This is a genomic window from Streptomyces griseus (genome assembly GCF_001715295.1).
Taxonomy (GTDB): domain Bacteria; phylum Actinomycetota; class Actinomycetes; order Streptomycetales; family Streptomycetaceae; genus Streptomyces; species Streptomyces griseus_G.
Window position 1 is genome coordinate 176,956 of sequence record NZ_MDKB01000005.1, and the last position, 56,367, is coordinate 233,322.

At 72.5% G+C, this 56,367-nt stretch carries 53 protein-coding genes, 1 pseudogene and 1 riboswitch (2 of these 55 cut by a window edge); of the genes and pseudogenes, 12 read left to right on the top strand and 42 right to left on the bottom strand.

Annotated features, from left to right (window positions below; genetic code table 11):
* The 14 genes and pseudogenes from BA175_RS25645 to BA175_RS25710 form a co-directional block, all read right to left on the bottom strand.
* Positions 1-574, bottom strand: partial view of an ABC transporter ATP-binding protein gene (locus BA175_RS25645; protein WP_069173891.1) — the 5' portion only. Its footprint begins 248 nt before the window's first position; only the first 574 of its 822 coding nucleotides appear in the window; its start codon is at positions 572-574; its stop codon lies beyond the left edge, outside the window.
* Entirely contained in the window at positions 571-1,611 is a 1,041-nt protein-coding gene (locus BA175_RS25650) for a FecCD family ABC transporter permease (protein WP_069173892.1), read from the bottom strand. The genes BA175_RS25645 and BA175_RS25650 overlap by 4 nt, the downstream gene beginning before the upstream one ends.
* Before the next feature lie 167 nt (positions 1,612-1,778).
* Positions 1,779-2,849: an ABC transporter substrate-binding protein gene (locus BA175_RS25655; RefSeq protein ID WP_175420922.1), complete on the bottom strand. Its 1,071-nt coding sequence runs from the start codon at positions 2,847-2,849 to the stop codon at positions 1,779-1,781.
* 29 nt (positions 2,850-2,878) lie between these two features.
* A riboswitch (cobalamin riboswitch) is annotated at positions 2,879-3,065 on the bottom strand.
* A 74-nt stretch (positions 3,066-3,139) separates the two neighbouring features.
* Positions 3,140-3,334: a hypothetical protein gene (locus tag BA175_RS32340; RefSeq protein ID WP_069173893.1), complete on the bottom strand. Its 195-nt coding sequence runs from the start codon at positions 3,332-3,334 to the stop codon at positions 3,140-3,142.
* A complete protein-coding gene (locus tag BA175_RS25665) occupies positions 3,331-5,211 on the bottom strand; it encodes an acyl-CoA dehydrogenase family protein (RefSeq protein WP_069173894.1) in 1,881 nt (626 codons plus the stop codon). Before BA175_RS25665 ends, BA175_RS32340 begins: the two co-directional genes overlap by 4 nt.
* A gap of 36 nt (positions 5,212-5,247) precedes the next feature.
* Entirely contained in the window at positions 5,248-6,195 is a 948-nt protein-coding gene (locus BA175_RS25670; protein ID WP_069173895.1) for a carbohydrate kinase family protein, read from the bottom strand.
* A 122-nt stretch (positions 6,196-6,317) separates the two neighbouring features.
* Complete coding sequence (locus BA175_RS25675; RefSeq protein WP_069173896.1) at positions 6,318-6,581, bottom strand: type B 50S ribosomal protein L31; 264 nt, start codon at positions 6,579-6,581, stop codon at positions 6,318-6,320.
* A 100-nt stretch (positions 6,582-6,681) separates the two neighbouring features.
* On the bottom strand, positions 6,682-8,064 hold the full coding sequence (locus BA175_RS25680) for an MFS transporter (protein ID WP_069173897.1): 1,383 nt from the start codon (positions 8,062-8,064) through the stop codon (positions 6,682-6,684).
* Complete coding sequence (locus tag BA175_RS25685) at positions 8,061-8,780, bottom strand: helix-turn-helix domain-containing protein (RefSeq protein ID WP_069173898.1); 720 nt, start codon at positions 8,778-8,780, stop codon at positions 8,061-8,063. Before BA175_RS25685 ends, BA175_RS25680 begins: the two co-directional genes overlap by 4 nt.
* Positions 8,781-8,868: 88 nt before the next feature.
* Entirely contained in the window at positions 8,869-9,750 is an 882-nt protein-coding gene (locus tag BA175_RS25690) for an ABC transporter substrate-binding protein (RefSeq protein WP_069173899.1), read from the bottom strand.
* A 55-nt stretch (positions 9,751-9,805) separates the two neighbouring features.
* Positions 9,806-10,454: pseudogene (locus tag BA175_RS25695) on the bottom strand (GNAT family N-acetyltransferase).
* A 93-nt stretch (positions 10,455-10,547) separates the two neighbouring features.
* On the bottom strand, positions 10,548-11,465 hold the full coding sequence (locus BA175_RS25700) for a YihY/virulence factor BrkB family protein (protein ID WP_079159808.1): 918 nt from the start codon (positions 11,463-11,465) through the stop codon (positions 10,548-10,550).
* 121 nt (positions 11,466-11,586) lie between these two features.
* Positions 11,587-11,904 (bottom strand): cupin, encoded by a 318-nt coding sequence (locus BA175_RS25705; protein WP_069173900.1) that lies wholly within the window; start codon positions 11,902-11,904, stop codon positions 11,587-11,589.
* Between the two features lie 490 nt (positions 11,905-12,394).
* Positions 12,395-13,636, bottom strand: a complete 1,242-nt coding sequence (locus BA175_RS25710) for a S8 family peptidase (RefSeq protein WP_069173901.1) — start codon at positions 13,634-13,636, stop codon at positions 12,395-12,397.
* 241 nt (positions 13,637-13,877) lie between these two features.
* Here BA175_RS25710 and BA175_RS25715 point away from each other — a divergent pair, with 241 nt between their 5' ends.
* Positions 13,878-14,480: a YdeI/OmpD-associated family protein gene (locus BA175_RS25715; protein ID WP_079159809.1), complete on the top strand. Its 603-nt coding sequence runs from the start codon at positions 13,878-13,880 to the stop codon at positions 14,478-14,480.
* Positions 14,481-14,631: 151 nt separating this feature from the next.
* Here the strand turns inward: BA175_RS25715 and BA175_RS25720 are convergent, their stop codons facing one another.
* The 9 genes from BA175_RS25720 to BA175_RS25760 all read right to left on the bottom strand — a co-directional run bounded on the left by BA175_RS25720 (position 14,632) and on the right by BA175_RS25760 (position 29,233).
* Positions 14,632-15,708 carry an aldose epimerase family protein gene (locus BA175_RS25720; RefSeq protein WP_069173902.1) on the bottom strand — a complete coding sequence of 359 codons (1,077 nt, stop codon included), beginning with the start codon at positions 15,706-15,708 and terminating at the stop codon, positions 14,632-14,634.
* Entirely contained in the window at positions 15,708-16,745 is a 1,038-nt protein-coding gene (locus tag BA175_RS25725) for a LacI family DNA-binding transcriptional regulator (protein WP_069173903.1), read from the bottom strand. The genes BA175_RS25720 and BA175_RS25725 overlap by 1 nt, the downstream gene beginning before the upstream one ends.
* Positions 16,746-16,811: 66 nt before the next feature.
* On the bottom strand, positions 16,812-17,861 hold the full coding sequence (locus tag BA175_RS25730) for an ABC transporter permease (RefSeq protein ID WP_069173904.1): 1,050 nt from the start codon (positions 17,859-17,861) through the stop codon (positions 16,812-16,814).
* On the bottom strand, positions 17,858-18,856 hold the full coding sequence (locus BA175_RS25735; RefSeq protein WP_069173905.1) for an ABC transporter permease: 999 nt from the start codon (positions 18,854-18,856) through the stop codon (positions 17,858-17,860). Before BA175_RS25735 ends, BA175_RS25730 begins: the two co-directional genes overlap by 4 nt.
* The gene (locus BA175_RS25740) at positions 18,853-20,460 is read right to left on the bottom strand and encodes a sugar ABC transporter ATP-binding protein (protein ID WP_069173906.1); all 1,608 of its coding nucleotides are present in this window, start codon (positions 20,458-20,460) and stop codon (positions 18,853-18,855) included. The genes BA175_RS25735 and BA175_RS25740 overlap by 4 nt, the downstream gene beginning before the upstream one ends.
* Before the next feature lie 99 nt (positions 20,461-20,559).
* A complete protein-coding gene (locus BA175_RS25745) occupies positions 20,560-21,645 on the bottom strand; it encodes an ABC transporter substrate-binding protein (protein ID WP_069173907.1) in 1,086 nt (361 codons plus the stop codon).
* A 648-nt stretch (positions 21,646-22,293) separates the two neighbouring features.
* Positions 22,294-23,133 carry a phytanoyl-CoA dioxygenase family protein gene (locus tag BA175_RS25750; protein WP_069173908.1) on the bottom strand — a complete coding sequence of 280 codons (840 nt, stop codon included), beginning with the start codon at positions 23,131-23,133 and terminating at the stop codon, positions 22,294-22,296.
* 153 nt (positions 23,134-23,286) lie between these two features.
* Positions 23,287-26,613 (bottom strand): LamG-like jellyroll fold domain-containing protein, encoded by a 3,327-nt coding sequence (locus tag BA175_RS25755; RefSeq protein ID WP_069173909.1) that lies wholly within the window; start codon positions 26,611-26,613, stop codon positions 23,287-23,289.
* A gap of 172 nt (positions 26,614-26,785) precedes the next feature.
* On the bottom strand, positions 26,786-29,233 hold the full coding sequence (locus tag BA175_RS25760; protein ID WP_069173910.1) for a GH92 family glycosyl hydrolase: 2,448 nt from the start codon (positions 29,231-29,233) through the stop codon (positions 26,786-26,788).
* 242 nt (positions 29,234-29,475) lie between these two features.
* Here BA175_RS25760 and BA175_RS25765 point away from each other — a divergent pair, with 242 nt between their 5' ends.
* The gene (locus BA175_RS25765) at positions 29,476-30,207 is read left to right on the top strand and encodes a VOC family protein (RefSeq protein WP_079159839.1); all 732 of its coding nucleotides are present in this window, start codon (positions 29,476-29,478) and stop codon (positions 30,205-30,207) included.
* 126 nt (positions 30,208-30,333) lie between these two features.
* On the opposite strand, the gene BA175_RS25770 is transcribed toward BA175_RS25765, so the two are convergent.
* From BA175_RS25770 to BA175_RS25785, 4 genes are all read right to left on the bottom strand, one after another.
* The gene (locus BA175_RS25770) at positions 30,334-32,241 is read right to left on the bottom strand and encodes a rhamnogalacturonan lyase (RefSeq protein WP_069173912.1); all 1,908 of its coding nucleotides are present in this window, start codon (positions 32,239-32,241) and stop codon (positions 30,334-30,336) included.
* 34 nt (positions 32,242-32,275) lie between these two features.
* Entirely contained in the window at positions 32,276-32,668 is a 393-nt protein-coding gene (locus BA175_RS25775; protein WP_069173913.1) for a YkvA family protein, read from the bottom strand.
* 41 nt (positions 32,669-32,709) lie between these two features.
* The gene (locus BA175_RS25780) at positions 32,710-32,967 is read right to left on the bottom strand and encodes a WhiB family transcriptional regulator (RefSeq protein ID WP_069173914.1); all 258 of its coding nucleotides are present in this window, start codon (positions 32,965-32,967) and stop codon (positions 32,710-32,712) included.
* A gap of 185 nt (positions 32,968-33,152) precedes the next feature.
* Entirely contained in the window at positions 33,153-33,992 is an 840-nt protein-coding gene (locus tag BA175_RS25785; protein ID WP_069173915.1) for a helix-turn-helix domain-containing protein, read from the bottom strand.
* Positions 33,993-34,084: 92 nt separating this feature from the next.
* Between BA175_RS25785 and BA175_RS32345 the strand changes: the two genes are divergently transcribed.
* Positions 34,085-34,780 (top strand): ATP-binding protein, encoded by a 696-nt coding sequence (locus BA175_RS32345; protein ID WP_079159811.1) that lies wholly within the window; start codon positions 34,085-34,087, stop codon positions 34,778-34,780.
* A 148-nt stretch (positions 34,781-34,928) separates the two neighbouring features.
* On the opposite strand, the gene BA175_RS25795 is transcribed toward BA175_RS32345, so the two are convergent.
* The 10 genes from BA175_RS25795 to BA175_RS25840 form a co-directional block, all read right to left on the bottom strand.
* Positions 34,929-35,633: a ribonuclease H family protein gene (locus BA175_RS25795; protein WP_069174269.1), complete on the bottom strand. Its 705-nt coding sequence runs from the start codon at positions 35,631-35,633 to the stop codon at positions 34,929-34,931.
* Between the two features lie 26 nt (positions 35,634-35,659).
* Positions 35,660-36,454: an SDR family NAD(P)-dependent oxidoreductase gene (locus BA175_RS25800; protein ID WP_069173916.1), complete on the bottom strand. Its 795-nt coding sequence runs from the start codon at positions 36,452-36,454 to the stop codon at positions 35,660-35,662.
* Between the two features lie 172 nt (positions 36,455-36,626).
* Complete coding sequence (locus BA175_RS25805; protein WP_069173917.1) at positions 36,627-37,124, bottom strand: peptidylprolyl isomerase; 498 nt, start codon at positions 37,122-37,124, stop codon at positions 36,627-36,629.
* Positions 37,125-37,643: 519 nt separating this feature from the next.
* A complete protein-coding gene (locus BA175_RS25810; RefSeq protein ID WP_069173918.1) occupies positions 37,644-37,877 on the bottom strand; it encodes a hypothetical protein in 234 nt (77 codons plus the stop codon).
* 117 nt (positions 37,878-37,994) lie between these two features.
* The gene (locus BA175_RS25815; protein WP_069173919.1) at positions 37,995-38,423 is read right to left on the bottom strand and encodes a DUF6221 family protein; all 429 of its coding nucleotides are present in this window, start codon (positions 38,421-38,423) and stop codon (positions 37,995-37,997) included.
* A gap of 174 nt (positions 38,424-38,597) precedes the next feature.
* A complete protein-coding gene (locus BA175_RS25820) occupies positions 38,598-39,587 on the bottom strand; it encodes a zinc-dependent alcohol dehydrogenase family protein (protein ID WP_069173920.1) in 990 nt (329 codons plus the stop codon).
* Positions 39,587-40,465, bottom strand: a complete 879-nt coding sequence (locus BA175_RS25825) for a carbohydrate ABC transporter permease (RefSeq protein ID WP_069173921.1) — start codon at positions 40,463-40,465, stop codon at positions 39,587-39,589. Before BA175_RS25825 ends, BA175_RS25820 begins: the two co-directional genes overlap by 1 nt.
* Entirely contained in the window at positions 40,462-41,424 is a 963-nt protein-coding gene (locus BA175_RS25830; RefSeq protein ID WP_069173922.1) for a carbohydrate ABC transporter permease, read from the bottom strand. Before BA175_RS25830 ends, BA175_RS25825 begins: the two co-directional genes overlap by 4 nt.
* Positions 41,421-42,779, bottom strand: coding sequence for an ABC transporter substrate-binding protein (locus BA175_RS25835; RefSeq protein WP_069173923.1), 1,359 nt, complete (start codon positions 42,777-42,779; stop codon positions 41,421-41,423). Before BA175_RS25835 ends, BA175_RS25830 begins: the two co-directional genes overlap by 4 nt.
* Before the next feature lie 144 nt (positions 42,780-42,923).
* Positions 42,924-43,685 carry a DeoR/GlpR family DNA-binding transcription regulator gene (locus BA175_RS25840; RefSeq protein WP_069173924.1) on the bottom strand — a complete coding sequence of 254 codons (762 nt, stop codon included), beginning with the start codon at positions 43,683-43,685 and terminating at the stop codon, positions 42,924-42,926.
* A 452-nt stretch (positions 43,686-44,137) separates the two neighbouring features.
* Between BA175_RS25840 and BA175_RS25845 the strand changes: the two genes are divergently transcribed.
* The 4 genes from BA175_RS25845 to BA175_RS25860 all read left to right on the top strand — a co-directional run bounded on the left by BA175_RS25845 (position 44,138) and on the right by BA175_RS25860 (position 47,811).
* On the top strand, positions 44,138-45,886 hold the full coding sequence (locus BA175_RS25845) for a lysyl oxidase family protein (RefSeq protein ID WP_069173925.1): 1,749 nt from the start codon (positions 44,138-44,140) through the stop codon (positions 45,884-45,886).
* Positions 45,887-46,052: 166 nt separating this feature from the next.
* A complete protein-coding gene (locus tag BA175_RS25850; RefSeq protein WP_069173926.1) occupies positions 46,053-46,838 on the top strand; it encodes an SAM-dependent methyltransferase in 786 nt (261 codons plus the stop codon).
* 32 nt (positions 46,839-46,870) lie between these two features.
* A complete protein-coding gene (locus tag BA175_RS25855) occupies positions 46,871-47,518 on the top strand; it encodes a class I SAM-dependent methyltransferase (RefSeq protein ID WP_069173927.1) in 648 nt (215 codons plus the stop codon).
* The gene (locus tag BA175_RS25860; protein WP_069173928.1) at positions 47,515-47,811 is read left to right on the top strand and encodes a hypothetical protein; all 297 of its coding nucleotides are present in this window, start codon (positions 47,515-47,517) and stop codon (positions 47,809-47,811) included. The genes BA175_RS25855 and BA175_RS25860 overlap by 4 nt, the downstream gene beginning before the upstream one ends.
* 99 nt (positions 47,812-47,910) lie before the next feature.
* Here BA175_RS25860 and BA175_RS30190 read toward each other — a convergent pair whose 3' ends face one another.
* Both BA175_RS30190 and BA175_RS25865 read right to left on the bottom strand, forming a co-directional pair.
* Positions 47,911-48,219: an FAD-dependent oxidoreductase gene (locus BA175_RS30190; protein WP_079159812.1), complete on the bottom strand. Its 309-nt coding sequence runs from the start codon at positions 48,217-48,219 to the stop codon at positions 47,911-47,913.
* On the bottom strand, positions 48,213-48,809 hold the full coding sequence (locus tag BA175_RS25865) for a TetR/AcrR family transcriptional regulator (RefSeq protein WP_069173929.1): 597 nt from the start codon (positions 48,807-48,809) through the stop codon (positions 48,213-48,215). Before BA175_RS25865 ends, BA175_RS30190 begins: the two co-directional genes overlap by 7 nt.
* Before the next feature lie 48 nt (positions 48,810-48,857).
* Between BA175_RS25865 and BA175_RS31475 the strand changes: the two genes are divergently transcribed.
* Positions 48,858-49,538, top strand: coding sequence for an amidohydrolase family protein (locus BA175_RS31475; protein ID WP_217493243.1), 681 nt, complete (start codon positions 48,858-48,860; stop codon positions 49,536-49,538).
* Here the strand turns inward: BA175_RS31475 and BA175_RS32020 are convergent.
* Complete coding sequence (locus BA175_RS32020; RefSeq protein WP_254667986.1) at positions 49,505-49,699, bottom strand: hypothetical protein; 195 nt, start codon at positions 49,697-49,699, stop codon at positions 49,505-49,507. The two genes, BA175_RS31475 and BA175_RS32020, sit on opposite strands and share 34 nt — an antisense overlap.
* A 61-nt stretch (positions 49,700-49,760) precedes the next feature.
* Here BA175_RS32020 and BA175_RS32025 point away from each other — a divergent pair, with 61 nt between their 5' ends.
* Entirely contained in the window at positions 49,761-50,087 is a 327-nt protein-coding gene (locus tag BA175_RS32025; RefSeq protein ID WP_254667987.1) for an amidohydrolase family protein, read from the top strand.
* Complete coding sequence (locus BA175_RS25875) at positions 50,084-50,938, top strand: alpha/beta hydrolase (protein ID WP_069173930.1); 855 nt, start codon at positions 50,084-50,086, stop codon at positions 50,936-50,938. Before BA175_RS32025 ends, BA175_RS25875 begins: the two co-directional genes overlap by 4 nt.
* Positions 50,939-51,132: 194 nt before the next feature.
* On the opposite strand, the gene BA175_RS25880 is transcribed toward BA175_RS25875, so the two are convergent.
* Both BA175_RS25880 and BA175_RS25885 read right to left on the bottom strand, forming a co-directional pair.
* On the bottom strand, positions 51,133-53,838 hold the full coding sequence (locus tag BA175_RS25880) for a SpoIIE family protein phosphatase/ATP-binding protein (RefSeq protein ID WP_069173931.1): 2,706 nt from the start codon (positions 53,836-53,838) through the stop codon (positions 51,133-51,135).
* Positions 53,839-53,921: 83 nt separating this feature from the next.
* Positions 53,922-54,686, bottom strand: coding sequence for a YqjF family protein (locus BA175_RS25885; protein WP_069173932.1), 765 nt, complete (start codon positions 54,684-54,686; stop codon positions 53,922-53,924).
* A gap of 608 nt (positions 54,687-55,294) precedes the next feature.
* Here BA175_RS25885 and BA175_RS25890 point away from each other — a divergent pair.
* Positions 55,295-56,209 (top strand): AurF N-oxygenase family protein, encoded by a 915-nt coding sequence (locus tag BA175_RS25890; protein ID WP_069173933.1) that lies wholly within the window; start codon positions 55,295-55,297, stop codon positions 56,207-56,209.
* Positions 56,210-56,218: 9 nt separating this feature from the next.
* Positions 56,219-56,367 carry the 5' end (the start) of an FAD-dependent oxidoreductase gene (locus tag BA175_RS25895; RefSeq protein WP_069173934.1) on the top strand. It continues 1,501 nt past the right edge of the window, so only the first 149 of its 1,650 coding nucleotides appear in the window; the start codon lies at positions 56,219-56,221; its stop codon lies beyond the right edge, outside the window.

Below are 56,367 nucleotides of genomic sequence, written 5' to 3' on the forward strand. Positions count from 1 at the left end.
GCGCGGCGACCAGGGAGAGCAGCTCCAGCTGGTGCTGGATGTCCAGGTGGTTCGTCGGCTCGTCCAGCAGGAGTTCGCGCGGCTGCTGGGCGAGGGCGCGCGCGATCTGCACGCGCTGGCGTTCGCCTCCCGACAGGGTGTGCCAGGACTGCGCGGACCTGTCGGTGAGCCCGGTGCGCTCCAGCGCCTCGCGTACGGCGTCCTCGTCCTCCTGGGCCGGGGCGGACCAGGCCCTGCGGTGCGGGATGCGGCCGAGGCGTACGACGTCCAGGACGCTGAGCTCCACCTGGGTGACCGCGTGCTGGTCGACGACGGCGACCCGCCGGGCGACGGTACGGCGGCCGGTGTCGGCGAGGGTGCGGCCGTCGAGGGTGACGACGCCGGCGCCCGGGGCGAGGATGCCGGCCATCACGCGCAGCAGCGTGGACTTCCCGGAGCCGTTGGGGCCCAGGAGCCCGACCGTGGCCCCGGGCGGCGGTGCCATGCTCACGCCGTCCAGGACGATGCGGCCGCCCGCCTCCCGGCTCACGCGCGCGGCCCGCAGCCCCTGGCTCCGGCCCGGGGTGCCCGTCATGTGGCTCTCCGGGTGCGGTGGAGGACTGCGACGAAAGCCGGGACCCCGATGAGGGCGGTGACCACCCCGACCGGCACCTCCTGCGGATCCAGGACGGTCCGGGCCAGGGTGTCCACCCAGACCAGGAAGACGGCACCGGCGAGCGCGGTGACGGGCAGCAGGCGCCGGTGCCCCGAACCGGTCAGTGCGCGGGCCGCGTGCGGCAGGACCAGGCCCACGAAGCCGATGGCGCCCGCCGAACTGACGAGCGCGGCGGTGAGCAGCGCCGTCGTGCACAGCAGCAGGACCCGGGTACGGGTCACGTGGACACCCAGCGCGGCGGCCGCGTCCTGGCCGAACGCGAAGGCGTCGAGCGTACGGGCGTGCCCGAGGCAGACCAGGAGCGTCACGGCGAGGACCGCGGAGCAGGCCCACACATCGCTCCACCCCACCCCGCTGAGGGAGCCGAGCAGCCAGAACAGGACGCCCCGGGTCTGCTCGGCGTCGGCCGCGGTCATGACGACGAAGGAGGTGAGCGCGGAGAAGAGCTGCATGGCCGCCACCCCGGCGAGGACGACCCGGTCGGTGGTCCCGCCGAGCGTGTGGCTGAGCAGCAGGACCAGGGCGAACGAGCAGAGGGCCCCGGCGAAGGCCCCGGCCTGGACGGACACCGCGCCGCCGCCCGCACCGAGGACGACGACCGCGACCGCGCCGGTGGACGCCCCGGAGGAGACGCCGAGGACGAAGGGGTCGGCGAGCGGGTTGCGCAGCAGGGACTGCATCACGGTGCCGCACACCGCGAGTCCGGCCCCGCACACCGCCGCGAGGAGGGTGCGGGGCATGCGCAGGTTCCAGATGATGCCGTCCCTGATCGGGGACAGCCGTGAGTCGCCGGCCCCCAGATGGGCGGCCACCGCGGACCAGACGTCCGGTACGGAGATCCGGGCGGGCCCGACGGTGACGGCGGCCGCGACCGACAGGACCAGCAGGACGGCCCCGCCGCTCCACAGGAGACCGCCCCGCAGGACCCGGACACCCGGCGTACGGCTGCCGGGCACGGGAGCCGGGCGGGACGCGCGGGCGTCAGGTGCGGGCGTACGGGCGGCAGGTGCGGGCGTACGGGCGGCAGGGACGGACGCAGTGCCGGCCCCACGCGGGGCGGGGGTGCTCGCGTGGCGGGCGGGGCCCGGCTCCCCGCCCGGGTCCGGGGCCCGTTCGGTCTCCGTCACCCCGCGAGCCCGAAGGAGCGCAGGCCGGCGGCGACGCGCTCCACACCCTCGACGGTCCGGACGGTCGGGTTCATGGCCTGGCCGCTGAGGAGGACGTACCGCTTGTGCCGCACCGCGTCCATGTTCTTCGTGGCGGGGTTGGACTCCAGGAACCGGATCTTCTGCTCGGCGCTCTCCGCGCTCTGCGCGCGGCGGGTGAGGTCGCCGATGACCAGGACGTCGGGGTTCCGGTCGGCGACGGTCTCCCAGTTGATCCGGGGCCACTCCTCGTGGGTGTCGTCGAAGACGTTCTTCGCCCCGAGTTCCCCGGTGATGATGCCGGGCGCTCCGCAGCACCCGGCGAGGTAGGGGGCGTCGGAGTCGGAGAACCAGTAGAGCAGCGTGGTGTGGGAGGCGTCGATGCCGGCGGTCGCCGTCCGGACCCGCTCGCGGAGGCCGGCGACGAGCTCGTCGCCCCGCTCCTTCACCCCGAACACCCGGGCCAGGTCGTGCACTTCGGCGTAGACGCTCTCCATGGTCAGGGGCTTCGTACGGGAGCCGTCACCACTGCCGCTGTTGTCCTTGGCCGTGCAGTCCGCGGGCGAGACGTACGTCGGTACTCCGAGTTCCTCGAACTGTGCGCGGGGCGCGACGCCTCCGGTGGCGAGCGTCGACTCGAAGGAGGCGCTGACGAAATCGGGTTCCGTGTCCAGGACCTTCTCGGAGGAGGGCCGGTTCTCCGCGATGCGGGGCACCTTCGCGTCGGCCTTCTCCAGACCCTTCATCACCGGGTCGGTCCAGGTGGAGGTACCGGCCAGCCGGTCACCGAGCCCGAGGGAGAGCAGGATCTCCGTCGATCCCTGGTCCAGGGAGACGGCCCTGCTCGGCGCCCTGTCGACCGTCACCGTCCGGCCGCAGTTCCTCAGTGTCACCGGATAACCGGCGCCGCTGTCCCGGCCGGCCCCGTCGGGCGCCCCGCCGCTGCCGCCGCAGGCGGTCAGCAGGACGAGTCCGGCGGTGGACAGGGCGGTTCGGCGTACGGTGCGGGATATGGGCGGCACGGAGTCCCTCTGCGTCTCGGGGCTCATGCGCGGAGCCCGTACGGAGTCCGCCCCCGGTCGGGGGACGGGTGCCAGCAGGTCTTCGGACTCGGGTTCGTCCGGACGGGGCGCCTTCCCGGGGCACCCGAGGGTGTCCCAGTGGCCGTGGCCCCGCCCGTCCCCCTCACCGCTGCGCGTCAGCTCCGGATTCGCACCGGATTCCCTGACTCCACGTGGAGTTCGACTGGCGCCTGCAAGCTATCACGCGGCTCGGCGGCCCCGGTGGCCCTGCGGCCGGTACGACGGGGAGGCTTCCCGTCGTACCGGCCGTCCGCCGGTCACCGCTCGGGGCGAACCGATTCGCCGGTGGCCGTCCTCGGCCTCCGGTACCGGCGGGCGAGGACGTGGACCGTGCCCCAGTACGCCAGCAGGAGGGCCCGCAGGCCGAGGATCTCCAGGGACTCGCGTACGGCACGGCACGGTCCGCAGCCGCCGGCACCCGGTCGTGCACGCGTGCCCCGCGCGGCGTTCACCGGGCTCCCTGCGGGGAGCCGGCCGGACGATCGTGCCAGGGGGCCTCGGGGTCGTCGTAGGCGTCGGCGTAACCCGGCCCGGCGATCGGCCAGTCGGCGAGCAGTTCGGCGGGCAGTGCGAAGGAGTCGGCCAGTTCACGGGCGTGCGCGGCGACCGACGTGATCAGTTCCTCGGTGATCTCGGGCAGGGCGTCGACCTGATCGCGGGTCAGCAGTCCGGCGGCCAGCAGGTCGCCGCTGTTGCGGGCCACCCACTCGACGGCGAACAGCCGTTCCAGCTCCGCCAGCCGCTCCCGGGCGGCTCCTTCGGGGAGAGTGGCACGGGCTTCGGCGTACGCCGCGGCGGCTTCCCGGTACGCGCGGGCCTCGACCGCGCGCAGGGCGGGACCGGCGGCCGCGTTCCACCGCTCGAGCCGGTCGGCGCCGGTGGCCCGCAACATGCGCCGTTCGGCCCGGCCGTACCAGATGTCCTCCACCGCGGCACACAGCGCCCCGAGGAAGCGCGGGTCGGCCAGGTCGCCGGGGCCGCGAGGGGCGTCCGGGCCGGGACCGGGCCGCCGGGCGCCCGGCGGCCCGTCGGCCGCGGCGCCTGCCAGGAGCATGTCGGCCGCGGCCTTGGCGTACAGGGCGATGTTGTCGCCCTCGGCCGTGATGGCGCCCTCCACGCCCGTGACGAGCTCCGTCATGCCGTTGTTCTCCAACAGCGCCTGGGCGCCGCAGCGTTCGCGGCACTGGACGATGACGGAACGGGCCTGCCAGGTGATCCATCCCTTGGCGACGGCGACCAGCCGCTCCGCCTCCTCCCTGCCCTCCTCGTCGCAGCCCTCCCACCGGTCGAGCACCCGGCGGTGGAGCAGGCTCATGGCGAAGACCGTCGCCATGGCCGAGGCGAGGGGCCCGTGATGGGTGCGGTGGGCGTTGACCGGCACGGGGCCCGTGCCCCGGGAGCCGGAGATCACCCGGTGATCGCCGTAGCGGACGGCGACCGCGAGGGTCGCGCGGGCCGTACCCGCCGCGCAGGCGCTCATGGAGACCCTGCCGGAGGTGACCCTGCCGATGGAGGTCAGGAAGCGGCTCCGCAGCCCGGCCGGGGAGGTGGTGAGACTCTCCGCCGGGCCGTCCTCCTCGGGCGTCTCCAGCAGCGCGTCCCGAGCCACGAACAGGTGGTCGAAGGAGGTGAGGCAGTGGTCCACCGGGCTGCCCATCCTGGCGGGCAGCCGGCGGATCCGTACGCCGGGCAGGGCCTGGTGGTCGTCGGTGAGCGGGACCAGGAAGAGGCGGACCCCGTGGTCCGTGCCGTCGGCCGTCAGCCGGGCCGCGACCAGTCCGGACTTGGGCCCGCCCGCCGGACTGGTGTTGGGCATGAACTTCTGCGCCCCGGCGTGCGGGGTGTGCAGGACGAAGCCGTCCCGGGCCCGGTCGTACGTCGCGGTGGTCTCCATGGCCGCGGCGTCGTTCCCGTGCGCCACCTCCGTGCAGAGGTAGGTCCCGATCCGGCGCACGGCCAGGTAGTCCGACAGGTCGCGGCGGGCCGCGTCGTGGTCCAGGAGGCTCCCGAGGAAGAGGTTGTAGTGGATGCCCGCGACGGTGGTGAGTGCGGGGTCGACCGCTCCGAGCCATTCGTGCAGGGCGGCCAGGCCCCGGGGGTCGGCGGCGAGGCGGGCTCCGCTGTCGATCGACCGGTTGAGGATCCGCAGTCGTTCATAGGCGAGATCCAGCCTCTCCTCGGGGGTGCCACCGGCGGGGCGGCGGAACGGTTCTGTGCTGATCAGCCGCTGCCAGAAGCCGTGTTCGGAGGCGAATTCCGGCCCCAGGAGGACGCCGGTCAGCTGTTCGGCGGTGGACGGTGGGACGGTGTCGGTAAGGGTCACGGTCATACAGAACTGAACGACCGGACGGGGAGGAGGACACCCTCACCGTTCCGGGACAGGCGCGCTGGTCAGCGCTGCGGCGAGCTCCTTCTCGTCGGGGGGCAGGGCGCCGGCCCGGCCGACGGTCACACCGGACGACGCCACCGCGTGGCGCAGCACGTCCCCGACGGTGCTCGCGTCGAGGGAGCGCAGGCGCGCGCGGCCCTGTTCGCCTAGCAGACCGTACGAGGCGAGGGCGTGCAGCGCGCCCGACATGAACGCGTCTCCCGCCCCCACGGTGTCCACCACCGGGACGTCGGCCGCACCGGCGCTCACCGTCGCGCCGGGGAGGAACGCCGTCGCCCCGTCCGCTCCGCGCGTGACGAACACGGCGGCCGGACCGGCGCGCAGCCATCGCTCCGCCGCCTTCTCGGGGGCCTCGTCCGGGTACAGCCAGCGCAGGTCCTCGTCGCTGGCCTTGACGACGTCGCTGAGGGCCACGCACCTCTCGGCCCGGCGTACGGCCTCGGTACGGTCCCCCATCAGGTCGGGCCGCACGTTGGGGTCGTAGCTGACGGTCGCGGCCGGGCGGAGCGCTTCGACGGTCTCCAGCACGGTGCCGGCCCCGGGCTCCACGGCCGTGGCGATGGAACCCGTATGAACGTGCTGGTGCGGCCCTCCGGTCGCCGCGGCGGCCAGGGTCCAGGTGATGTCGAAGGTGTACGTGGCTCCCCCGGCGTCGTCGAGGGTGACCGCGGCGGCCGGGGTGGGTGCGTCCGCGCCGTCGGTGCGCACCCTGACGCCGGCCGAGACGAGGTGATCCCTGATCAGCCGTCCGTTCGCGTCCGGGCCCAGCTGGGTGAGCAGCGTGATGTCGCGGCCCAGCCGCGCCAGGCCGTAGGCGACGTTCGCGGGGCTCCCCCCGGGGTGGATCCGGTCGGCCGCGCCGGGGAGGCGGACGATGTCGGCCACGCATTCGCCGATGACCAGCAGGGCGAGTCTGTCGAGCATGGGGTGGGTCTCCTGGGAACGCCGGCGAAAGAGTCCGGCGGCTCACGCCGCCATGGCACACACTGCCGCCGATTCTGCCCCGTGGGGACGGGTCCCCGGAAGACCTCGCGTACCGTCCGCCGTCAGGAGGCGCCCTTGTCCCCTTCCTCCCCGTACCTCCGCTCGAACTTGGCGACCTGCCCCTCGGTGTCGACCACCCGCGCCTTGCCGGTGAAGAACGGGTGGCTCTCGGCGGAGATCTCCACGTCGATCACGGGGTAGCTGTTGCCGTCGTCCCAGTCGATGGTCTGCTCACTGGAGGCGGTGGACCGGGTCAGGAAGGCGTAGCCGGCGGAACGGTCCCGGAAGACCACGGGGCGGTACGACGGGTGCTTGTCCTTCTGCATGGCTGCTCCTGGAGGTACGGGGATCTCACGTCCCGGCTTCGGGCCAGCCTCGCGAACGCCGGGGACCGCCGCGATCCGGCACGTCCGTACGGAGCAGTGGTCACCCGGGCACCCCGCCGCCGTGGCCGGTGGCTCCCGTGGCCACCGGAGCCGCCGGGCCGGCCGCCGCCTGGATGCCGGGGGCCGGGGCGGTACGGCGGGTCCACAGGGCCGCTCCCGCGAGCAGCGCCGCCGCGCCGAGCAGCCAGGGCAGCGGGCCGGCGGGCAGCGCGCCGATGAGCAGTCCGCCGGTCGCCGCGACGAGTTGCAGGGCGAGGGACTGGACGGACAGCGCGGTGGCGCGGCCCGCGGAGTCGACGCGGCGGTGCAGCAGGTCGTTCTCGCTGGGGCCCGCGGCGCCGAGTCCCAGGTGGACCAGGGCGTAGCCGGTGGCCGCCGCGGTGAGGGCGGGCGCGCCGGTGGAGAACACGGTGACGGCGAGGAGCAGCAGGCCGGTGCCGCCGGTCGCGAGGCCGGCCAGGACCGCGCGCTCGCTGCTCCCCGCGAGCCGGGCGAGGAGCGGCGCAGCGTGGCTGCCGAGCGCCGAGCAGACGAAGCCGGCGGTGGCCAGGCCCGCGAACAGCACAGCGCCGGACTCCGGGGTGCCCGCCAGTCCGGCGGCACGACCGGGGCTGAGCAGTTCGACGGCCGCGAGTGCCGTCCCCGCGGCGGCGGCGGTCAGCAGGATGCGGCGGATCAGGGTGTCCCGGGCGCCCAGGCGCATCCCCGCGCCGATGGCCCCCGGGACACCCCTCAGGACGCCGCGCAGCGTGGCGGTCGGACGGGGCGGTTCACGCAGCGCCGCCAGGACGTGGACGACGAAGGCGATCTCGACGAGAACGCCGACGAGCACGGGGACGGAGAGCGGAAGGACCAGTTCGGCGGTGTACGCACCCAGCCGGGCGGCCGTGTCCGGGCCGAGGCCCAGCAGCCACGGCAGCGCGCCCCCGGCCAGCGTGCCGAGGGCGAGCGCCGCCGCCTGGGCGGCGCTGCCGCGCGCCAGTCCCGTACGGAGGTCGGCGTCGGGACCGGAGTGCGCCTGCACCGTGTCGACGTACCAGGCTTCGGCCGGTCCGCTGGAGAGCGCGCGGGCCGCGCCCATGAGCGCCATGCCGAGGGCGAGGACCCATGCGGTCGTACCCAGCCCGATGAGCAGGAGGGCGCCCACGTCGACGACGCCGGCGCAGGCCAGGACGGTGCGCCGCCCGATGACGTCGGAGAGGCCTCCGGTGGGGAGTTCCAGCGCGGCGGCGGTCAGCGAGTGCGCGGCCAGGACCGCGGCGACGGCGGTGAGGCCCAGGCCGCGTTCGGTGAAGAGCAGCACCATGGGGGCCATGGTCAGACCGACGGGGAGCCAGAAGAGGAACGACGCGGCCACGAAGCGGCGGCGCGCGGCGCGTTCCCCGAGCCCGCCGGAGAGTGCGGCCCGGGGCGGCGGCGTCACCGGCCGCCCTCGTCCGATGCGGCGGGGCCACCCTCGGCACGGGCACCCGCCACGGCCTCGGGCAGGTCGGGGCCGGCCGCGGTGGGGCCGCCCGCACGGGCGTCAGGTGCGGCCGCGTCAGCGACGGGTGGGGTGCCCGGGGCGAGCGGGAGCCCGGCGAGGAGCACCACGACCTGTTCGGCCCGGGGGTCGTCCGCGTCCCGCGCGGTGAGCTCGGCTGTCTTGGCGCGGAACGTCTCCCGGAGTTCAGCGAGGGATTCCGGGGTCAGCCGGGGCATCAGGTCGTCGATGCCGGAGTGCGCCTGCCACTCCTCGCCGAGGCGGCCCTGCGCGACGTCGTCCTCGTGCTGGGCCACGGTGGCCAGCAGGTGCTCGGTCTGCCGGCGTCTGCTCACCTCGAGGGCTGCGCGGCCCCCTGGCGCGGCGTACATCGCCGCGTTGCTCCACGAGGTGACGGAGTGGACGGGCTTCCAGCGGCGCTCGCGCCCGTCGCGGTGCTCGGCCTCCGCGACGAAGGCGTACTTGGCGAGTACCCGCAGGTGGTAACTGGTGGAGGCCGACGACTCCCCCGTCCTGACGGCCAGTTCGCTCGCGGTGGCCGGGCCGTGCTGCCGCAGGAGTCCGAGCAGCGTCAGCCGCAGCGGGTGGGTGAGCGCCTTCAGGGCCGCCGAGTCCTGCTCGGGGTCGAGTACACGCGATGACGGGTCGCTGTCCATGACGGCAGCCTAGAGCGGTCCCGACTTCTCCAAAAGTATTTTTGCAAAATTTATTCTGGGAATCTCGCCGCGCTCCGTGCGGCAGGAGTCAGTCCCGCCGCACCCCCTCCAGCGCGTCCGCCACGAGGTCGAGGAACCGGGCCTGCGCCCGTGGGCTGAACAGCGGCTCCGGGTTCCACGGCACGGCCGTCGCCCGCCGGACGACCTCCCGCCACTCCGGGGCTCCGGCCTCCCCGAGCGGAGCCGCGTTCGACCGGATGTCCGTCAGGACCACATCGGGACGCAGGGCCGCGACGTCCGCCCAGCCGAGGGTGGACCAGTTGACCCCGGCACCCTCCCCCGGGCCCACCAGGGCGACCCCGAGCCCGGCCAGCACCCTCAGCTCCGGCCACATGGCGGGGCGGGCGACGTGCGCCTGTTCCCGGCCGGCCGGCGACAGAGCCACCACACGAAGGCCGTCCGGGACGGCGTCCGCGGCGCCACGGAGCCGCTCCCGGGCGGCGTCCAGGCCGTGCGCCAGGTCCTCCGCGGGCTCGGCCCCGAGCGAGCGCGCCAGCTCGGTGAAGCGTGCGGCCGTGCGATCCAGGGCCCGCGCCTGGCCCACGTCGATCACGACGACCGGAACGCGCTCCTCCAGGTGCTCGGCGATGTCCGGCTCCAGCCCGTAGACCTGTCCGTGGCCGTAGCTGACGGCCACGACCAGGTCCGGCGCGCCGCGCAGGAGGGTGTCCAGGTCCAGGCCGCCGCCCGCGCCCCGGTAGTCGACGGAATCGAGCGGGAGTGTGCCGGTCTTCGCCGGGTCGGGCGCCGACCCGTCGTGACCGGAGCCGAAGATCCCCTCCGGCTGCACCCCGAGATCCCACAGGGTGGCTCCCGCCTGGACGTACGCGAGCACCCTGGACGGACGGCGGTCCGCCGTCGCCCGTCGCCCCCGGTCGTCCGTGAACGTCCACGCGCCCCGCTCAGCCATGTCCCCTCGCCCCTCCGCACCCGCGCCCGGCCCCTCACCCGGCTCCCGCATCCGACTACCTGCCCAGCCGGCCACCCCCGCACCCCTCGGTGGAACGCCCCAGATAGGTGAGGGGCCCGGGGTCGGGCACCGCGAGTTCGCCGAAGCCGAGCCGGTCGTAGAACACCCTGGCCGGGGTGTTCGCCGTGAGCATCGACAGGTGGACGGCCGGTACGCCCCCCCGCCCGCAGCGCTTCCAGGAACCGCCGCATCAGCTCCCTGCCGAACCCCTTGCGCTGCCATGCGGGCAGCAGGTCGATGTGCAGATGGGCGGGGTACGCGCCCAGCTCGGGGAGGACCATGCGCTCGGGGCGGTACAGGAGGGCCGTCATCTCGTCGGCGAGGGTGCGGGGCGGGCCGGCCGGCGCGGGGAAACGATCCGTCACCAGCGGGAGCCAGACCTCGCGGAAGGCCTGCGCGAACCGTTCCGTGTCCGCGGTGCCCAGGACGTAGCCGGCCGCACGCCCCGACCCGTCGTCGAGGACGAAGGCGAGTTCGGGTTCGAGGTGGGCGTAGGGCGCGGCGAACAGGGCCGGCATCAGCCAGGGATCGGGATACAGGTGCCGGGAGTCGCCACCGTTGTCGGCCGTGCGGACGCAGATGTCCGCCAGCGCCTCCTGGTCGGCCGGCCGGTACGGGCGGATGTGCGGGGCCTCGGTCGTCATCGCCCCATCCTGCACTCATGGGAGCGCTCCCACAAGAGTCGCGCGCTTCCTCCGGCCACGTGGTTCCGCCACGGCCGTGCGGGCCCGGGGCGGTCAGTCCCGGCCCGGCCCCACGTGCCGCTCACCGGCCGTCTCCGTACGGGCGAGTTCGACGTTGAACTGGGCGCCCGCCAGGAGTGCCAGGTTCGCGAACCAGATCCAGATCAGGAACACCACCAGGCCGGCCAGCGAGCCGTACAGCCGGCCGTAGCTGCCGATGTGGGTGGCGTACAGGGTGAAGCCGGCCGAGGCGAACAACCAGAGGAACGCCGCGAGCACCCCGCCCGGCAGCCCGCGCCGCACCCCCCGGGCGGAGGCCGGGCCGGTACGGAAGAGGACCAGGATCAGACAGGCGACCAGACAGAGCAGCACGGGCCACTTGAGGCCGGTCCACAAGGCGTCCCCGGCGTGCGCGAGGCCCACGCGGCGGCCGAGCCACCGGGCCAGGGGCCCGCTGAGTACGAGGGCGAACGCGCTCGTCATCAGCAGGACGAGCAGCCCGACGGCGGAGACCACGATGAGGTGCGCCCTGCGCAGGGCGGGACGGGTGTCCTCCACGTGGTGCATCGCGTGCAGGGCCCGGCGGAAGACCGCGAGATAGCTGCAGGCGGACCATACGGCGCTGACGCTGCCGGTGGCCACCAGGAGCCGGACGGCGGTCCGCTCGTGGGTGGCCTCCTCCAGGGGGCGGCGCAGCGCGGCCCCGGACTCGGCGGGCGCGTAGGCGGTGATGTCCGCGATCAGGGCCGTGGTGGCCTCGGGGTTGGACAGGCCGATGACGGAGACGGTGACCAGGAGGGCGGGGAGCAACGCGAGGATGGCGTAGTAGGTGAGGGCTGCAGCCCAGTCGGAGATGTCGTCGTTCCACAGCGAGACGGGGGTGCGCCGCAGCGCCGTCCGCCAGCGTGCTTTCCTCCCGACGGCGGCCGCGGGCGTGATTCGTTCCGTCGCGGGGGCGGTCTCGCTGGGCACGCTGTCTCTCCGGAGGCCGTAGGAAGGGTCGGCGGCCCGGATGGTGTCGCCGGACGGTCCGGCGGGCGGGCTGCCCCCCTTTCTCTCATGCCTCGCCCCGGCGGGTGTACTCCCGGTGGGCTCAGTCGTTCACGGCGGTCAGCAGCACGACGGCGTCCGACAGGGCCAGCACCCCGTGCCGTTCCCGCGGGGTGGCGCGGAGGGCGCCCGCCGACATGTCGATGTCGCCGGAGGCGGCGGTGATCCGGACCGAGCCCCGCAGCACCTGGAGAGAGGCGGCGGGCGGCGCGTTGTGCTCGTCGAGGGCCGAGCCCTCGGTGAGCGCGATCACCGTCTGGCGCAGCGGCTCCTGGCGGAGCAGGAGGTGGGCGCTGCGGCCGTGGGCATCGGCGCGGGCCGCGGCCAGGTGCTCGTCGGCGAGAGCGTTGAGATCATTCATACGACCACTGTGCCGCAGCCCCCACTCCCCCGCTATCCACCGGGGTGGGCGCCCCCGAAGGGTGCCGGGGGCGCGGCGGACCGCCGGTGAGCAGCACCGCCGGGCGGCCGGAGCGGCGGACGGATCGCCGGTGCGGCCCGGTCCGTCGGTCCCGGCGAGGGCGAGGACGTCCCGCGCTCCCGCTTCCGTTGCGGCGTCGCGGGGCGCTCTGCCGGAACAGCGTCGAGGCGTGCGTGCACGGGACAGGTCGTGGTGCGGGTGCTGCGCTCGGAGAGCCGCGGAGGACTGCTGGAGTGACGGCCGGGCTGGAACGGGGGCGCGCGCCACGGCCGGGTATGTGTGCGCGGGGCCCATGCCGGTGCGAGGAAGTCCGAGGACGGTGTCCCTTCTCGTGTGCGAGCGGAGAACGCCGGTGAGCGCCTGTTCCACGGCACGGCGAAGAGCGGGGTCCCCGCGTCGTGGACCCCGCTCCCGTGGGACCTGCCCGGGGTCAGAGACCGCCGGTGTGGAGCAGCCGGTCGGGCGAGCCGGTGCCCAGGCCCGTCAGGACGTCCGGGGTGGCCTTCGCGGCGAGCCCGTCGGCGACCTGCTGCGGCGTGGCGTCCGGGTGCTGCTCCAGGTAGAGGGCGGCGGCGCCGGCGGCGTGCGGGCTGGCCATGGACGTACCGCTCAGCTTCGTGGAACCGCCGCCGAGCTTGGCGGAGACGATGTCCAGTCCGGGGGCGTACATCCACACACAGGTGCCCCAGTTGCTGAACGCCGTCTGACGGTCCTGTGTGTCGGAGGCACCGACGGCGACCGTACGTCCGGCGCGGGCCGGGGAGACGTCGCAGGCGTCCTGGTTCTCGTTGCCCGCGGCGACGACGGGCAGGGTGCCCTGCTCGGCGAGTGCGTCGAACGCGTCGTCCACGGCCGACGAGGCGGGGCCGCCGAGCGAGGCGTTGACCACGGCCGGCTGCTCGGCGTTCCGGGCGATCCAGTCAAGGCCTGCGATGATCCCGGCCCACGTGCCCGAGCCCTCGCAGTCGAGCACCCGCACCGGCACGAGCGACGCGGAGCGGGCGACACCGTACGTCTCACCGGCCACCGTCCCGGCCACGTGCGTGCCGTGGCCGTTGCAGTCCTCGCCGTCGCGGCCGTCGCCGATCGCGTCGTAGCCGGCACGCACCCGGCCGCCGAACTCGCTGTGCGCGGACTCGATGCCGGTGTCGAGGATGTAGGCGGTCACACCCCGGCCCGTACCGGCCGTCTCGTAGGCGCCGTCGAGCGGCAGGCTCCGCTGGTCGATGCGGTCCAGTCCCCAGCTCCCGGCCGCGACCAGACTCCCCGCCGCCCCCGCCGCGGGTGTCCTGGCCGGCACCGTCCCCGCCGGAGCCGGCCTCGCCGAAGCCGTTTTCACGGCGGGCGGCGAGACGGAGGCCTCGCTGTTCTCCTCGACGGCCTGGACACCGGCCGCGCCGCGCACCTTCTCCAGCTGGTCCGCCGTGAGTGAGGCCGCGAAGCCGCGCAGGACCTTGCTGTACGTGAACAGGGGGCTGACCCCGAGCTGCTCGGCCGTGGCACCCGGCGTCCGACCGGCCGACAGGGTGACGATGTACTGCCCGGGTACGGCCCGGGCCGACTGCTGTACCGGAACGAGTGTCTCCCCGGTGTCGGCCGTGGCCTGACCGGTGCCGATCAGGGGGGTGATCAGCAGCAGAGCGGCTGGGACCCAGCGGGCGCGCAGGCGCATGCGTTCTCCCTTGAGGTGGAGGAGCGGCTCGCGGACCGGGAAGATCCGCGAGGTGCGAACACCTGACCTTTCGTCCACCTGCCGGGCGGGCCTGAGCCGCGTCAGCCGGACGGCGCAACGCTGCGTCAGGTGCGGATCCGCCGCTGACCCCAAGCTGACCGGTATTCAGGACACTCCCTGTCCTGTCAGTCGCTTAGCGTACGGATTCTCACCCGGTCGAACTGGAGAAGGCGGTGCGGCCATGGCCGTGGAACCGACATCCGGCCGTGCGGACGGAGCGGACCTCGAACCGCTGGCCTTCGCGTGTGCCGATGCCCTGGAGTCGTGGCTGGCGGACCACCACGCGGTGCGCCCGCACCTCTGGCTGAAGATGGCGAAGAAGGGCTCCGGCGTCGAGTCGGTCACGGCGACCGAGGTCATCGACGTCGTCCTCTGCTACGGCTGGATCGACGGGCAGCGCAAGTCGCTCGACGGGACGTATTACCTCCAGCGGATCTCACCGCGCCGCCGGGGAAGCCGGTGGTCACAGGTCAACGTCCGCAAGGTCGAGGCACTGACGGCCGCCGGACGCATGCGGGAGCCCGGCCTGGCCCACGTCCGGGCCGCGCAGACGGACGGGCGGTGGGCGGCCGCGTACCCCTCGCAGAGGGAGGCCACCGTGCCCGGCGACCTCGCCGCCGCGCTGGCCACAGACGCCCGCGCGGCACGTCGCTTCGAGCAGCTCGGCAGGACGGACAGATATCTCGTCATCGTCGACCTCCTGTGGGCCAGAACGCCGGAAGGGAGGGCCGCCCGGCTCGCGCGGACAATGGCGAAGCTGGCGGCGGAGGACGAGCCGGGCTGAGCCGCGTACCCGTTCCGGATGCACCCGGAGTGCCGGGGCTCGGTCGGCAGGGTCGACGTGCGCCCGCTGTCCCCCACGCTCCTCGAGCGGACGCTCCACCCCGGAAGGCCGGGACCTGTCCGAAGTGACGCGGGCGGGCCGGAGGCACCGGTCACCGCGCCGCGCTGGACGTCAGATGCGGGAAGCGCAGTTCCGTGCGGCTGCGCGCGGTGTCGCCGGGGCGCAGGACGGCGGTGGGGAACTCGGGCCGGTTGGGCGAGTCGGGCAGGTGCTGGGTCTCCAGGCAGATCGCGCCGTGGCGTTCGTGACGGCGGCCGGTGGCGTCGGTGAACTCCCCGTCGAGCTGGTTGGCGGTGTAGACCTGGAGGCCGGGCTCGGTGGTCCATATCTCCATGACGCGGCGGGCGTCCGGGGCGATGAGGCGTGCCGCGCGGCGCAGGCCGCCGTCGCCGGCGCGCAGCACCCAGCAGTGGTCGAAGCCACCCGCGGCCCTCAGCTGTCCGTCGTCGTGGCCGAGCCGTTCGGCCAGGACGCGGGGCACGGTGAGGTCGAAGGGGGTGCCCCGGACCTCGGCCGGAGGGCCCTGGGGGATGCCGTCGGCGTCCACCGGCAGGTAGGTGTCGGCGTCGACCTCCAGGTGGTGGCCGAGGACGTCGTCCCGGCCGGCCAGGTCGAAGTAGGCGTGGTTGGTGAGGCTGACGACGGTGGGGCGGTCGGTGACCGACGCGTAGTCGACGGCCAGGGTGCCGGCCCCGTCGAGGGTGTACGTGACGGTGGCGTCGAGCGTCCCGGGGAAGCCCATGTCGCCGTCGGGGCTGCGCAGGGTGAGCCGCAGGGACGCGGTGTCGCCGGTGGTGTCCGCGCTCGCGTCCCACACCTTGGTGTGGAAGCCCTGGGGGCCGCCGTGCAGCGCGTGGCCGCGGTCGTTGGCGGGGACGTGGTGGGTCGTGCCGTCGAGGGTGAATCGGCCGTGCGCGATGCGGTTGGCGTACCGCCCGACGACGGCGCCGAAGTACGGGTGCCCGGCCGTGTAGTCGTCGACGGCGGCCAGCGAACGGACGACCGAGGCGGAGGCGCCCGTGGTGTCCGGCACGGTGAGACGGTGCAGGGAGGCGCCGTAGGTCAGTATCCCGGCCGTGACCCCCGTACCGCAGTCGAGGGTCCACAGATGGGTGGGGGTGCCGTGGGCGGAGCCGAACGGGGTGCTGTGCACGGTGGGGCGCGGCATCAGAGGTCCTCGGGAAGAGCGGCGGCGGGCCGGGGCGCGGTGGACTCCCGCACGACGAGCCGGTAGCCGGGGCGTGGCCGGCGAGGTTCGGCCACCGGCGCGCCGGAGAGCCGTTCGACGAGGCTGTCGACGGCCAGGCGGGCGATGGCCTCCTTGTCCGGGGCGATGGTGGTGAGCGTGGTGGTGCCGTAACTGCTCTCCTCGATGTCGTCGAAGCCGACGACGGCGATGTCGGCGGGGATGCGCAGCCCTCGCGCCGTGATGGTCCGCATGGCGCCGATGGCGATCAGGTCGTTGTAGGCGAACACGGCGTCGGGCCGCTCCCCCCGGTCCAGGAGGGCCGCCATGCCGGCGGCACCGTCCTCGCGGCCGTAGCCGTCGGTGACCACGACGAGCTTCTCGTCGGGGATGATCCCGGCGGCGGCGAGTTCCTCGCGCCAGCCCCGCAGGCGCAGATGGGCGGGCTGACGTTCGCGGCCGGTGCGCGATCCGAGGAAGGCGATCCGGCGATGGCCCAGGCCGAGAAGGTGGCGCACGGCGTCGCGGGCCGCTGCCACGTTGTCGATGGCGATGTGGTCGTACGGTGCCTCGTACTCGCGCTCGCCGAGCAGGACCAGCGGCGCCGTCTCGGTGCGTGCCATGAGGTCCTCGGTCTCCAGGTGGATGGGGCTGAGGATGAGCCCGTCGATGACGTGCGACCGGAATCCCTGGCTGACCAGGAGCTCCTTCTCCCGCAGCCCCGCCGTGTGGTCGACCAGGACGGTGTAGTCGTGGCGGGCGGCCGCGTCCACCACCGCCCCGGCGAGCTCCGCGAAGTACGGGTTGCCGAACTCGGGGACGGCGAGGGCGATGATGCCGGTGCGGCCCTTGCGCAGATGACGTGCGGTGAGGTTCGGCCGGTAGCCGAGCTCGTCGATCGCCTGCTGCACCTTGGCGCGCATGCCGGGTGTGACGTGCTGATAGTTGTTCACCACGTTCGACACGGTCTTGATGGACACGCCCGCCCGTTGCGCAACGTCCTTGAGGCTGACGCCCACGGCACTCCTCGGCTCGACTCGGCTCTTCGGATCGGTGGATACAGCTCGTCCACGGCTGGTCCGCGGTCAGGTGCTTCTGCGACTGCGTGCCAGGTAACGCTGGGCCACCACGACAACGATAAGGAAACCCCCGCTGACCACGGACTGGTACGAGGAGTTGAGCGAACCGATCTGGTTGATCAGGTTCTGGATGACGGCGAGGAGCAGGACGCCCCAGAGCGTGCCGCTGATCGAGCCCGCGCCGCCGATGAGCAGCGTGCCGCCGATGACGACGGCGGAGATCGCGTCGAGCTCCATGCCGACGCCGACGATGGTGACGCCGGAGGACAGTCTGGCCGCGTTCAGCGCGCCGGCGAGTCCGGCCAGCAGACCGCTGAGCGTGTAGACGAGGATCTTGGTCCGCGCGACGGGGAGGCCCATCAGGGTGGCGGCGTCGCTGCTGCCGCCGACGGCGAAGAGCGTCTGCCCGAACGAGGTGCGCTGCAGGACGAGTCCGCCGGCGCCGAAGAGGACCAGGGCGATCAGGATCGGGTGGCCGAATCCCCAGACGGCGCCCTGGCCGAGGTCACCGAAGGCGGAGTCCTTGGGCACCAGGTAAGTGGTGGCCCCCTCGTCGGTGAAGGCGAGCAGGACGCCCCGGGCTCCCAGCAGGGTGGCGAGGGTGACGATGAAGGGGGCCATGTTCCCCCGGGCTATCAGGAGCCCGTTGAGCAGGCCGATCGCGCCGCACACGGCGAGGGGGAGGAGCAGGGCGGCGAGGAATCCGTACTGCGAGGCCCAGGCTGCGAGGACTCCGCCCAGGGCGAAGACCGATCCGACGGACAGGTCGATTCCGCCGGTGATGATGACCATCGTCATGCCGAGCGCGACGACGGCGAGGAAGGAGGCCTGGATGGTGATGCCGCGGGCGTTGTCCAAGGAGGCGAAGCTCGGGTAGATGAAGGAGGCGGCGATCACCACGGTGAGCAGGACCACGAGGACGCCCTGCCGCTGGAGGAGTTCGGCGGCGCGCTGCCGGCCTGTCGGCCCGGTGCCGGGCACGGGGTGGGCCTCGGCCGGCTTCCGCGGCGCGGGGGCGGGGGCCGTGGCGGTGGATACGGGTGGGGTGTGGTTCATCGGGACCGACGCTCCCGGGCGACGTAGACGGCGGCGATGATGATGGCCGCCTGGGCGATCTGTGCGGTGGAGTCGGGCAGGTCGTGCTTGACGAGCGTGGCGCGCAGGAGCTGCATCAGGAGGGCGCCTGCCACGGTGCCCAGCACCCGGACGGAACCGCCGTTCAGGGGCGTGCCGCCGACCACGACGGCCGTGATGGCGGAGAGTTCCATGAGGGTGCCCAGCGAGGACGGGTCGCTCGCGGTGAGCCGGGCCGTGGCGAGGATGCCGGCGAGGGCGGCGAGGACGCCGCAGATCACGTACACGCCGATGAGGACCCGCTTGACGGGAAGGCCGGCGAGGGCGGCGGCGGAGCGGTTGCCGCCGACGGCGACGATCTGCCGGCCGAAGGTCGTGCGCCGGACCAGGAAGGCCACGGCGACGGCGAGGATTCCGGCGATCAGGACGACCGGCGGGATGCCGAGGAAGGAGCCGGTTCCCAGCGACAGCAGGTCGGGGTTGACGATCTGCTTGAGCTGACCGTCCGCCATGACGAGGGCGAGTCCGCGGCCGCCGACGAAGAGGGCGAGCGTGGCCACGATGGGCTGCAGGCCGACGAGGGAGACCAGGCTGCCGTTGACGGCACCGACGACCGCGCCCGCCAGGAGCGAGACGACGAGCGCGGGCACGAGCCCGTAGCCGAGGTAGAGCGGCAGGAAGGCGGCGGCGAGGGCCATGGTCGAGCCGACGGACAGGTCGACGCCCTCGGTGCCGATGACCAGGGCCATGCCCAGGGCGACGATGACGATGGGGGCGACCTGGACGAGCTGGGTGCGGAAGTTGTCCGCGGTCATGAAGTGGTCGGTGAACACCGCGTTGAAGAGCAGCACCACCGCCACGGCGCCGTACACGCCGTACTCCTGGTACCAGGCGGGGTCGCGCAGCCGGGCCAGGGAGGGTGTGGGCCGGCCGGGCCGTGCGGACTTCGTGGGCGCGGGTGCGGCGGTCGGGGTCATCGGTGGTCCTCCTCAGCGGCCGGGGCCTTGTCCCCCGGTGCCGGTGCGTGGTCGGCGAGCACTTCGAGCAGCCGGTCCTCGGCCACGTCCTCGCCCGCCAGCTCACCGGCGACGGCTCCGCCCCGCAGGACGACGATCCGGTCGGCGCCCTCGATGAGCTCCTCGATGTCGGAGGAGATGAGCAGGACGGCCAGCCCCTCGCGGGCGAGGTCGTCGATGAGGCTCTGGACCTCGGCCTTGGCCCCGACGTCGATCCCGCGGGTGGGTTCGTCGAGCAGCAGGACCTTGGGTTCCAGGCAGAGCCATCGGGCCAGGAGGACCTTCTGCTGGTTTCCGCCGGAGAGTTCGCCCACCTTCTGCTCGGGGCTCGACGCCTTGATCCTCAGGCGTTTCATGAAGATGTCGACGATCCGGTCCTGCCTGGCGCGGGAGACGACACCGGCCCGCGACAGGCGCGGCATGGCGGCCAGCACGATGTTCTCGCGGACCGAGAGGCCGGGCACGATGCCCTCGGCCTTGCGGTCCTCCGGCAGCAGACTGATCCCGGCCCGGATGGCGGCCGCCGGGGTGAGCCGCTTCAACGGGGTTCCGTCCACGGTGAGTTCACCCGAGTCCAGCGGGAGGGCGCCGGAGAGGGCCTTCGCCGTCTCGCTTCGGCCCGAGCCCAGGAGGCCGCCGAGCCCCAGCACCTCGCCCCCGTACAGCGACAGGGATATGTCGTGGAGCTGGAGGCGGCTGTTCAGGCCCGTGGCGGTCAGTACCGGGGTACGGGCGGCCTCGTGGCCCTCGGCGGCGAAGTTGGTGACCCCGGCGCGGCGGACCTCGGCCACATCGCGGCCGAGCATCATCGACACGAGCTGCATCCGGTCGAGGCCGGCGAGGTCGCCGGTGTGGATGTGGCGGCCGTCGCGCAGCACGGTGACGCGGTCGCAGATCCGGTAGAGCTCGTCCATGCGGTGGCTGACGTAGAGCACGGCGATCCCCTGGCCGCGCAGCTCCTCGATGACGCGGAAGAGGGTCTCCACCTCACGCGGTTCGAGCGAGGAGGTGGGTTCGTCCATGATGACGACCTGGGCGTCGACCGAGACGGCCCGGGCCAGGGCGACCATCTGCTGGGTGCCGATGCCCAGGGTGTGCAGCGGGCGGCGGGGGTCGACCCGTACCCCGAATCCGTCGAGCAGGCCGCTCGTCTCGCGGTGCATACGCGGGAAGTCGATCAGGCCGAAGCGGTTGCGTGGTTCACGGCCGAGGAAGATGTTGCGCGCCACGCTCATCAGGGGGACGAGGTTGACCTCCTGGTAGATCGTGGAGATGCCGGACTGCTGGGCCTCGGACGGCCGGGCGAATCCGACCGGTGCGCCCGCCAGCCGCAGTTCGCCGCCGTCGGGCCGGTACACCCCGGTCAGTACCTTGATGAGGGTGGACTTGCCCGCGCCGTTCTCGCCCACCAGCGCGTGGGTCTCCCCGGCGCGCAGGGAGAAGGAGACGTCGTCGAGGGCGACGACCCCGGGGAACCGTTTGCTCACCGAGCGGGCTTCGAGCACGGCGGGGGCGGCGTGCGCGACCCGCTCCGGCGCCTGGGGTACTGCTTCGGGTGGTGCCATGGGTGGTCCTGGCCTTCCGCTGTTCCAAGGGTGGGGGCCGGGGGCCGCCGTGGCGTGGTCTGCGCCGCGGCGGCCGGGGCCTTCGGGGACCGGAGGGGGTCAGTACGCCCCGCCGAGCGATTCCTTGGCGTTGGTCTCGTCGTAGGCGCGGTCGGTGATGATGACGTTCTCGGGGATCTCCTCGCCGCCGTAGAACTTCTGGGCGGTCGCGAAGGCGAGCGGGCCGAAGCGCGGGTTGGACTCGATGACGGCGTTGTACTCGCCGTTGACCAGGGCCTGGACGGCGTTGCGGGTGCCGTCGACCGAGACGATCTTGACGTCCTTGCCGGGCTTCTTGCCGGCCGCCTTCAGCGCGGTCACCGCGCCGAGACCCATCTCGTCGTTCTCCGCGTAGACGGCGGTGATGTCCGGCTTGGACTGGATGAGCTGCTCCATGACCTGCTGGCCCTTGTCACGGGCGAACTCGCCGGTCTGCTGGGCGACGATCTCGATGCCGGGGGCCTCGGCCTTGATCCGGTCGACGAAGCCCTTGGTGCGGTCGGTGGTCACGTTGTTCCCGGAAGCGCCGAGGAGGATGGCGACCTTCCCCTTGCCGCCGGTGGCCTTGATCATCGCGTCGGCGGCGCGCTTGCCCTGCTCGACGAAGTCGGAGCCGAGGAAGGCCACGTAGTCCTTGCACGCCGTGGAGTTGACCTTGCGGTCGATGGTGAGGACGGGCACCTTCTTCGCCGCGGCGGCCTTGAGCGCCGGTTCGAGCCCGTCGGAGTTGAGCGGCGCGATGATGAGGAACTGCGCGCCCTGGGAGAGCATGTCCTGGATGTCGCTGATCTGCTTGGACAGCTGCGACTGCGCGTTGGTGGTGAGGAGCTTTTTCACGCCGACCTTCTTCGCCTCGTCCTTGATGGACTGGGTCTCGGCGATCCGGAACGGGTTGGCCTCCTTCTCCGACTGCGAGAAGCCGACCACCGCGTTCTTCAGGTCGAGCTTCGGCGCGCCGTAGGTCTGCAGCGAACAGCCGGGACCGGAGCCGGACTCGGGGGTCTTGGCCGCCTGGGCGCCCTGGCTGCTGTCACCACCCGCGCTGTTCGTGGTCTCCGACTTCGAGCAGCCGGCGGCGGCCAGCGTGGCGGTCGCGGCGAGCAGGCAAGCCGCGGCGAGGGTACGGGATCGACGCTGGGTCATCATGCGCGGGACGCTCCTTGGCGGGATGACGGCACGCCGTTCGGCGCGCGGTCGGGCGTGGCTGGACGATCATCGGCCGCTCGGCGGCAGATGGCACTGCAATCCTCACGACCCCGCTACGAGCTGGGAGAACGGTGGTCGTAAGAGCCTGTGCGGCCTCTCGGCGGCTCGGTTTACAACGTTATATAGGCGGGGTGGCAGGGGCGGCAAGAGAGTTGTCGTTGCGTTTCCAAAACGTGTCGCCCGGCCACGCGCAGCGCAGCGTGGTGCGTCCGCCGTCGGCCGTTACGGCGCCCGCCGGCGCCCCCACCGCGCGGCGCGCCGACGGTGGTCGTGGGGCCGGCCCGCAACGACGGGGTGAGGACGCTACGACCGGGCCCGCCGGGAGGCGGACGACGACCGGGCACTCGGGGGCGGGCCGCCACCCGGTGCGGCCGCCCCCAGGCGCACGATCGCCGGCATCGACGGGATGCGGCCGACCGGGGCGCAGGCGGCCGGTCGACCCGGCACCGGGGCCGGCCGGCCACCCCGGCGGCGGGCACGCGGGGTACACCGCGCACCCTTCACCCGGGACACGGGCGTGGGCGGTGGGGACCCCTGGGCGCCGTGAGGTGCGTGCCGGGGTCCGGCCGTTCGCGGACCCCGGCTCCGTCAGGCATCGCCCATGACCAGTCCCTCGATCGTGTGCTTCTGCACGATGGGGGTGAGCTCCTCCACGACCGGACAGGCCAGGTGCGCCCGGACCCGGCCGGGCAGCGCGGCCCAGTACGCGCGGGTCACCGCCATGTCGTGCTGCGCGTCGTTCCCCGCACCCGGGGCGTCGACGCCCAGCACCAGGACGGGCCGGGCGTCGGGCGAGTGGTTGGCCGTGCCCCGGTGGATCGTCAGGGCGGAGCGGGCCGAGATGTCGCCTCGCTGGGGGTACTTGCGGAGGGCCAGTGCGGCGTAGCGGGGGTAGTCCTCGCGGTGGGGGAACATCGCGTGGCCGAAGCGGGTGTCGTCGTCCCACTGGGTGCCGGGCGCGATCTCGAAGGGTCCCATGTCCTCGCGGGTGTCGACGGCGGTGACGTTGAACGCGAGCGAGGTGAGCCTGCGTTCACGGCGGGTGGCGTCGGGCATGGGGAAGTCCCGGTGCCAGGGCTGGTTCACGGCGCCGGCCAGCGGCACGTCGAACCCGAGCTCGACGATGCGGTAGTCGGGCCCCAGGACCGCCTCGCAGACCCCACGCACCCAGGGGTGGTCCACGAGGTCGACGAAGCCCCGGAGCTGTTCCGGGTGAATCTCGACGTAGTACCTGTGGGGCCCCCGGCCGACCGCTCCGCCCTCGCGTCCGCGCGCCTCGGCGAAGGCGGCGTCGATGTCCTCGCGCATCCGGTCGGCCCACTGCGGTGCGAACGCTCCGGGGCACGCGGTGATGCCGGCGTCGTAGAGGTCCCGGACCGCTGCCTCACGGTCGGCCGGGGGAAGGGAATCGGTCGCCGGGTCGTGCATGTCTGTGGTCCTTTGCATGGGAGGGCGGAGGGACGGGGGGCGGGGCTCGGCCCCGCTGCGGGCGCTCCCGCCCACCCCGTCCCGGACGGGCCTGCGCTCCCGGCAGCGCGGTGATCGCGCGCGCTGCCGGAAGCGGTCCTGCGGGGCAGGGCCCTACGGCTGTTCGCCGTCGTGGAGGGCGGCCACCTCCTGGTCGGTGAGCGCCTTGTCGTACACGCGCACCTGGTCGACGGACCCGTTCCAGAAGTCGGTGTTGCCGCCGGACCACTTGGCACGGCCCACGGAGAGCGCGCCGCTGCTGACGTCGGCGGAACCGGCCTCGGCCGTGGCCGCGAGCTTCCCGTCGACGTACAGCTTGATCCGGTCGCCGCTGCGTACCCCGACGAGGTGGTACCACCGGCCCAGTTCGGGCGTCACCTCGAGCCTGGCCCGGTGCGCGCCCGGGGTGGAGAAGGCGAACGCGCCCTGCCCGTACTGGAGGTAGAACGGGTTCTCCTGGCGGCGGCCGTCCTGGCTGACGACCGTGCCGTAGTTGCCCGGGAGGGCGTCCAGGGACGCCCAGGCGGACACGGTGTAGTCACCGGTGGTGTCGACGACCGGGCCGTCCGTCTCGGCGTACTGGCCCGCACCGTCGAACTTCAGTGCCGATCCCCGGACACCCGGGGTCCAGGACGTTCCCTCGGAGAGGGTGAGGTCCTTGTGGTTGGGGCCGCTGTCGGCGGCCTTGGTCCCCTTGTTCTCGTCGAGGGACCAGGCGCCGCCGCCCTTGAGCTCGTCCCGCTCGCCCGCCGCCGCACCGGCCGCGATGACCTCCTGGTTGATCCGCCGCACCTTGGCGGGGTCGACCTTGATCTCGCGGCGGTCGTACGTCCAGAGGCCGTTGAGCTCGTTCTCCAGGTCGGTCACCTGGGTGTAGATGGAGCCGGAGAGCTCCGCCCGGGCCGCGTCGAGGTAGTACGTCCGCGTGTTGTCGACGTACTTGGCGGTCAGGGCGTCCTTGTCGGCGACACCGCTGTAGATCGCGGTGGGGGCACCCGGCCACATGTGTCCGGGCATCCGCAGGGTGAAGCCGCCGTGCTCACCGTCCATCGCGGCACGGTTCCCGTCCGGGAAGGCCGGGTCGGTGTTGTTGTAGTCGTGGTGGTCGATGATGTCGCCCTTGCCGGAATCTCCCTTGGAGTTGCAGCAGTTGACACCGCTGTGGGCGTTGACGACCCGGGAGGGGTCGGCGGCCTGGACCTTCTCGGTGATCTTTCCGGTCTCGGTGCGGTCCCACTCGCCCCAGCCCTCGTTGAAGACGATCCAGGCGCCGATGGAGGGGTAGTTGTGAAGCTGCTCCATCATCTCGGCGCCCTGGCCGAGGAAGGCCTTCTGCCCCTTCTCGCCGGTGATGTCGCCCGAGACGAAGTCCTGCCAGACCAGCAGCCCGAGCTGGTCGGCGTGGTAGTACCAGCGTGCCGGCTCGACCTTGATGTGCTTGCGTACGGAGTTGAAGCCGAGGTCCTTCTGCGCCTTCAGGTCGAAGACGAGGGCCGCGTCGCTGGGCGCCGTGTTCAGGCCGTCGGGGTAGAAGCCCTGGTCGAGCATGGCGAGGGAGAAGAACGGCTTTCCGTTGAGCACCAGCTTCTGGTAGCCGCCGACTTCGGCGACCCCGAAGGAGCGCATGCCGAAGTAGCTGTCCACGGTGTCCCGGGAGCGGCCGTCCTTGAGGGTGACCTCCAGGTCGTACAGGTACGGGTCGTCCGGGGTCCACAGGTGCTGTTCGGCGACCGGGAGGCTCAGCTCGCGGTTGGCCGGTCCGCTGACCCTGCCGACGACCTTCCCCTTCCTGTCACGGGCGACCGCGGTGATCCGCGCCGACGACGAGGCGTCCTCGGAGTTGACCGTCAGGGCGAGCCTGCCCTTGTCGATGTCGGGCGTGGTGGTGAGGGAGTCGACGGCGGCGGGCGCGACCGGCTCCATCCAGACGGTCTGCCAGATGCCCGAGGTGGCGGTGTAGAAGATGCCGCTCGGGTTGGCGGACTGCTTGCCCGTGGGCTGGTCGGCCCCGGTGGTGTCGGTCACCGCGACCACGATCTCCTGGGGGCCGCTGCCCTTGAGCGCGTCGGTGATGTCGGCGCTGAAGGCGGTGTAGCCACCGGTGTGTTCGGCGACCGGCTTGCCGTTGACCCAGACCCGCGCCTGGTAGTCGACGGCGCCGAAGTTGAGCTTCAGGCGGTCGTCACCGCCCCGCTTGCCGACCGACCAGCTCTTGGGCACGGTGACCAGCTTGCGGTAGAACATGTGGTCCTCGTGGCGCTCGATCCCGGAGAGCTGGGATTCGGCGGGGAAGGGCACGGTGATGCGCTCGCCGAGCGGCTTGCCGAAGACCGGCTTCTCCCCGGCGGCGGCTCCGGCGAACTCCCAGGGGCCGTTGAGGTTCTTCCAGTCGTCGCGCACCTGCTGCGGACGGGGGTATTCGGGCAGGGGGTTCTTCGCGTCCAGCTTCTCGCCCCACGGGGTGAGCAGGCGGTGCGTGGAGTGGTTCTTCGCCCTGCGGCTGATCGCCGGGACGGTCTCGTCGCCGGCCTTCAGCCCGCCCTCGCCGTCGTAGACGAACGTGACCTGCTGGTTCTTCTGGACGGCCGCGCCCAGGGTGACGATGAGCGCGTGGGGGTCGTCCGACGCCCTGGCGACGGACTTCACGGGCATCGGCGTGGTGTCCGCCTCGATCCTGAGGTGGTTCTTCACGTCCTCGATGCCGCTGACCTCGTGGTCGAAGGTCGCCTGCAGCTTCAGTCCGTCCTCGGCGACGCCGAGCCCGATCGGGTAGACCTCGAAGTCGGCGGGCGGGGTGAACGCGGACTCGGGGACGATCTGCTTGGTGAGCTTCGGGCTCGACCAGCGCAGGAACATGTTGGCCCCGCCGGTGTCCTGGAACATCTCCAGCCGGAAGGAGTGCTGCTCACCGCCCTTCAGGGCGACCGGGGTGCTGGTCTGCTCCTTGTCCCAGTCCGGCACCCAGTGGTCGATCACGGGCTTGTCGTCGATGAAGAGCCGGAAGCCGTTGTCACCGATCGCGCTGAAGGTGTAGTCGCCGGTCTCGGGGGCCGCGATCTGGCCCGTCCAGCGGGCGGTGGTGTGCTCGGTCCTCCCGGTCGCCGATTCGAAGGCGCCGGTCAGGCCGGGGAAGTTGATGTCCGGGTCGAGCGCCACGGCGCCGAGCTCGGCGAAGTCCCGGGCGCCCGGGGCGGACATGGCGAAGTACTCGCCCTTGAGTCCGTGCACCTCGGTGGAGGGGGCCTCCGACGCGAACGCCGGGGCGGAGGCGGCGCCCGCGGCGGGGGCCGCGGTGGCGGCCGGCACCAGGACGGCCCCCAGGGGGAGCAGCAGTGCCGCCGTACAGGCGAGTGATCTGAAGAGCGTGCGGGGGCGGGCTGGTTGTCGTCTCAAGGCGTCGTCCTCGTCGAAGAAGCCGAAGTGCCCCGCACTGCGGAGCACTGCACATAGTCGAACATTGAGCCACAGCACCGAACACCTGACAACGGTTGTGCACGCAGATTTTTCAACGATAGAAAAACGAGACCGTGCCCGCCCGCCCCGCCGGGCCCGCCGGAGCCGGCGAACGGTGCCGTACCGTCCGCCGGGCCCCGGGTCACGGCCCGTCGATGTCCTACTGCGGAAGATCCGCAGGTCGTACGGCCCAGGAGGTGTTCGGCCGGTCGGCGAGCCGGTAGGTGAGCGACCCTCCCCGGGTGACCAGCCGGTCGTCCGTCCAGGACCGGCCGCTCGTCCGCCCGTCGACCTTCACCGCGTCGATGTACGGATGTGTGTCATCGGCCTGCGGGGCGCTGATCGTGATGTCCCTGCCCTGCGGCCGGTCCAGCACGGCGGACGGGAAGAGCGGCGTACCGAGCAGCATGGTCGCGCTGCCGGGCGTGCGCGGGTAGAGGCCCAGGGCCGAGAAGACGTACCAGGCCGACATGGTGCCCAGGTCGTCGTTTCCGGGCAGGCCGCGCGGCCCGGTCCCGTACACCGTGTCCACGATCTCGCGGACGGTCTCCTGGGTCTTCCAGGGCTGCCCCAGCGCGTTGTAGAGCCACGGGGCGTGGATGCCCGGCTCGTTGGTCGGGTCGTAGCGCAGGGCGTCTCCGCCCTTGACCGACCAGGAGCCGTCCGCCTTGTGGAAGAAGGCGTCGAGCCGCTTCGCCGCGATGTCCCGTCCCCCCATGGCCTCGGCGAGCCCCTGCACGTCCTGCGGCACCATCCAGGTGTACGTGGCGCTGGTGCCCTGGGCGAATCCGCGGTCGCTGCCCGGCGCGAACGGGGTCAGCCAGGAACCGTCGAGGTTGCGGGCCTGGATGTAGCCGGTCGTCCCCGCCCCGTCGCCCGCCTGCGGGTTGAAGACGTTCCGCCACCAGCGTCCGCGCTCCTCGAAGGTCTTGGCCTCCTCGTCCTTGCCGAGCAGGCGGGCCCAGCGTCCGAGGGCGTCGTCGGCGACCGCGTCCTCCAGGGTCTCGGCCGCGCCTCCCCAGCAGTGGCAGGCGTCCTGGGTCGCGTAGTGGGACTCCAGGTACTGTGCCAGGTTAGGCCGCTGCCCGGTGCACTGGCCGGGGCATCCGGCGTCCACCAGCCCGTCCGGGTGGGGCACCGTGGCCTGGCGGGCCAGGGACCGGAAGGCCCCCTCGTAGTCGAAGTTGCGCACACCCATCGCGTAGAACGTGGCGAGGGTGGCCGCCGAGGGGTCACCCGTCATCACGTGCGTGGCGCCGTTGACGTGCACCCACCGGTCCCAGACGCCGCCGTTCTGCCGGGCGAAGTTGTACAGCGACTGCGCGAAGTCCCCCGCGACGCGGGGCTTGAGCAGGGCGAGGAGCTGGATCTGGGCCCGGTACTGGTCCCAGCCGGAGAAGTTGCTGTACTGGGCCTTCTGCCCCCGCTCCACGCGGTGCGCCGCGCCGTCCATGCCCGGATAGCGGCCGTCGGTGTCGCTGATCAGGTTCGGCTGCATCAGGGCGTGGTACAGCGCGGTGTAGAAGGTGGTGCGCCGGTCCTGGCTCCCGCCGCCGATCCGTACGGCGCCGAGCTCACGGTCCCAGGCGCGGGAGGCGGCCCGGGCCACGTCGTCCACGCTCGCCCGGGGCGCGATCTCCTGGCGGAGGTTCGCCTCGGCCCCCTCCTGGCTCACGTAGGAGATGCCGATGCGCATGCGGACGTCGGTGTCGGTGCTGGTGTCGAAGCCGACCCAGCCGCCGGAGCCCTTCCCGGCGCGGGCGGCGCCGGTGGCGTACCCCTCGCCTCCGCCGCCCGTGGTCGCCCCCGGCGCGATCGTGCCGTCGCGCCAGGTGCCGGTCGAGGCGAAGTCACGGTCGAAGGAGGCGCTGAAGTAGAGGCGGTAGTAGCTCTTGCGGTTGTTGGTACCGCCGTTGGCGCGCCGGCCGCAGAAGGCGCCCGTGAGCACCGAGCCCGTCACCTTGCGGTGTGCGGTGTCGATCTCTATCGCGGCGTCCTCGCTGCCGTTGAGGGAGTTGGACACCCGGAAGAGCAGGTTGGCGGGCTTGCCGGCCGGGAAGCCGAAGTCGGCCACACCCGCGCGCTCGCTCACCGCCAGGTCGGCGGTGACGCCGGAGTCCAGTCCGACCGTGTAACGGCCGGGTACGGCACGCTCGTCGGCGTGCGAGAAGCCGGACGCGTAGACGGCGTCCTTGGTGTCGGCCGACGGGGAGGAGGTCACGTCGCCGGCGAACGGCATGATCGGCACGTCCCCCGCGGCCCCCGGGTTGCAACCGGCGCCGTTGACGTGGGTGAGGCTCAGCCCCCGCATCCGGGTGACCCCGTACTCGTAGCCGTTGGCCGCTCCGGTACTGGTCTGGTCACCTGTGGTACTGGTCGGCGACCAGGCGATCATGCCGTACGGGCGGACCGCGCCCGGATAGGTGTTGCCGCCGTTCGCCGTGCCGATCAGCGGGTCGACGTAGGCGGTGGGGCGCGTGACGGCCTCGCCGGGCGTGCCGGCCTGGGCCGCCGGTGGTACGACGGCGCCGGCGAGCGCACCGGTGAGCAGGAGCGCGGCGGCGCGCGCGGCGAGGCGCCGGGCCGCGCGGGACGGTCTGGACGGCATGTCTCGGGTACCTCCGACGGTTGCGGACAACGTTGTCAGCACCGGGCGGACCGTTCCGCCGGGTGGTGATCGCTACGGGGCCGAGCGTAGGTGCCGGCAGCGTGCGGGGGAATGCCGCGGACGAAGGCCGGCGGTGAACGAGTGGTGAACGGGCGCCCCAGGAAGCCCTCCGGGGAGCGCCGGGAAGCCTTCCTGGGAGCATGGAGGCCGTCGTCCGCCCCGAGAATCCGCAGAGGAGCCACGTGATCCGCTGGACGTACGCCTTCATCGACCGGCCTGCCGCCGTCGCCGCCCGTGCGACCGCCTTCTGGACGGAGGTCACCGGCACCGACGCCTCCGGCCCGTGGGGCGAGCGGGGCGAGTTCACCACCCTGCTCCCGGACGGGGCCGACGCCTGCCTCGCCATGCAGGCCGTGGGCGGGGCGGGTGGCGCGCACCCGGACCTGGCCGTGGAGGATCTGGCGGCCTCCACCGCGCAGGCGTGCGGGCTGGGCGCGGTGGTCGAGTCCCGGAAGCCGGGACTGATCGTGCTGCGCTCCCCCGGCGGCATGCCCTTCTGCCTGGTGCCCTGGCGCGGTCAGCGGACCCGGCCGCCCGTCGTCCCCGGCCCCGGAGGGTTCCGGAGCCGGGCGGACCAGCTCTGCCTGGACGTGGCTCCGGACGCGTTCGCGACCGAGGTGGCCTTCTGGACGGCGCTGACCGGCTGGGACTCACGGCCGGGTGACCACACGGAGTTCCATGTCCTGCGCCCGCGGCTGGATCTGCCCGTGCACCTGCTGGTCCAGCGGCTGGAGGAGCCCCGCCCCGCCTCCGGGCACCTGGACGTGGCGTGCTCCGACCTGGAAGCCGGGCAGGCCCGGCACGAACGGTACGGCGCCGAGTTCGTCCGGCACGGTGACGGATGGACGGTCATGCGGGACCCGGCGGGCGGCCTCTACTGCCTGACGGGGCGTGACCCGCTCACGGGCGAGTAAGGGCTGGGCGTGCCTCCGGCGGGACCGCCGCCGCCCTTTCGGGCACCTCCGGCGGTCCGCGCGGGGTCCGCGCGGGGTCCGGCCGGGTCCCGGTGTCGCCGGGCGGCAGGACTTCCGGGACGCGCCCTACGGCGTCGTGATGCTCGGCCGGGGCGCGGTCGGCATACCGCTGCCGAGGGCGAACCCGGGGTGCGGAGGCTGGTTGTACGCCGTGTTCTGCCACGCCAGCGCCGTCCGGTACATGGTGTCGTGGAGCAGCGTGGTGATCCTCGTGCCGGTCTCGTACGGCGTGGAGTAGATCCGCAGCGCGGTGTTGTCCGTGGTCGGCCAGACGACCTCCTCGCGCCAGTCGCCGAAGAGGTCGCCGGAGAGCGACGGGGTGGCCTTGGTGCCGTTGTTGGAGTGGACCGAGGCGCCGGTCAGCTGACGGGTGTCCCCGGAGGTGCCGTACTTGTCGATGTGGGTGCCGTCGAGGAGTTCGCGCGTCGTGTCACCGTCCCACCAGGCCAGGAAGTTCGCGCTGGAGGGCTTCCGGCCGGAGACGACGGCGCCCTGCGGTCCGCGCACTCCGGAGACGGCGGAGGACCAGGACTCGGCTCCGGGGCTGCCCGCCCAGATGTCCGCGGACACCCCGCGGCCGTTGTCACCCGTGGCGGGGGTGGACCACAGGATCGCGCCGGTCCGGGCGTCCGCCATCCAGGAGGAGGGCTTCGCACCGTCCTCGTCGACCTTGAACTCCTCCAGACCCGCCCGGGAGGGGTCGAGGTCACCGACGTGCATGGCGTCCCCGTGCCCGTTCCTCGTCGTCCAGAGTCCCGAGCCGTTGTCGTCCACGGCCATGGCGCCGTACACGATCTCGTCCCTGCCGTCGGCGTCGACGTCGGCGATGGAGAGCTGGTGGTTGCCCTGGCCGTCGTATCCCTTGCCGGAGTTGGTGGAGCTGGTGGTGTCGAACGTCCACCGCCGGGTGAAGGCACCGTTGCGCCAGTCCCAGGCGGCGATGACGCTGCGGGTGTAGTAGCCGCGCGCCGTGATCAATGAGGGCCTGGCGCCGTCGAGGTAGGCCGTACCGGCCAGGAAGCGGTCGACGCGGTTGCCGTACGAGTCGCCCCACGAGGAGACCGTACCGCGCGCCGGGACGTAGTCGACGGTGCCCATCGCCGCACCGGTGCGGCCGTCGAACATCGTCAGGTACTCCGGCCCGGACAGGATGTAGCCGGCGGAGTTGCGGTGGTCGGCGGAGGAACTGCCGATGGCCCTGCCCGTCCCGTCCACAGTGCCGTCGGCGGTCTTCATGGCGATCTCGGCCCGGCCGTCGCCGTCGTAGTCGTACACCTGGAACTGGGTGTAGTGCGCTCCGGAGCGGATGTTGCGGCCGAGGTCGATCCGCCAGAGCCGGGTGCCGTCGAGGCGGATGCCGTCGACGACGGTGTTGCCGGTGTAGCCGGACTGGGAGTTGTCCTTCGCGTTGGTCGGCTGCCACTTGAGGACGAAGTCGAGGGCGCCGTCGCCGTCCAGGTCGCCCACGGACGCGTCGTTCGCCTCGTAGGTGTAGGCGACACCGTCGGGGGTCGTACCGCCTGCGGGCGGGCTGACGGGCACGTCCTTGTACCCGGCCCGGAACTGGATCGCGTGCACCGAGTCGCTCTGCTCCACGCCGTTCACCACCGCCCGTACCGTGTAGTCGGCGGTGGCGGGGGCTCCGGGGTGGAAGTAGTTCGTCGAGGCGGTGACGGGTGAGGCGTTGACCTTCGTGCCGGCCCGGTAGACGTTGAAGGACACGCCGTCGGGGTCGGTCCCGAGCCAGCGCCAGCTGACCAGGTTGCCGCTGTCGGTGTGCACGCTGACGACTCCGCGGTCGAGCGCCTCCGCCTGGCGGGCGGTGGCGGCGTGCGAGGCCGGCCCGAGGGCCAGGAGACCGGTGACCGCGAGCAGCCCTGACGTCAGCGAGCCGAGCAGGGCGCGGCGGCCGGTCCGGCGGCGGCGCACACGTGGTCCGGGGTGGCGGTGGTTGTGGGGGTGCGGAAGCTCCACGGAAGGCACCTTCTCGGGGGGACGGGGGTGGCTTTCACCCCGTCAGTTGCTCCCGGGTACCGAAAGGTTGCCGCCCGGCTCCGCCTTTCCCGCGGCTTTCCGTGTTTCCCCCCCCGCTCGTTCCCGCCACCTCCCGGACGTGGGCTCCTCGCGTTCCTGCCCCCGCCGCGCGCGCCGCGGCGTGCAAGGAGCGCAGGGCGAGGAGCAGGACGCCGATGTCGTCGAGGTAGACGGGGTCCGGCAGCAGATCGACGGGCGACACGGTGTAGATCACCGCGGCCCAGACGAGCGCCTTGTCGCGCAGGGGGATCCCCGCCTCGACGAGGAGCCGTCTGGCCCGGAACACGCGTACGAGCAGCACGGCGGCGGCAGCGGCCGTGAGCAGGGCGACGAGTGCGCCCACGACCAGCCAGACGGAGATGTCCATGGCTCATCGTCTCCCCGGAAGGGCGCCCCGACCGGCAGCACTCACCCGTGGCTCCTGGCCTGTGCCCGGGCGCGCCGGCGCTTGAGGGCACGTCGTTCGTTCTCGTCCAGGCCTCCCCAGACTCCGGAGTCCTGCCCGTTCTCCAGAGCCCAGTCCAGGCACTTCTCCCGTACGGGGCACTGCCTGCAGACCGCCTTGGCCTCCTCGGTCTGCACCAGCGCCGGGCCGGTGCTGCCGATGGGGAAGAACAGGTCGGGGTCCTCCTCGCGGCAGGCCGCGTGGGTGCGCCAGTTGTCCATGTCTGTCACTCCTTCGTCTCCGGGGGTCCGGCATGGTGCGTTCTTCTGCGGGTGACCGGCATCGGGCGTCCGAAACCCCGACAGGCCCGCGGGTGCCGGCTCCGGGCCCCAAGACCCCCCGGCGCGCAGCCGGGTGCACCCGCCTTCCGGCCCCGAAGCGCGTACGGCCCGGCGTTCCCCGGGAGTTACCCGGCCTCCGGAAGGGGTGTGCCCGGCTGCGGCGCGGCGGCGCACGCGCTGTCCAGCCGGATGCGGTGCCTCATCACCGTGTCCGGGTCGTCGATGATGTCCACGCGGGCGCCCGGTAGCTCCACGACCGCCCGGTCACCGATCTCCCGGGTGGGCACGCGCAGCAGGTGCAGCGGCGGCATGCCGGTCATGGGGTGCGGCGGGAAGTCGAGGGGCACCACCTGCACGGTGACCCCCGGCCGGCTCGCGCTCTCAGCCAGCCGCGCCCGTTGCCCGGCCATCACCTCGGGCCCGCCGACGCGCGTGTGCAGGGCGGCGGCCGGGAAGAGCGCCCAGAGCCTCGTGCCGCGCTCCCTCAGCCGCCGCTGCCGTTCCTCCAGGAGTTCGACGCACCGCTCGGCCTTCCCGGGCGTGTCGTCGGGGCTCATGGTCCGGCGCAGCGCCGCTTCGTAGGCCGGGGTACGCAGCAGTTCGGGCACCAGCGCGGGGTGCCAGGTCCGTACGAGGGTGGACGAGGACTCGATGCCGATGACCTCCTGCTGCCACGGCTCCATGACATCACGCCACCGGTGCCACCATCCGGGCAGGTTCGCGGCGCCCAGACCGGCCATGATCGACTGGGCCTCGACGGCCGGTACCTCGTAGCGGTCCAGCAGCAGACGGACCTGGCGGGCGTCGAGGCCGGTCTCCGCGCGCTCGATGCGCCGCACGGTGGCGGGGTGGGCGTCCAGGGCCTGGGCCGCGGCCTGGAGACTGACGCCCGCTCGTTCCCGCAGCATCCGCAGGCGTGCCGCAAGGACGCGGTGCTCGACCGTGGGGCCGGATCGGGGCCTCATGCGCGTACCTTCCTCGTGGTGCTCGGGCACAGAGCAACCGCCCGGACATTCTGTCGCTTGCAAAGTATGCACTTTGCGCCGAGAGTACGTACATGTCGGAAATACACACCTGTACTCGTCTCGACCAGGCGGACCCGGGCGGGCGGAGTGCACAGAGCTGGTGGATTCCGCGTCACTCCAAGGGCGTCCCGGAAACCAGGCGCCGCGTGCAGGAGGCGCTGCGCGCCTGGGGCGAACCCGCGGACCGGGTCGAGACAGCGGCCCTGGTGGTGACCGAACTGGTCACCAACGCGGTACAGCACGCGGCCGGCCGGCGGATCCGGTGCCGCGTCCTGCGCATCTCCGGCCGGGTGCGCATCTGCGTCTGGAACCGCGGTCGGGGGCGCGTGGCCGTGCCGTCCCGCCCGGCGGAACCGGGCGCGGGACCGCGCGGTCCCCGGGCCCCGCAGCCGCGCCGCCCGGAGCCCTCCCACCCCGCCGGGGAGGGCCACCACCGCCCGCACCGCCCCGGTGCCGCCGACCGGAACGCGCCTTCGGACCTTGCGCCGGACGGCCCGGACGTCCCCGACGGCACGGACGCCGTGGACGCGTCGCACTCCGTGGACCCGCCGGACGGCGTGGGCGGCCTCGGCTCCCTCGGCTGTCCCGACGGATTCGAGGGTCTCGACGGCTTCGACCTGGCGTCTCTCGCCGAGGGCGGCCGGGGGCTGATGCTCGTGGACGCCCTGGCCGTGCGCTGGGGCACGCGCACGGGCCTCTCGGGCCGCCTCGTCTGGGCCGACATCTGAAGGCCCGCAGCGGGCCGTCCCGGACGCGGCCGGGACCTGGTCGTGGAGGCCCGGCCCGGTGAACCGCTACGGCCGCCCAGGAGCCCCGGCCGTCCCTCGCCGCCACCCCGGCACCCGCCGGAAGGCGGCCACTCCCGACGGCACCCGGTCAGGCCTCCGCGAGCGCCGTCCGGCACTCGGGGTGTCCCCATCCCTGCGGGGTCTTCGCGATCATGTCCTTCACGGCGTAGGGCTTCCCGCAGGGGCACCGCCCCGCGAACTTCGCCCGGATCGTCCCGCCGGTCCGTGGCGTCCTCCCCACGGCACCGGGACCGGCAGCGGCGCCGGCCCCGCCGGCCCGGGTCTTCGTCGAACGGGCGGGAGCCGGGACCGGCAGTTCCGCGGCGCCGTGCCGGGTCCCCGCCGGCCGCTGCGCGACGGCGGCCTCGCTGGCGGCCTGGTCGGCGAGCGCGTTGAGCGGGTCGCCGTCGACCTGGTGCGCCGGCACGTAGCGGAAGCTCACGTCACGCCCGCCCAGCAGCTCGTCGATCGCGACCACCAGTTCGCGGTTGGCGACCGGCTTCCCCGCCGATGTCTTCCACCCGTTGCGCTTCCAGCCCGGCAGCCACTTGGTCACCGCGTTCATGGCGTACTGCGAGTCCATGCGGACCTCGAGCGGCACGCCCGGATCCGTGGTGGCCAGCAGTTCCCGCAGCGCGGTGAGCTCGGCGACGTTGTTGGTGGCGGTCCCCAGCGGGCCGGCCTCCCACCGCTGCGGGCGCCCCGCGGCATCGGCCGTGACCCACGCCCAGGCAGCAGGTCCCGGATTTCCCTTGGATGCCCCGTCACACGCGGCGATGATGCGCTCGTCCATGTCCCCGATCATGCCAGCACCCGGGTTCAGGGCACGATCGAGTCGACGTATCCCCCGTCCACCCGCACCGCCGCGCCCGTGGTGGCCGAGGCCTGCGGGGAACTGAGGTAGACGACGAGGTTCGCGATCTCCTGCGGCTCGATCAGCCGCTGGAGCAGGGACTGCGGCCGGTGCAGGCGCATGAACGCGCGCTGGGCCTCGTCCCACGGCAGGTTCCGGTCCACGAGCTCGTAGACGAAGTCCTCGACCCCGCCGGTGTGGGTGGGGCCGGCGATCACGGAGTTCACGGTGACCCCGGTGCCCGCGGCCTCCTTGGCGAAGCCCCGGGAGACGGCCAGCAGGGCCGTCTTCGACATGCCGTAGTGGATCATCTCCGCGGGGATGGCGATCGCCGAGTCGCTCGCGATGTTCTGCACCCTGCCCCACCCCCGCTCGGTCATGCCGGGCAGGTAGTGGCGGATCAGCCGGACGGCACTGAGGACGTTGGTGTCGAAGTAGGCGCGCCACTCGTCGTCGGTGATCTCCAGCGGCGGCCGGGTGCCGAAGATGCCGAGATTGTTGACGAGGACGTCGGCCGCGGGAACGGCTTCCTGCAGCTCCGCCGCGCCCTGCTCCGTGGACAGGTCGCAGGCGACCGCGCGGACGGCCGCGCCCCGCACGGTGGCGTGGAGGCCCCCCGCCGCCGTGTCCAGCCGTTCACTGCTCCGTCCGGTCAGGACGACGGCGGCTCCCGCCTCGGCCAGGCCCTTGGCGATGGCGAGGCCGATGCCCTGCGAGGAGCCGGTGACGACCGCTGTCCGGCCGGAGAGATCGATACGCACTCCACGGTCCTTCCGCCTCATGTACGTCCGGTGAGCGAGCGCCTCCATCCTGGCAGGTCACGCTGCGGCCCCACGGGAGGCGTGCCGCCCTCGGCACGGCGCCGGCGAGATGTCCGCGGACGCGTGCGGGGCCCCGGCTCGCCGGAACAGCCGGCCGGGGCCCGCGCGGACGTCAGAGTACGCCGGACTCCGAGACGGCGATGCGCGCCTTGGTGCGGCCGTTCGAGGAGCCGTAGGACTCGATCTTGCGGACGAGCTCCATGCTGGACTCGTCGGCAACCTCGCCGAACACGACGTGCTTGCCGTCGAGCCACGGGGTGACGACGGTGGTGATGAAGAACTGCGAACCGTTGGTGTTCGGTCCGGCGTTGGCCATCGAGAGCAGACCGGGCTTGTTGTGCTTCAGGGTGAAGTTCTCGTCGGCGAACTTCTCGCCGTAGATGCTCTTGCCGCCGGTGCCGTCACCGCGGGTGAAGTCACCGCCCTGCAGCATGAAGTCGGGGATGACGCGGTGGAACGGCGAGCCGGCGTATCCGAAGCCCTTCTCCCCGGTGGCCAGGGCGCGGAAGTTCTCCGCGGTCTTGGGCGCCACGTCGTCGAAGAGGTTGAACACGATCCGCCCGGCGGGCTGGTCGTCGATGGTGATGTCGAAATACGTCTTGATGGTCATGAGGCCATCCTGACATCACCGGCCGGCCGCGCGCGCACAGCCCCCGCCCGGCGCGGCTCCCCCGGCCGGACGCCCGGCGTGTCCGGCCGTACACGGGTGCGGCGCGCCACGGTGGTGAGGCCGTGGCGCGCCGCACCCTTCGTACGGTCGCCCGGTGGTCAGGCCGTCCGACCGCCCCGGGGCGGTCGGACCGGGCGGCCGGGGCGTCCGGCGGTCACCTGCGCCGGGTCACCGCCCGCCCCTGCGGTCCGGGCCCCAGGGCTCGGAGCCGGCCCCGCCCCCGCGCTCGTCCTGCGGCGACGTCGTGTTCCGGGCGTGGCCCGTGCGGGGGCGACGGCCGCACGCCGGCACCTGTCGTCGTACACCTGCCGACCACTGAGCCCCCCATCCCGGGGGGGAACGGCCGCTGCGCCGGTCAGCGGGCCCCGCGCAGGCTCCGCTGCCGCCCGGCCGGAGCCCCCGTGCGGGGCCTGCCGTGCGGCGGCAGGGGCAAAAGCGCTTCCCCGGACAGCGGCTCCCTCACCGCCGGGAGAGCAGCGTGCGCGCCCTCGCGGTGACCAGCCACCGCGAGGGCGCGATCCGGGCCCGCTGTCCCCCACCTGCCACGAAGGCGTTCACGGGCGCCATCGGGTCCAGGGCCGTCGTCCTGGCCAGCAGCACACCGGCGGCGAGCGGGAGCAGGGTCACGGCGAGCGCCGTGCCCGCGGTGGTGAGGTGCCGGATGCGGGGGTGCCGCTGTGGGTCGGAGAGCATGGAACCATCCGACCGGCGGCGGGGCTGCCTGTGATCGGGCGGACTACTCAGTCCCGCCCCTCCCCCGTACTCATGCGCGGGCCGTCCGGACGCCGCACGGCCGGCACGTGGCCCCTGTCACGGCTGGTCGGGTGCGCCCGACGGGCCCCAGTGGGAGAACCGGGGCAGCCACTTCACCCGGTAGTCGGGGTGCCCGGCGTGTTCGGCTGCCATCTGGCGGACCACGAATCCCAGCCCGACCGCCCGGCCGGAGGCGAAGTCCTGGGCCGGGCGGTCCGTGTCGAGGGAGGCGATCTCCTCGTACTCGTCCAGCAGGACCCGATTGGTCTCGATGCGGCGCAGGGTGCGCGCCGGGTCCTGGAAGGCGATGTGCCGGTCGTACCCGCGGGACCGTACGACGAACGCGATACCGCTCGTGCGGTCGTGCACCTCGCCGGGTGCCTCGGCGGGGCACCGCCATCCGTCCCCGCCCGCCGCCTGCGCGATGCTCTCCTCGTCCGCCAGGCGCGCCCGCACGAAAGCCAACAGGTCCGAGTTGTCTGCCATCTGGTTCCGTATCCTTCGCCGTCACGGACCGTGGCGGCCACACACGACCCGCCACGGGTCCGTCCTACTCAACCAGCAGAGGATGCCTTACGGAGACCTGGCCGGGGCGCCGTGCCGGTCACCGTCCGGATGACGGACACGGGGGCCCGCCCCGGGGCGGGGCGGGCCCGTTCCTCAGGGCTCCACGACGATCTTGCGGCCCAGTCCGGCCTGGAAACGGTCGATGGCCTGCGGGTACCGGTCGAGCGGCAGCCGGTCGCTGATGAAGACGGCCGGGTCGAGCACCCCGGTGGCGAAGAGCGCGGCGGCGCGTTCGTAGCTGTGCAGGACCGCCATCGACCCGGTGATGGTGATCTCCTGGTTGTAGATGCGGTACGGCTCGATGACCGCCGTGGTGGCGTAGTCGGCCACCCCGAACTGCAGGAAGGTGCCGCCCTTGGCGACGCGCCCCAGGCCGTCCTGGATGGCGGCCGCGTTACCGGTCGCGTCGATGACGACGTCCCAGCCGCCGGGCCGGTCCAGTTCGTCGGCCCCGGCGGCCGTCCGGGAGCAGCCGAGACGCCCGGCCGTGGCGAGGCGGTCCGGGTTGACGTCGAGGACGTCGACGCCGGCGGCGCCGGTGCGCTTGGCGAGCTCCAGCATCATCAGGCCCATCGTCCCGGAGCCGTAGATCAGCACCTCGGCGCCGAGCGTCCCGCGCAGTACGTCGTAGCCGCGGACCGCGCAGGACAGCGGCTCGATCAGCGCCGCGTCCTTCACGTCGATGTGTTCGGGGAGCTTGACGCAGTTGGCGACGGGGGCGACGGCGTACTCGGCGGCGCCGCCCGGAACCGTGACACCGATGGCTGCCCAGCGCTCGCAGAGGTTGCCGCGTCCGGTGCGGCAGTAGCGGCACTCGTGGCAGTGCAGGGAGGGGTCGACGGCGACCCGGTCGCCTACGGCCAGTTCCGTGACGTCACGTCCGACGCCCACGATCTCCCCGGCGAACTCGTGGCCCGGGACGAGCGGCAGGCTCGGGGCGAACTCGCCCTGCAGGATGTGCAGATCGGTTCCGCACAGGCCGCACGAGGCGACGGAGACGACGACGTCGCGCGGGCCGGGGGTGGGGTCGGGGACGGAGCTGACGGAGACCTTGCCGGGGGCTTCGACGATCGCTGCCCGCATTATTTCACTGCTCCAAGGGAGAGGCCCTGGACGAGTTTGTCCTGGGCGGCGTAGCCGGCGGCGAGCACCGGCAGGGACACGACGACGGACGCGGCACACAACTGGGCCAGGAAGAGCCCCTGGCTGGTGACGAATCCGGTCAGGAAGACGGGGGCGGTCTGGGCCACGACGCCGGTGAGCACCCGGGCGAAGAGCAGTTCGTTCCAGCTGAAGATGAAGCAGATCAGCGCGGTGGCCGCGATCCCGGGCGCGGCCATGGGTGCGACGACCCGCGCCAGGACGGTGGGCAGCCGGGCGCCGTCGACCTGGGCGGCCTCGATGACCGACACCGGTACGTCCGCGAGGAAGGACTGCATCATCCAGACCGCGATCGGCAGATTCATCGAGGTGTAGAGCAGGACGAGGAGCCAGATGTTGTCCAGCATCCCGGTGTTCCTGGCGAACAGGTAGACGGGCAGGAGGCCGGCGACGACGGGCAGCATCTTCGTCGACAGGAAGAAGAACATGACGTCGGTCCACTTGCGTACGCGCCGGATGGAGAGCGCGTAGGCCGCCGGGAGCGCCAGCAGGAGGACCAGGAGCGTGGAGAAGAACGACGCTCCCAGGGAGTTGAGCAGGGGCGGCCAGGGGGTCACTCCGGTGTCGGCCCCGAAGAATGCCCGGTAGCCGTCGAGCGTCAGTGGGGCGAAGAGGGAGGGCGGGTTGGTTGCGGCGTCCGACTCGGCGTGCAGCGAAGTGAGGAGCATCCACAGCGCGGGCAGGCAGAACAGCAGTCCCGCCACCCAGGCCAGCAGGCCCAGCGCGGTCGAGCGGCGCCTGGCCCTGCGCAGCGCGCGGGGCGGGGACGGGGTGGGCACGGGGGCGGTGGTGGTGGTCATGCGCGGTTCGCCTCCTCGTTGAAGAGGGACGAGACGACCCGGAGCGCGAAGGTGGCGATGATGATCGTGCCGATCACGACGACGACTCCCGCGGCGGACGCCAGTCCGTATTCGTGGGCTTGGTAGAAGGTCTGGTAGATGGTGTACGGGAGGTTGGCGGTGCCGAGTCCGCCGGCCGTGATGGTGAACACGGCGTCGAAGTTCTGCACGATGTAGACGGCGCCGAGCAGGATCCCGAGTTCGAGGTACCGGCGCAGGTGCGGCAGGGTCAGGTAGCGGAAGGTCTGCCAGGCGCTCGCCCCGTCGAGGCGGGCGGCCTCGACCACCTCGGCGGGCCGGCTCTGGAGCCCGGCGAGCAGGATCAGCATCATGAAGGGCGTCCACTGCCACACGAGTGCGGCGACGACCGCGAGCAGCGGCATCTCCGCGATCCAGTCCGGCCGGCTCGGGGAGGTGTCGCCGAAGAGGTCGCCGATCCAGCTCAGCACGCCGTTGAACAGCCCGTACTCGGGGTTGTAGAGCGCGTGCTTCCACAGCAGGGCGGCCGAGACGGGCACGATGAGGAACGGGGTGATGAGCAGCGTGCGGACCAGGCCCCGGCCGAAGAACGTACGGTCCAGGAGCAGCGCCAGACCGAGTCCGAGGACGACGGTCGCCAGGACGACGCTCGCGGTGAGCAGCACGGTGGTGACGACGGATTCGCGCAATGCGGCGTCGGTGAAGACGGAGGCGTAGTTGCCCAGGCCGTTGAAACTCCGCTTGTCGGGATTGAGGGAGTTCCAGTCGAACAGGGAGATGACGAGCGTCGCCACGAACGGCAGCTGGGTCACGGCGATCAGGAAGACCAGCGCGGGCAGGAGCGGCGCCCGGGTGGCCCAGGCCCGCGGACCGGTCTTCGGGCGGGCGGGAGCGAGCCGCTCGGGCGGGGACTGGGGTGAGGCGGAGACTGTCGTGGTCATCGGTACTCCTTGGCGACCTGCTCGGCCAGCTTCTGGGAGGCGGCCAGCGCCTTGTCGACGGACTGGCGGCCGGCGATGGCGGCGCTGATCTCCTGCGCGACCCTGGTGCCGAGATCGGTGAACTCGGGGATGCCGACGAACTGGATGCCGGCCGTGGGGCGTGGCTGGGTGCCGGGGTTCAGCGGGTCGGCGCCGGCGATGGCCCGCTCCGTGACGTCCGCGAAGGCGCCCGCCGCTTCGCGGTACCGGGGGTTGTCGTAGGTCGAGGCCCGTTTGCCGGCGGGTACGTTGGACCAGCCGCTGGTCGAGCCGACGAGTTCCTCGTACTCCTTGCCCGACGCCCAGGACACGAACTTCCAGGCGTCGTCGGCCTTCCTGGAGGCCTTCTGGACACCCCAGGCCCAGGTGTAGAGCCACCCCGAACTCCTGGTCCGCTCGACGGGGGCGGACACATAGCCGATCTTTCCCTTGACCGGGGAGCCGGCCGCTTCCAGTGATCCGGCGCCCGCGGTGGCGTCGTACCACATGGCGGTCTTGCCCTGCGTCATGTTGTTGAGGCACTCGGCGTACCCGGCCTGGGAGGCGCCGCGCTCCCCGTGTTTGCGTACGAGATCGACGTAGAAGCGGGTGGCCTCCTTGAACTCGGGGGAGGTGAGCCGTGCTTCCCAGTCCTCGGTGAACCACGTGCCGCCCATGGTGTTGACGACCGTGGTGAGCGGGGCCATCAGCTCGCCCCAGCCGGGCAGCCCGCGCAGGCATATGCCCTTCATCCCGTCGCCGGCCCCGTCGGCCTTGGCCGCGAGGTCCGCCACCTGCCGCCAGGTGGGGTTCTCGGGCATCGTCAGGCCCTCCGCCTCGAAGACGTCCTTGCGGTACATGAGGAAGGACGACTCGCCGTAGAAGGGCTCGGCGAAGAGCTCGCCGTCGACGGTGAGCGATTCCCGCAGGGGTTCGAGGATGTCGTTCTGGTCGAAGGCCGTGTCCTTCGCGGCGTACGCGTCGAGCGGGTGCAGCCAGTCGTTCTTCGCGAAGAACGGCACCTCGAAGTTGCTGATGGTGCCGACGTCGTACTGGCCGGCCTGGTTGGAGAAGTCCTGGCTGATCTTGTCGCGGACGTCGTTCTCGGGGAGCACCGTGAAGTTGACCTTGATGCCGGTCTCCGCGGTGAAGTGGTCCGCCGTGAGTTTCTGCAGCTCCAGCATCTGCGGGTTGTTCACCATGAGCACGTTCAGCGCGTCGCCCCCTCCGAAGGAGGTGCCGCCGGCTCCGGCGCACCCGGCGGCGAGGAGCGCCATCGCCGCCGCGCCCGCGACGGCCCGCACGCGCATCCCACGGCGTCGTTGCTGGTGGGGCATGAGTTCTCCTGATCGGTTGTAGCGGCTCGGGTGCCGGGCCACAGCCGGGGGGTCCCGGGTCGGGGCGCGGCGGTTCCGCCCCGCGGCCCGGTGAGGGGCGGGGACGGGGTCCTGCGAGGGTGGTGCGAGGGTGGTGCGGACAGGTCAGACGCGGATGACCTGGGGGCCCAGGAGGGAGTAGCGCTGGGCTTCCGCGGCGGGCAGCCCGGTGTCCGTGACGACGGCCTCGAAGTCGCCGACGCCGGCGAAACGGCAGAAGCTCACCGCCCCGAACTTCGTGTGGACGCCGGTGAACACCCTGCGCCGGGCGCTGCGCATGGCCTGGGCCTTGACCTCGCACACCGCCGGGTCCGGGGTGGTCAGCCCGTACTGGCGGGAGATGCCGTTGGCACCGATGTAGGCGAGGTCGATGACGAAGCCGGCGAGCATCCCGGCGGCCCAGTGGCCGACCGTCGCCATGGTGCCGCCGCGTACGCGGCCGCCGAGCAGCAGCACGGCGGTCTTCTCCGAGTCGGCGAGAACCGTCGCGACGGCCAGGGAGGCGGTGACCACCGTCAGCGGCCGGTCCCTGGGCAGCGCTTCGGCGATCAGCTGGGGGGTGAAGCCCTCGTCGACGAAGACCGTCTCGGCGTCGCCGAGCAGGTCGGCGGCGGCTGCCGCGATCCGTGACTTCTGCGGTACGTGGTGCGTGGTCCGCATGGCGAGTGTGGTCTCGAACCCGGCGCTCTCCACCGGGCACGCGCCCCCGTGGGTCCGCCGGACGAGTCCGTGCTCCTCGAGGGTGTGCAGATCGCGCCGGATGGTCTCCTTGGCGACCCGGAACTGTTCGGCCAGCCGGTTCACCTCGACCGATCCGTCCCGTCGGGCCGTCTCGAGAATTCCCCGTCGGCGTTCCTCGGTGCCCACGTCACCATCCCTGCGCTAGGTGCGGATCTGCGTGGGTCCGGCGTCCGTTCGGGCCCACGCACTGTTTGTACAAGCAGACGCGGCCGTTCGACCAGCGTCTTCACGCCATGCACTGTGCCCGTTCGCGCCCGTTTCGGTGGGAGGCCCCGCACTGGTCGTCCCGTCGCCCGGGACCGGGGGCGAAGCGATCACTGCCCGCTTCGCCCGCCCTCCACGCCCGGATCGTGCCCGTCGGCGGTCACGGGAGGCCCGCAGGCCGGGCCGCCAATAGCACAGCCGCGCCCGTCTTCGGAGAGAAACAACATGACAACGGCTCATTCCGCCCTCGAAACACCGTTTTCGGACAACGATTCCTGACTCACCGGGCCCCGGACAACCTGGAGCGCCCTCCTCGGCTCTGAGAGGCAGAAGCGACTCCACTGCCCCACCGGGCACTCGGAAATCGAGGAACGATGACCACCAGAACCCCCCGCACCCGCCTGTGGCGTCCGGTGATCGCCGCCGCCGCGGCGATCACCGTGACCGCAGGTGTCGTCGCCGCCACCCCGCAGGACAGCAAGGCGACGACCCCGCAGCTCAGCCTGATCGCGGCCTCGACGACGGTCACGCTCGACTCGTGGAAGGAGGACCCGGGCGTCTATCTGGACCTGGGCACCTACCTCACCGCGGGCGGGTCCCCGCTCGAACTGAGGGTGACCCGGAAGTCCTACAAGGACCCCGTCGTCGCCACCCAGATCATCCGCGAGAAGGGCAAGACCCGGACCAGGGCCCTGCCCGCGGGCCTGGTGAAGGACTTCACGGGCCTGCCCGGCTTCGTCACCGTCACGCTCACGGACGCCGCGGGCAAGAAGGTGCTCAGCCGTACGGAGTCGTTCTGCCCGAACAACGCGTCGGGCCGGATCCGTCCCGACGCCCCGGCGACGTCCAAGTATCCCGAGAGCTGTCCCGTGAACCCGTTCACCCTCGGCTCCGTGTGGGGGGTCGAGAACGGCTGGGCGTCCAACACCTACGCGGGTTACTACTCCGCGCCCGTGGCCCTCCCCGCCGGGAAGTACACCGCCAAGGTGTCGGTGACCAAGCGCTACCGCGACCTGTTCAAGATCGCGGACAAGCCGCAGACGGTGAAGGTGACGGTGCGCGAACGCAGTTGGGAGGAGGAGTCGCCCGGTCTCCGTTCGGCGGCCGGGCACGCGGAGCACTCTGCGGCGGGCCACACGTCCGGTGCCGCCGGGCACGCCGGACACACGACGGCGGCCTCCGGGCACACGGGGCACGCCCCCGCGCGTACCCCCGCGCCGGCGGCCGCGACCAGTGGTGCGGGCCCGTCGTACAACGTGGGCCACGGCCCGTACGCCCCCGCGCCGGCCGCCGTGCCGTGGGCGGTCAAGCGCCAGGGACTCCGCGCCGCCACGGCGGGCGACGGCCCCGGGTACACCGACGGCTCCCGGCAGGCGCCCGCGGCGCAGCCCGCGCGGCGGCGTCCCACGGGGAAGGCGGCCGTGCCGGACGTGCCCAAGCCCGACCTGCGGTCGCTGCCCGCCTACGGGATCACGATCAGCGACGGCGGCACGAAGGCGCCGGGCAAGGACTACCTGGCCTTCAGCGCCAACGTGTGGAACGCGGGCCCGGCGCAGCTGGTGGTCGACGGGTTCCGTAGCCCCGGCAAGGCGCTGATGGACGCCTACCAGTACTTCTACGACGCCTCCGGCAAGCAGGTCGGCTACACCCCGACCGGCACGATGGAGTGGGACCCCCGGCCGGGTCACGAGCACTGGCACTTCACCGACTTCGCGAGCTACCGGCTCCTGAAGGCGGACAAGAAGGAGACCGTGCGCAGCGGCAAGGAGGCCTTCTGCCTCGCCAACACCGACGCGGTCGACTACACCGTCAAGAACGCCAACTGGCACCCGGACAACACCGATCTGTCCACCGCCTGCGGCCAGGAGAACTCCATCTCCGTCCGCGAGGTGCTGGACGTCGGTTCGGGTGACACCTACACGCAGGACCTCCCGGGACAGTCCTTCGACATCACCGGGCTGGCGAACGGCACCTACTACATCCAGGTACTGGCCAACCCGGCGAAGCGGCTCAAGGAGACCGACCTCGGCAACAACAGCGCGCTGCGCAAGGTCGTCCTGGGCGGCAGGCCCGGCGCCCGTACGGTGACCGTGCCGGCGCACGGCCTGGTCACCGGCAACTGACACCTCCTTCCCCGCGGGCTCCCGGGTTCCTCCCGGGAGCCCGCTCCCGTCGTCCGGAGTGTCGACCTCCGCTGATCGAAGGGGAATTGGTGTGGCAGACTTCGCCCGCGGAGCCGCTCACCACGCCCGCGCCCCACGCGTACCGCCATCCTCGACGGAGTTCGTCATGACGACTGGGACACCTCAGCCCCCGATCGACACCAGCCGCCCGCAGTCGGCACGCGTCTACGACGCGCTCCTCGGCGGCAAGGACAACTACCCCGTGGACCAGGCGGTGGCCGAGCAGCTGCCGGCCGAGGCCCGGACCGGGGCCGTCCAGAACCGCGCGTTCATGAACCGCGCGACGGCGTGGCTGGCCGGCGAGGGCGTGGACCAGTTCCTCGACATCGGCACGGGTATCCCGACCGCGCCGAATCTGCACCAGATCGCCCAGGAGATCAATCCGGCGTCGCGCGTCGTGTACTGCGACAACGACCCGATCGTCCTGCGGCACGCCGAGGCCCTGCTGGTCAGCCGGCCCGAGGGGGCGACGGAGTACGTGCCGGCGGACGTACGCGAGCCGGACACGATCATCGATGCCGCCCGCCGGGTCCTGGACTTCGACCGTCCCGTCGCGCTCTCGCTCCTGGGCCTCCTCCACTTCCTGCCCGACGACGAGGACCCGTTCGCCATCGTCCGCACCCTGGCGGCGGTCCTGCACCCCGGCAGTTACGTGGTGCTGTCGCAGGGCGCGTCGGACGTGAACCCCGAGCGGGGTGAGCAGGGCGCGGCCGAGTACCGCAAGGGCGGCATCCGGCTCGCGCTGCGCTCCCGTGCCGAGTTCGCCCGGTTCTTCGAGGGCATGGACATCGTGGACCCGGGTCTCGTCACGGCGCCCGAGTGGTTCCGCACCGCACCCGCTCCCCGGCCGGAGTTCAGCGGTCTGTACGTCGGAGTGGCCCGGACCGTGTGAGGCTGTGCCGAGGCCACGGAGAGGACGCCGGGATGACCGGGAACCACGAGCGTGCGGCAGCCGAGGTGTTCGACGCCATCGGAGGTGCCTACGAGCGGGCCTTCGCCGGCTCGGCCGCCCACCGGGCCTCGCTGGCCCGGCTGCTGGAGCACCTCGCGCCGCACAGCCGTGTGCTGGACGTCGGCAGCGGTACGGGCAGGCCGACGGCCCGCGTCCTGGCCGACGCCGGGCACGAGGTGCTGGGTGTCGACGTCTCGCCCGTGATGGTGGAGCTGGCGTCCCGGCAGGTCCCGGAAGCCTCGTTCCGCTGCGCCGACATCCGTGGGCTGCCGCTCGACGGGGAGAGTTTCGACGCGGTGTGCGTCTACTTCTCCCTCCTGCAGATGTCCCGGGCGGAGCAGACCACCCTCGTCCACCGGCTCGCGGGAGCCCTGCGGCCGGGCGGGCACCTGGTCCTGGCGACGGTGCCGCTGGACGTGGAGGGCGTGAGCGCGGTCTTCATGGGGCAGGAGGTGCGCGTGACCAGTTTCGGACCTGACGCCTTCGCGGCCCTCGCAGCCGGTGCGGGGCTCTCCCTCCTGTCACGGGAGGACGTCCTCTTCACCCCGGACGACCCCGGGGCGGCGCCGGAGCCCCATGTGTTCCTGCACTGCCGCCGGGATCCGGGGACGGGCGTATGAGCGGCGCCGGAGCACTGACCCCGCACCAGGAGCAGCTGGCCGAGGTGGGCCGGCACTGCCTCGGCATGCTGACGCGGGGCATGGAGTTCGGTGTGGAGGCACTCACTGAGGAACGCGCGGTGTACGTGTGGCAGGTCGGTTTCGGCGGCGGTCAGATCATCGTCGGTGAGGACGGGACCCTGCTGTTCGGCGCGTCGGCGCTGTGGCGGAAGCCGCTCATCGAGATGTGGCGTACGGGCCGGCGCACTGCGCCCACCGCGGTCGGGGCGGCGGCCGTTCGCCCGCCCTGCTGACAGCCGGGACGGTGCGGCGGATTCCGCGGCGGCACTGGGAGGCGTCTGCGGGAGGAGTACGCCCTGTCGCCCCGCCGGCGGGCCCCGGCCGCATGCCGATCAGTAACGGGACTCCCACGCGGCGTCGACCCCCGCGATCGTGGGATAGGTGAAGCGGACCACGGCGCTCGAGGCACCGGTGGAGCCGTTGCCTGCGCCGCCGAACTTGTCGACGACGACCACCCGCAGGCCGCTCCGCGCCAGTTCGAGAGCGACGGAGGACCCGATGGCCCCGGCCCCGACGACGACTGCGTCTGTGTTCTCCGTCGTGTTTCGACTCGCCTTCCTGTCGCGGGACCGGACGGTTGGCGCGGGGGGGCGGCGGGTCGCCGCCCTCCGCCGTCGTGGAGGCGGAAGGCCGCTCAACATTCTGGACGTGGTCGTGGAGCGGGTCGGCCCTCGCTCATGCGCAAGATCAAGGTGACCGCGTCCTCCGAGCGGGTTCCGGGAGTCAGGACTTCCCGCAGGAGGAGGCCGCGCATCGCGGCAACGGTGACGGTGGCCACCTCGCGCGCGTCCTTCGCCTCGAGTCCTTCGCGTTCCGCGAGTGAGGACAGCATCACGGTCAGGTCGTCGATCGACTCCACGAACTCACGGAAGTCCTCGGGGGCGTACGCGGCCAGTCCGACGACGTGGAAGAAGCCGCGGACACGCGACAGCTGCTCCGGCCGGGTGTAAGCACGCCAGATCGCCCGGACGAAATCGTCGAAGGTGCCCTGCTGGGCGGCCTCCAGAAGTGCCTCGTTGTCACGGGATCGCTGGGCGGTGAGCAGGGCGGCCAGGACGCCCGGGAGCGACCCGAAGTGGTAGCGCAGCAGGGCGTGGCTGGTCTCGATCCGGGCGGCGATCTCACGGAGCGACATCTCCGGCGGGGGAAGGGCTTCGCCGAAGGCGTCGAGAAGCCGTGCCAGGAGCCGCTCGCGCGCGCTGCCGTTGCGTTGGGAGGTTGACAGGATCACTCCCGGAGTTTATCCATTGGAAAAGAAGATGCGCAACGGCGAGGAGCGATGATGGGACCTGCTCATGTGGTCGGCGCGACGGTCGTCGACGGATCAGGGTGCGACCCCGGCAAGTTCGGCGTCACGATCGAGAACGGACGCATCACCCGCCTCGGTGCCTCCGGCGCGCACGGCGAGCGTCTCGATGCCGAGGGGCTGACGATGACGCCCGGCCTGATCGACGCCCACGTCCACCTGGGCCTGTCGAGCCCGATCCAGCCGCACTTCTCGTTCCGGATCAGCGCCGCCGAGATCGCGGCGGACGTCTTCGCCACGGCCGGCGCGACACTCGACGCCGGCTTCACCACCGAGCGCGACACCGGCGGGATCGACGGCGGTGTCGTCACCGCGATCGCGAAGGGCAAGGTCAGAGGGCCGCGCGTCCTGTCGTGCGGACCTGTCCAGTGCCAGATCGGTGGGCACGGCTACTACGGAGCCGCATGGGAACCCACCGAGCTGTGGAGCAGCCACCACATCCCGGGGCTGTGCGTCCTGTCGATGATGGCGGGCAACGCGGACGAGCTGCGGCACAACGTCCGCGAAGCCTTCCGTCGCGGAGCCTCCTTCCTGAAGCTCTGCGTGACAGGCGGAGTGGTGGGCGGACATGACCGCCTGTCCGACACCCAGTTCACCGTCGAAGAGATCGCTGTCGCAGTTCAGGAAGCCGCGGCGCGGAACACCTGTGTTTGACCGTCCACGCCCACAACAACGAGGGCATACGCCGTGCGGTCGAGGCCGGGGTGCGCTGCGTCGAGCACGGCACCGGCCTCGACGAGTCCACAGCGGCTCTCATGGCCGATCGCGAGGTTGCCCTCGTGCCCACGTTCGCCGTCGTCGAGCAACTGCTGCACGACACCGCCGGAGCCGGCCTCGCCGAGTCTCCGCGACCGGGCCGAGGGCACACGCGAGCGGATGGCGCGTGCGCTCGCTGTCGCCAGGCGCGCGGGAGTACGGATCGGGCTGGGTTCCGATCTCATCGGTCCGGCCCAGGACCGTCGCGGCAAGGAACTCAGCCTGCGCGCGGCCCTCGAGTCGCCGATGGAGGCGCTCGTCGCGGCGACCCGGACCAACGCCGAGATCCTCGGTCTGGCCGGCCAGGTGGGTGTCATCGCTCCCGGCGCGCGGGCAGACCTCGTGCTGTGGAGCGGTAACCCGCTGGAAGACCCGGAACTGTTCTCCGACCCCACCAACGCCGTCCTGGTCATCCAGGCCGGCCAGATCGTGAAGGACCTCAGATGAACTCCATGTGGCAGGGCTGCCTCCCCCACACCGACTACTTCGAGCTGCGCTCCGGCGGTGGGCGCGACTACGGCGTCTGGGTCACCACGCCACCGCACTACGACCCTGCGGCGGCGCCGGTGCCTGTCGTGTACGTGCTCGACGGCAACTGGGCCGTGGGTATGACCGCCCCTCTCATCGTCACGCAACTGGACCCCATGCAGGCGATTCGGCCCTACGTCCAGGTCAGCGTGGGTTACGCGGGCGAGGAAGCGGAGCACTGGGAGCGGTTGCGCAACCGCGACCTCGTGCCCCCCGGCGAACCCGTCGCGAAGGAGTACGTCGACGCGGTGGAGATGGGGGTCGAACGGGGCACGACGACGCGCGAGCAGGCCGACGGCTACCTCGCCGCACTGAGCGACAGCCGCGGAGACATGTTCCTCGACTTCCTCACCGACGACCTGCACCCGCGGGTCGCACGCGACTACGGCACGGCCCCGAGCGGTCACGGCCTCTTCGGCTACTCCTACGGCGGACTCTTCAGTCTCTACGCCTGGCTCACCAGGAGCACCTTCTTCGAGAGCATCGGCGCGGGCAGCCCCGGCATCGCCACCACGGACAGTCAGGTCTTCGATCGGCTCGAAGCCATGGGCGCCACCCTGCCGGACACCCGGCTGCACGTGACCTTCAACGAGCAGGAGCTGCTGGGAGACCTGGCGGTCTACCGGAATCTCGCGAAGAACGCGGCCACGTTCCTTCACCGCCTCCCCTCACACGGCGGATCCGTCACCAGCGCCCTCCTGCACGAGACGCATGTGACCGGGCTGCAGGCTTCGTTCCTCAGCTACCTCAGGACCTGCCGCGCCCGGTGAGCCGGGATGCCGCAGCTCTCGTTCCGTCCCCTGTGAGTCGGAGGAAAGGTCGCGAGGAACGCCGGCGGTGTCTGCTGCGTCACCTACGGCGTCACTCGCGACCTGCCCCCGGCCTGGAGGGCGTGACGGGCACGGCCGTCGTACCAGGTGCCGTAGCTGTCGTCGCGCGCCCGCCGTGAATCGCGGGACGGGCTTCAGGGGGCCGACGGCTCCGGATCCGCGGTGGTCTGGAGCATCTGCTCCGTCCAGATGACCTTGCCGCCGTCGTCCGTGTAGCGGGTGCCCCAGCGTTCCGCCAGCTGGGCGACGAGGAAGAGGCCTCGCCCGCCCTCGTCCGTGGTGGCCGCCTGGCGGAGGTGGGGCGAGGTGCTGCTGCGGTCGGACACCTCGCAGATCAGGGTGCGGTCCCGGATCAGGCGTACGCGGATGGGCCCGGTGGCGTAGCGGATGGAGTTGGTGACCAGTTCGCTCAGGATCAGCTCGGTCGTGAAAGCCTCCTCGACCAGGCCCCACTCGACCAGCTTGCGGGACACGTCGGCGCGGACCCGGGAGACCGCAGCGGGGTCGGAGGGCACGTCCCAGTCGGCGACGTTCTCGGCGGCCAGCAGGCGGGTGCGGCCGACGAGCAGGGCGATGTCGTCGCGGGCACGCGCCGGGACGAGGACACGCAGGACGGCTTCGCAGATCTCCTCGGGTGTCCCGTCCGCGTGCTCGGCAAGGGTGCCGCGCAGCATCTGCAGTCCCTCGTCGATGTCCCGGTGGCGGTCCTCGACGAGCCCGTCCGTGTAGAGGACCAGACGGCTGTCCTTCGGCAGCTGCACGTCCAGGGTCTCGAAGGGAAGGCCGCCGAGCCCCAGCGGCGGACCGCCGGGTACGTCGGCGAACTCGGCGCCGCCCCCGGGGCCGATGATCACCGGCTGGAGGTGGCCGGCCCGCGCCATGGTGCAGCGCCCGGACACCGGGTCGTAGATCGCGTAGAGACAGGTCGCCCCGGTGACGCCGCTCCCGGAGCCCTCGGCCGCCTCGTCCTGGTCGATGCGGGCGACGAGTTCGTCCAGGTGCCACAGCAGTTCGTCGGGCGGCAGGTCCAGGGTGGAGAAGTTGTGGACCGCGGTGCGCAGGCGCCCCATGGTGGCGGCCGCGTGGAGGCCGTGGCCCACGACGTCACCGACCACGAGCGCGACCCTGGCGCCCGGCAGGGGGATGATGTCGAACCAGTCCCCGCCCACGCCGCCGAGGCCGCCGAGCCCGGCCTGGGCGGGCAGGTAGCGGTAGGCGGCGTCGATGGCGCTCTGCTCGGGCAGGCCGCGCGGCAGGAGACTCCGCTGCAGCGTGACGGCCACGGTGTGCTCGCGGGAGTAGCGGCGGGCGTTGTCGATGCTCACCGCTGCGCGGGCGACGAGTTCCTCGGCCACCGAGAGGTCCTCCTCCTCGAAGCGGTCGGGCCTCTGCGCGCGCCAGAACATGGCCACCCCGAGGATGACGCCCCGGGCCCTCACGGGCACCGCGATCATCGAGTGGAAGCCGTGGTCGACGAGCTGCCGGGCGCGTTCGGGGTGCTGCTGCTGCCACCCGGAGAACCGCGCCAGCTCGGGATCGAGCACGGCCTGCCCCCTCTGCAGGCCGGCGCCGACGGCTGCGGTGGGCAGGAAGCGGATCACCGAGCCCAGCGGGTAGAGCCCGGTGTCGTCGCGGTCGCCGCTGAAGGCCGTGCGCCGCATGTCGGTGACCTTGCGGGAGGCCGTCGGCTCCTCGCCGCGCAGCACCGTCTCGGCCAGGTCCACGGTGGCGTAGTCGGCGAATCTGTCCGTGGCGAAGCGGGCCAGTTCCTCGCAGGTCTGTACGACGTCGAGGGCGGTGCCGATCTCGGTTCCCGCGTCGTACAGCAGTCGCAGCCGGCCCCGCGCCACGGCGGCCTTGCCGGTGAGGGCCTGGAGTTCCGTCGTGTCGCGCAGGGTGGTCACGGTGCCCGGCGGCCCGCCGTCCTGGTCCGTGGTGCGCTGGCTGACGGCCAGCAGCCGGTCGCCCACGGAGAGCACCTCGTCGGTCGCGATGCGTCCCGAGGACAGCAGCCCGGTGGTGACGGGATCGAGCCTCAGGTCGGTGACGGACCGCCCCTCGACGTCGGCGGGCAGACTCAGGAGGCGGCGCGCCTCGTCGTTGGCGAGCAGCAGCCGGCCGTCGCCGCCCACGATGAGCACCCCTTCGCGCACGGAGTGCAGGACGGCGTCGTGGTGCTCGTACATCCGGGTCATCTCGGCCGGCCCCAGGCCGCGCGTCTGGCGTCGCAGGCGTCTGCTGACGAGCGCGGTACCGGCGGTGGTGAGGACCAGGACCCCGGCGGCGGAGCCGAGCAGAAGGGGGAACTGCTGTTCGACGACCCCGCTCACGCTGGCGATGGTGATCCCGGCGGACACCGCTCCGATGACTCGGCCGTTCGTGTCGCGGACGGGCACCACCGCCTGGATCAGCGGCCCGATCGTCCCGGTGATCTTCTCCGTGACGACGTGCCCCTGGAGCGCGGGCTGCACGTCACCGACGAATCTCTTCCCGATGCGGTCGGGCAGGGGATGGGTGTAGCGGATGGCGTTCCGGTTGACCACGACGATGAAGTCGACGCCGGACCCCCGACGGGCGGCTTCGGCCTTCGGCTGGAGGACGGCACTGGGATCGCGGCTCCTGAACGCCGCTTCCATGCCGGGGGCGTTGGCGAAGGTCTCGGCCACGGCGACCGACCGGTTGCGAGCCTCCCGCTCGCTGTCGGCCCTGGACTGGAGCACAAGCGCGGCCATGGCGGCGGCCACGAGCAGCACCACGATCGCCACCTGCAGGAGAAAGACCTGACCAGCGACGGTTCTCATCGGGAGAAACGAGCGCGGGCGGCCGTAGCGTCCGGCCATGCCCCCCTTTCTACACCCTCCCCCTACGGCGGGCGAGCCGGTGCGTCCCTCGTCCCGGGGCCGGTTCGGGCCGGTGCGCCGGCTCACGGGGTCGGGATACCCGCGGGGCGGGCGGGGCGGCCGAAGCGTACGGGTACTCCCGGGGAGTACAGGACGCTCACCGGCTCGCCCACGGGCGCGGCGAGGCCCGCGGCACTGACCAGGTTCTCGTCGCACTCCAGGAGTTGAGCCCGGTGCAGCGGCCAGCGGGGGTGGGTGTTCGGCAGGTACATCGGCCGCCCGAAGAAGGTGCTGTGCATGCCCCAGCGGGCGGTCAGGAAGTGGTCGAGCGGACCGGGGGCGACGACCGGGTCGCCGATCCGCAGCACGATCCGGCTGTGGGCGCCGCGCGGCCCGGGCAGACGCCGGCTGCTGGAGTAGGTGACGGTGCCGGCGTCGTGCCGGATCGACATGCGGGACCACACGTAGGGCAGCCGGAACACCGTGCGGGCCACGGCCACGGGTATCAGCCGGGAGGCGTCCAGCGAGCGGAAGACCACTCCGCGCCGCCCGTGGGAGTCCCGCGAGTACAGGCGGACGTTCGTCTCGGGAAAGGTACCGAGATAGGGGACGCCGGGGAGGCGGAACCAGCCGACCCGGTGCATGCGGAAGGCGACGAGGCCGACGTAGGTGACGCCGTCCAGGGTGTCGGGCACCGTACCGGCGGGAAGGAGCGGAGCCACGTCGGCGGGGTCGGCCGCCCAGTGGAGGAACGCCAGGTCCAGCCAGGACTGGGTCATCAGGGGGCTCAGCCCGGGGTGGGGCGGGTCCGGGACGATCTCCTGGGGCGCACGGGGCGGTGACGGCACCTCACCAGCATGGCAGAGCGGGTCCGGCCGTACGGGGCGGGGGCGCGCCCGGCTCCCGGACGACCGGGAATGCCGTGCACGGTCCGGCGCGGGGAGAGCGGCGAGCGGGAGGACCATGCCCCGCGGCCACCGGCGAGACCGTGATCCGCGCGTGGCGCACCCTCGAGGACGGCCGGCCGGGAGGCGTGTGGACCGTCGGCCCCCTTCCCTTTGCCTTCGCCGGGGCATCCGGCACCCCTCCGGAGGCGACCGGAAAGCGGAGAAACCGCGAAGGAGTGCGCGCATTTCCTACCGAGGGGTAGGCCCGTCGGCCTCCTTGCTATACCTTGCGTCTAATAAGCCGGGGCAGGGCGCTGCCTCACAGTGATCCACCGGAGGTGTCGGTCATGGCGGTCGGAGGAACACGACCGCGGCACGCCACCGGCGGCAGAGGCACGGAAAGCCGGGGTTGACCGCCCGCCCACCGCGCCCCCTCCACCGCAGGCCACGCCCGCGCTCCGGCCCCCGCACGGCGCCCCGAGGGCGGCGGTCGCACTCTCGTGCCCCGCACGCCTTCCGGCGCCCGCCCCCGCAGCCGTTCGACCGCACGCGAACCGAGGAGCCGCACCATGGCAAGCAGCACCGTCCGGCCGGAAGCCCAGGACCGGCCCGAAGACCACGAAGTCGCCCGCCGCCTGCTCGACTCGGCGGCCACGCTGGCGTACGACCCCGCCACGGAGGTCGACTGGGAGACCCCGCTGGACAAGGCCTTCCACGGCGCCAGCCCCGAGTGGAGCACCCTGTACGGCACGGCGTACTGGCAGGAGATGAGCGAGGCCCAGCGCAGGGAACTGACCCGCCACGAGGCGGCGTCGGTGGCCAGCACGGGCATCTGGTTCGAGATGATCCTGCAGCAGATGGTGCTCCGCGACATCTACGCGAAGGACCCGGCGGGGGCCGACGTGCAGTGGGCGCTGACCGAGATAGCCGAGGAGTGCCGGCACTCGATCATGTTCGCCCGCGGGGCGCGGAAGCTGGGCGCGCCCGCCTACCGGCCGCACCGGCTCGCGATCGAGCTCGGGCGGGCCTTCAAGACGGTCGCGTTCGGCGAGGCGGCCTACGCGGCCATCCTGGTCGCGGAGGAGGTCCTCGACGTCATGCAGCGCGACTGGATGCGCGACGAGCGGGTCGTGCCGTTCGTACGGACCATCAACAACATCCATGTCGTCGAGGAGTCCCGGCACATGAAGTTCGCCCGCGCCGAGACGCGCCGGCACCTGAGCGGGGCCGGACGGGTGCGCCGCCGGATCCACGCGCTCGTGATCGCGATCGCCTCGTACGTCATCGTGACCAGCATGGTCAACAAGAACGTGTACGCCGACGCCGGACTCGACGGGAAGCGGGCCATCGCCGAGGCGAAGGCCAACGAGCACCACAAGTCGATGATGCGTTCGAGCTGTGCGGGGCTCATGGACTTCCTCGCCTCGGCCCGCCTGCTCACCAAGCCGGCGCTGTTCTTCTACAAGCGCGCCCACCTGATCTGAGCGGACGACATGACCTACGCCATCACCCAGACGTGCTGCAGCGACGCCGCCTGCGTCGCGGTGTGCCCCGTCAACTGCATCCATCCGGCGCCCGGGGAGGAGGACTTCGGCAGCACGGAGATGCTGTACATCGACCCGAGGTCCTGCATCGACTGCGG

Bases quoted from the DNA above. Each gene is read 5' to 3' on its own strand.
- BA175_RS25655 (WP_175420922.1), bottom strand. From the start codon at position 2,849: ATGAGCCCCGAGACGCAGAGGGACTCCGTGCCGCCCATATCCCGCACC.
- BA175_RS25665 (WP_069173894.1), bottom strand. From the start codon at position 5,211: ATGACCGTGACCCTTACCGACACCGTCCCACCGTCCACCGCCGAACAG.
- BA175_RS25670 (WP_069173895.1), bottom strand. From the start codon at position 6,195: ATGCTCGACAGACTCGCCCTGCTGGTCATCGGCGAATGCGTGGCCGAC.
- BA175_RS25675 (WP_069173896.1), bottom strand. From the start codon at position 6,581: ATGCAGAAGGACAAGCACCCGTCGTACCGCCCCGTGGTCTTCCGGGAC.
- BA175_RS25685 (WP_069173898.1), bottom strand. From the start codon at position 8,780: ATGGACAGCGACCCGTCATCGCGTGTACTCGACCCCGAGCAGGACTCG.
- BA175_RS25690 (WP_069173899.1), bottom strand. From the start codon at position 9,750: ATGGCTGAGCGGGGCGCGTGGACGTTCACGGACGACCGGGGGCGACGG.
- BA175_RS25705 (WP_069173900.1), bottom strand. From the start codon at position 11,904: ATGAATGATCTCAACGCTCTCGCCGACGAGCACCTGGCCGCGGCCCGC.
- BA175_RS25710 (WP_069173901.1), bottom strand. From the start codon at position 13,636: ATGCGCCTGCGCGCCCGCTGGGTCCCAGCCGCTCTGCTGCTGATCACC.
- BA175_RS25715 (WP_079159809.1), top strand. From the start codon at position 13,878: ATGGCCGTGGAACCGACATCCGGCCGTGCGGACGGAGCGGACCTCGAA.
- BA175_RS25720 (WP_069173902.1), bottom strand. From the start codon at position 15,708: ATGCCGCGCCCCACCGTGCACAGCACCCCGTTCGGCTCCGCCCACGGC.
- BA175_RS25730 (WP_069173904.1), bottom strand. From the start codon at position 17,861: ATGAACCACACCCCACCCGTATCCACCGCCACGGCCCCCGCCCCCGCG.
- BA175_RS25735 (WP_069173905.1), bottom strand. From the start codon at position 18,856: ATGACCCCGACCGCCGCACCCGCGCCCACGAAGTCCGCACGGCCCGGC.
- BA175_RS25740 (WP_069173906.1), bottom strand. From the start codon at position 20,460: ATGGCACCACCCGAAGCAGTACCCCAGGCGCCGGAGCGGGTCGCGCAC.
- BA175_RS25745 (WP_069173907.1), bottom strand. From the start codon at position 21,645: ATGATGACCCAGCGTCGATCCCGTACCCTCGCCGCGGCTTGCCTGCTC.
- BA175_RS25750 (WP_069173908.1), bottom strand. From the start codon at position 23,133: ATGCACGACCCGGCGACCGATTCCCTTCCCCCGGCCGACCGTGAGGCA.
- BA175_RS25760 (WP_069173910.1), bottom strand. From the start codon at position 29,233: ATGCCGTCCAGACCGTCCCGCGCGGCCCGGCGCCTCGCCGCGCGCGCC.
- BA175_RS25775 (WP_069173913.1), bottom strand. From the start codon at position 32,668: ATGGACATCTCCGTCTGGCTGGTCGTGGGCGCACTCGTCGCCCTGCTC.
- BA175_RS25780 (WP_069173914.1), bottom strand. From the start codon at position 32,967: ATGGACAACTGGCGCACCCACGCGGCCTGCCGCGAGGAGGACCCCGAC.
- BA175_RS25785 (WP_069173915.1), bottom strand. From the start codon at position 33,992: ATGAGGCCCCGATCCGGCCCCACGGTCGAGCACCGCGTCCTTGCGGCA.
- BA175_RS32345 (WP_079159811.1), top strand. From the start codon at position 34,085: ATGTCGGAAATACACACCTGTACTCGTCTCGACCAGGCGGACCCGGGC.
- BA175_RS25795 (WP_069174269.1), bottom strand. From the start codon at position 35,633: ATGGACGAGCGCATCATCGCCGCGTGTGACGGGGCATCCAAGGGAAAT.
- BA175_RS25805 (WP_069173917.1), bottom strand. From the start codon at position 37,124: ATGACCATCAAGACGTATTTCGACATCACCATCGACGACCAGCCCGCC.
- BA175_RS25810 (WP_069173918.1), bottom strand. From the start codon at position 37,877: ATGCTCTCCGACCCACAGCGGCACCCCCGCATCCGGCACCTCACCACC.
- BA175_RS25815 (WP_069173919.1), bottom strand. From the start codon at position 38,423: ATGGCAGACAACTCGGACCTGTTGGCTTTCGTGCGGGCGCGCCTGGCG.
- BA175_RS25820 (WP_069173920.1), bottom strand. From the start codon at position 39,587: ATGCGGGCAGCGATCGTCGAAGCCCCCGGCAAGGTCTCCGTCAGCTCC.
- BA175_RS25825 (WP_069173921.1), bottom strand. From the start codon at position 40,465: ATGACCACCACCACCGCCCCCGTGCCCACCCCGTCCCCGCCCCGCGCG.
- BA175_RS25830 (WP_069173922.1), bottom strand. From the start codon at position 41,424: ATGACCACGACAGTCTCCGCCTCACCCCAGTCCCCGCCCGAGCGGCTC.
- BA175_RS25835 (WP_069173923.1), bottom strand. From the start codon at position 42,779: ATGCCCCACCAGCAACGACGCCGTGGGATGCGCGTGCGGGCCGTCGCG.
- BA175_RS25845 (WP_069173925.1), top strand. From the start codon at position 44,138: ATGACCACCAGAACCCCCCGCACCCGCCTGTGGCGTCCGGTGATCGCC.
- BA175_RS25850 (WP_069173926.1), top strand. From the start codon at position 46,053: ATGACGACTGGGACACCTCAGCCCCCGATCGACACCAGCCGCCCGCAG.
- BA175_RS25855 (WP_069173927.1), top strand. From the start codon at position 46,871: ATGACCGGGAACCACGAGCGTGCGGCAGCCGAGGTGTTCGACGCCATC.
- BA175_RS25860 (WP_069173928.1), top strand. From the start codon at position 47,515: ATGAGCGGCGCCGGAGCACTGACCCCGCACCAGGAGCAGCTGGCCGAG.
- BA175_RS30190 (WP_079159812.1), bottom strand. From the start codon at position 48,219: ATGTTGAGCGGCCTTCCGCCTCCACGACGGCGGAGGGCGGCGACCCGC.
- BA175_RS31475 (WP_217493243.1), top strand. From the start codon at position 48,858: ATGATGGGACCTGCTCATGTGGTCGGCGCGACGGTCGTCGACGGATCA.
- BA175_RS32025 (WP_254667987.1), top strand. From the start codon at position 49,761: ATGGCGCGTGCGCTCGCTGTCGCCAGGCGCGCGGGAGTACGGATCGGG.
- BA175_RS25875 (WP_069173930.1), top strand. From the start codon at position 50,084: ATGAACTCCATGTGGCAGGGCTGCCTCCCCCACACCGACTACTTCGAG.
- BA175_RS25880 (WP_069173931.1), bottom strand. From the start codon at position 53,838: ATGGCCGGACGCTACGGCCGCCCGCGCTCGTTTCTCCCGATGAGAACC.
- BA175_RS25890 (WP_069173933.1), top strand. From the start codon at position 55,295: ATGGCAAGCAGCACCGTCCGGCCGGAAGCCCAGGACCGGCCCGAAGAC.